This window comes from Vibrio sp. V31_P5A7T61, assembly GCF_009904895.1.
Lineage (GTDB): Bacteria > Pseudomonadota > Gammaproteobacteria > Enterobacterales > Vibrionaceae > Vibrio > Vibrio metschnikovii.
The window spans coordinates 1-55,402 of the sequence record NZ_WXWI01000056.1 but is presented as its reverse complement, the minus strand read 5'-3'; the positions used below and the strand labels follow the sequence as shown (position 1 = coordinate 55,402).

Below are 55,402 nucleotides of genomic sequence, written 5' to 3'. Positions count from 1 at the left end.
CAATAGGGTATTCGGTGTGACGATTTTTACTGTGCTTTACGTACTGATAATGCTCTGCAAGCGCCTCGGTATCATGGGTTCTAAATTGAGTTCCATCAACTGAAAACAGTCTTAAACCAAACCATTTATCCTCACTATCTTCGGACTGAGTCCAGTGCTGAGCAGTCATAGTAAATAGCGCTTTTAGTGGCTCTGCCGTGAGACGTTTTCTGGCTTGAGGAATGGCACTTGGCGCAATGGATTCACCTAAAGAGCTGGACAGTTTTAAGTCTAACTTGTCCAAAACGTCAGTAATCGGTCTGTCGCGATATAAGCCAATACCCACTAGCAGCCACACGACCAACTCAGCAGGTAGCTTTCGTCTTCTCATGCTGGCTTTATTCGTTTCATCAAGTGCTTGATTTATCCATTCCAATGGAAGCTCTTTTTGAAAAAGCGCAAGTGAATCAGGAGAAGCGAAGTCATCAACATCAATAAGCCAGTGAGCCAACATAAAAAATACCCTCAAACATGAAATGCTTGAGGGTATTTTCAACCAACCACAGGATCGTTCAACTGATCATTTGCTTAACTGATCGGTGTTAGGAATTAACAACCGGCTTGCTTGGTAGTGGCTAGCTTAAAATCATAGCGCTTTTGGCCTCAAGCGTGATGAGCATTTCTCCATGTTGATACTCATAATGTTGTGCGCTTAGCGCATTGCTAAACTCCCCACGGGTTAACCCCAATTGCCAGAGGGGCAAACATACGTCACGGGCATGACCAAGATTAATCGCAATCAGAACTCTTTGCTCCGCATAGCAGCGTGCAAAGACAAAACTGCTCTCATCTTGATACAGCAGTTGAAAATCCCCTATCTGCAAAGCGACATATTGTTTTCGTAGCGCAATCAGTTGTTGAAAGAAAGAAAAATAAGGTGATGTTGTCACTTGCTGCCAAGGCATACAACGACGGTTGTCGGGGTCATGACTGCCTCTTAATCCAACCTCCGTCCCATAATAAATACAAGGCGTACCCACATAGGTGAAAAGTAGAGTGCTGGCGATATGAAATAACGGTTGATCGCCATCGATCAGCTCGATAAATCGTGCGGTATCATGGCTATCTAATTGATTGAGCTGGGCTAATTGATTCGCCCACGGGATTTTGGCTCTGGCTTCTGCTAGCCAATCGAGAAACTGCGGTACTCGGATATCGATAGGGTGAAAAGCAATATCTAAATGGGTGAGCAAAGCCCGTAAAGGATGCGCAAAACCATAATAATTCATCGCGCCATCTTCTTGATCGCCTTGCAGCCATTGAGTCGCTTCAAAAAAATGTTCACCCAATACATAGCAATCAGGGTTGATCTGTTTTGCCGCATCACGAAAGGCTTGCACGTAATGAGCGTTATTTTTGGCACCTTCACCTTCACCGAGCATATGGATAACATCAAAGCGCCAGCCATCAATTTGATACGGGGGCTTAAGCCAATGTTTAATTACCGCTTGATCAGATTGATAAATAGCCGCTCTGACTTCAGGATGCTGAAAGTTTAACACCGGTAAGCTAGCAACACCTTTCCAGCCGATATATTCTTGAGTGTCGCCTTGGAAAAAATAGTAATCGCGATAAGCGGATTGGACCGATTGATAAGCACCTACTTCTTGATGCCAACCCTGTAAATTAAACCACGGATGCTCGGTAGAAGTATGGTTAAAAACCGCGTCGAGCACAATTTTCATCCCTCGCTGATGAAGATTATCGCACAGCTGCGCAAAGTGGTGATTAGTGCCTAAATGTGGGTCGACATGGTAGTAATCCATGCAATCGTATTTATGATTACTAGGGGCATGAAAGATCGGGTTTAGGTACAGCGCAGTAACGCCAAGATCTTGTAAGTAATCAAGCTTTTCTTCTACCCCATATAGGTCACCGCCATAAAATTCACAGCCGCCATTGCCTTGATGATTATCAACGGGCTCTCCCCATGCTTTGGCAATCACCGGTTTGCTGCCGCCACTGACACTGTATTCTCCGCTTTTCACGCTGATTTCCGGTTTGCCATTAGCAAAGCGATCCGGAAAAATCTGATAAAAAACCTGTCGACTAACCCAAGATGGCGGCTGATGTTGTGCATTGTACTTGAAGTGGTACTCACGGCTTGGGATTCGCGCGGAGACAGATTTCGCATCTAGCCACCACTGACCTTGCTCAGAGAGTAACTTAAAGACATAGTGAGTTACTGCGCGATCTTGATTTAGCGGGATAGTTGCTTGCCAATAAGTGAGCCGTTCATGAGTGGTTATATTGACCATCTCGACTAAATGTTCTTCATTATCGGGTTCATGACGCACGAGAACTTGACGGCATGGGAATGAGCGTTCAATGGCTAAGGTTAAGGTTAATGAATCTTGGTGGCGAGTAACCCATGATTCAGTTTGGCCGTGAAAAAGAAACGGGGCGCGCATATTATACTCCTTCATCATCGTACAATTTCCCTGCTGTTTATCTCAGCAGGGAGAAGATCAGCAACTGGCTTACAAGACTAAGTGTTTAGAACCAATTTCAATAAAATGCGTGGAAAGCGGCTTAAAATTTATCTCGACATAACTACGCTGCTCCGTTACCACCAGAGTGAGTGATTGTTGGTTGAGATGATCGATTAAGGCATATTCTCCCTCGCTCAATTGCCAATGTTTAATCAGATCTTGGGGTAAATGCAGTGGTACGGTTTTACTTTCCGTGGCGCTAAAGTTAGCCGCTATAATTAATTTTTGCTCAGGACAAGAGCGAGTAAAGGCAAACAGCGTATCTTGTTGCTCTGCAAAATGTGGCCAATTCTCGGCGTATAAATCGTGATAATCGCCCATCAGCGCTGGACTGTTTTTAGCTAAGTTGAGTAGCTGGCAGTAAAATTGACGTAGCTGACGCTGCTTATCACTTAACTGCCCACCATCAAATCGACCATGATTAAGCCATTTTTGATGCTCAGGTACGCCAATATAGTCAAAAATAGAGGTGCGTGACGGCTGACCAAATCCAGCCCGTTCCGCCCCTGGCTCTCCCACCTCTTGACCAAAATAAATCAAGGTCGGCGCACTGGATAAACAGGTAGAGATCAGCATCGCTGGTCGCCCTTGTTCAGCATCACCAGCAAAGTCAGCCGAGGCAATGCGTTGTTCATCGTGATTTTCTAAAAAATGCAACATATGATGTTCAATATCACGCATTTGATACTCAATGCTGCCAATGATCGCGGTTGAAGCTTTGCCTTGCATGATGGCTTTTAACCCATCGTACAAATCGACTTTATCGTACAAATAATCCATTTTGCCTAACTGAATATAATCACGGTAAAGGTCGGGCTGATAGACTTCAGCCATTAAAAATGCATTAGGGTTAACGTGCTTGATCGCTGAGTTCATAAAACTCCAAAACTCAATCGGTACCATCTCCGCCATGTCATAACGAAACCCATCCACGCCTTGCTCTAGCCAGTAGAGCGCAATATCACGAAACTTAAGCCACGAGTTTGGCACCGACTGCTGCTGCCAAAAAGTAAAATGCGCTTGATGAGAAAGCCAACGATAAGATTCGGGGAGTTCGGCGAAGTCTTTCTCTCCACTAGGGGTAACGCCGTAATTAATTTTTACCGTTTCATACCAATCGTCCGCATTGGGTTTGGCCTGCCGCGAGCCATTGCCGGTCCATTTGGCTGGAAATTCTTGATAAGGCTCAGCCAGGAGCGGATGATTTTCACCCCCTAATGGCAATAAGTGGTCGGGCAGATCGGGCATTTGAAACGCCTGATTGGGTAGGTAATAAAAATTATTGTCTCTTGCATACTCAAGTTGAGTATTATCACTTTGTCCGAAGTCTTCGACGCCGGGGGGATTGTTTAATCCTTGATAGTGTCGCGCCACATGGTTCGGGACAATATCAATAATAACTTTTAAGCCAGCCTGATGTGAGCGGTTAATTAAAACCAAAAACTCTTGGTTACGTTGCGCAGGGTTATCGGCCAAATCGGGATTAACCGAGTAATAATCTTTCACCGCGTAAGGCGAACCCGCGCGTCCTTTCACTACGCTTGGGTGATCATCACTGATCCCAAACGGGCGGTAGTCGGCCACTAAAGCATGATGATGAACACCCGTATACCAAATATGCGTTGCTCCCAATTGAGCAATTTCTTGCAAGGCTTTAAGCGTAAAATCATTAAACTTACCCACTCCATTTTGCGCTTTTGTGCCCCAGGGGATGTTGGCGGTTTGCGTATTACCAAATAGACGAGTAAAGACTTGATAAACGTTTATTTTTGAAGAGGAATATTCTGGATGCATCGTCTAAAACCTAACTGCTATCAATAAGAAACCGTTTAAGGGTAGACAATGGTTAGATAATGCAACTCATCCCTTACTCAGCAATTTAGGGCGTAGATCGAAGGGAGAGTGGAAAAGTGTGAGCGAGGTTAAGCTATACGAATGAACGGAATGGTTGTTGCTATGGCCTGCTGGTGATTATAGCAAGCCACAGAAATCGAGAATTAAACCCCAGCGCGTTTCAGTAGCCCGGCCATCAGTGGCGAGCTGGATTTCACTTGTTTAGATTTGTTTTGTAAGCTTTTCACTAGCTGCGGCTGATTAATGCTTTTGGCAATATAAGCCATGGCCTGATAAAAACCGGCAGCAGAGTTGATTTTGGCTTTATCATTGAGGGGTGCCAGCAGCTGAACCATCGCCGTACCACTCATGCCATTATCGATAGCGTGTTGCTGAACGGCATCCAACAAATGATCCAAATCGGCTAACGCTTCGGTGCTTTCTATCCCTTGTTTTTGCATTTCTTTGCGGTTGCGCTTGCGAATTTGTTTGATCACAAAGGCAGGTTGGTTAATCTTTTTAAAACCAAAATAACCAGCGGCCACGACAAGAACTAGCCCACCGACCACATAACCCCAGATAGAGCCAGAAGAAGATTCAACCATAGGTTGAATGGCATCAATACTGGTTGCGATATCAGACATACATATTCCTTACTATAGAGAAAACTTAACCACTATACCCTTCCTACTTGAAGCTGCAGGGGTGTTGGCTACGTTCGTTCACCCCAATCACATAGTCTGTCTATGCTCATGGGGATGAACTCACTTGCCGCCTACCTGCAACTCCAAGTTGTTTGGGTAGAGGAGGGTAGTTAAGTGTGAAAAGACCATCATTGACTGACCTGCAAGGTGTTGCTTTGCGTTTTATCAACAATAGTGCAAAAGGCAGTCTTGGTTATATCATTTAATCGGCGCAATGTGATCGTTTCACGCTGAAAATTAAGCGGACAGTGACGACTCACGCACGATCAACTGGCCAAGATAGGTATGATGCAATGAGGTCACTGGCTGTTTATTAGCAAGCATCACCGCGCATTGTGTCGCAGCCTGAGTTAACTCGACGATCGGCAGTGCCACGGTTGATAAACTTGGAATGGCATACGCGGCAGCGGGTTCGTTATCAATACCAATCACGGCAATATCTTGTGGTACGCGCTGGCCGTGCTCATGTAAAGCGCGAATGGCGCCAATCGCCATATCATCATTACAGGCAAAAATCGCACTAAAGTTTACGCCACGAGTGAGTAGCTGCTGGGTAGCATGGTAGCCAGAGTTAAGGCTATTATCGCCTGCGACGATTAAATCAGGCTTGGGGTCAATATCAGATTGCGCGAGTTGCTGCTGATAAGCGGCTAAGCGGAGCTGCCCAGTTTCACTGTTGAGCGGTGAAGTAAGACAAGCAATCGCTCGATGGCCAAGGGTTAATAAGTGCTGCATAGCAAGGGTAGCTAATTGAGTTTGATCTAAGCCAAAGCTTGCTAATGTTGAAGTGGAAAAGCGTCGATTCAACACGACCAATGGAATGGCGTGTTCGTGTTGCCACTGGCTCAGCTCGGTTTCGCTTAAATGACGGCTATAGATCATAATCGTGTCACAGCGTTGATTCGCCAATATTTGCAGCGCTTCTCGCTCACCTTGGACGCTATTTTTACCATTGACCACCAGCAATTTTTTGCCCGCTTGCTGAGCCCCTTGTTCGGCATGATGCAGCACACTACCAAAATAGCTGCTTTGAAAATGCGGCAAACTTAAACCAATCGCATGAGAGGTATTGGTGGCCAGCGCTTGCGCTAAGGTATTGGGTTGATAACCGAGTTGCTGCATGGTAGCAAGAACCGCTTGGCGGGTAGACTCTTTAACTTGGCCATTGCCGTTCAGCACTCGTGACACCGTCGCTTTAGACACTCCGGCGGCTTTACATACATCATTAATGGTGGCCATGACGGCAATTACTCCTAACTGATCCAGCCCTTTGTCACTTGAGCGTGCAAAGGGCAGGTGAGTGTAGCGCGTTATTCATCTCAGCTCTATACCCTTCCTACTTGCCGCCTAGCGGCAACGGCAAGTGGTTTAGGTATCGATGGAATTAAATAATTTGTCCGTTACTGGCAATCACTTGCTGGTACCAGTAAAAGCTTTTCTTCTTCGAGCGCGCCATGGTTCCAGTGCCATCATCGTGCTTATCGACATAGATGAAACCATAACGTTTTTTGTATTCACCGGTGGTAAAAGACACGCAATCAATACAGCCCCAAGGGGTGTAACCCATCACCTCAACACCATCGTAGTTAATGGCGGTCTCCACCGCTTTGATGTGCTCGCTGAGATAGTTAATTCGATAATCATCATTAATTGAACCATCCGCTTGCACTTCATCAAGCGCGCCAAGACCATTTTCGACAATAAAAATTGGCTTTTGGTAACGCTCATACAGTTCAGATAAGGCAACACGTAAACCGTCGGGATCGATTTGCCAGCCCCAATCCGACGCGGGTAGATATGGATTGAGACGGCTATTTTCAAACAAGGACGTGGTTTGTCCTTCCTCTTTCTGGGTTGAGACAATATTGGTCATGTAGTAGCTGATCGCGAGGTAATCAGCGCAGCCTTCACGTAAAATTTGCTCATCCCCAGCGGCCATTTCGATTTGGATATTTTTACGTTGCCATTCTTTAATCAAATAACTTGGGTAGTAGCCACGGACTTGAACGTCACTAAATAGATACTTTTCGCGCATCAGCTCTTGTGCGAGTAATACGTCTTCTGGACGACAAGTAGCTGGGTAGAGCGGCATGATGTGGATCATGCTACCGATTTTAAAATCAGGGTTTATCTGATGGCCTAATTTGACCACTTGCGCACTGGCAACAAATTGATGGTGCAGCACTTGGTACATCATCTGTTCAGGATTTGGGTAATCGGTGTAGATCATCCCTGAGTTACAATATCCCCAAATCGGCAGTTTCCAGTTACGCTGATTGTTAATTTCATTAAAAGTGATCCAGTATTTGACTTTGTGCTGATAGCGCTCCATCACGGTCTGGCTAAATTTCACAAAAAAGTCGATCACTTGGCGATTGGCCCAACTGCCATAGTGTTTCACTAAGTGATTCGGCATTTCGAAATGCGAAAGGGTGATGACCGGTTCAATGCCGTATTTCAATAGCTCATCAAACAGATCATCATAAAATTGCAGCCCAGCTTCGTTAGGTGTGGCTTCATCGCCGTTCGGAAAAATCCGCGTCCAAGCAATCGATGTGCGAAAGCATTTAAAGCCCATCTCAGCAAATAACGCGATATCCTCTTTATAACGTCCATAAAAATCAATCGCTTCATGGTTAGGATAAAACTGATCGGATTCTACGCTATCGGTGATTACTCGCGGTACTTCATGCGCCCCTTTAGTCAGCACATCAACCACACTCACGCCTTTACTGTCTTTGTTCCAGCCACCTTCTACTTGGTGAGCCGCCACTGCGCCGCCCCAGAGAAAATCTTTCGGAAAACTGTACTGTGTCATAGGTTACCCCTTAATCATCTTATTAGAAACATGCTTAACCTGTGGCTAGTCTAGATCGTTTTTTACTCAATTGGAACCGGTTTCTGTAACCGGTTCCAATTTTTTCTGTTCGGTGTGAACTTTGCCGTGAAGCGCATAGAAATGATGCACAGGCCCATGGCCTTTACCTACCTGTAACTGGTCAGCATATAAGATGGCTTGCGAGATATAATGCTTTGCTCGCGTTACGGCTTGCTCAAGGCTTAAGCCTTGCGCAAGGTAAGAAGCGAGCGCTGCAGAAAGGGTACAACCTGTACCATGAGTATTGCTGGTGTGGATTCTTCGCCCTGAAAAACACCTTACCCGCGATCCGCAGATCAGCCAATCGTGACTATTTACTGATGCAGTAAAATGGCCACCTTTAAGCAGCACCGCTTGGCTTGGCAAAGCTTGTAATGCGGTGATGATCTCATCAAGTTGCTGGTCGTGTTTTGGCATCGGACAGCCAGTTAATACCGCAGCTTCAGGTAAGTTGGGGGTAATAACCGTGGCTAGTGGTAATAACTGCTGTTTTAAGTCATTGACGGCTTGTTCGGCAAGTAACGCATCACCGCTGGTGGCGACCATTACCGGATCTAACACGATAATCTTTGGTTGATAGTGACGGAGTTTTTCACCCACGATATGGATAATCTGGCTATCAGCCAGCATACCAATTTTTACCGCGGCCACGGTAAAGTCACTAAAAATCGCATCCAGTTGACTGGCAATGTGTTCAATGGCAATCGGCAAAATTGCCGTTACTCCAAGGGTATTTTGTGAGGTGATGACGGTAATGGCGCTACAAGCATAGCTACCAGTGGCGGAAATGGCCTTGATATCGGCTTGGATCCCGGCGCCGCCGCCGCTATCTGAGCCAGCAATGGTTAATACGATTGGGATGGGTGAAATAGCAGACAAGCGGTTGGTCATGACAGGCTCCTATAGATGACGTATAGGAACTGGCCAATGACGACCAATATGGTCGAAGCTAAATCATCGTATACACATTGATGCTAGTGGTATGCGAAAGCTGTGTCATTGGTTGCCATAGTTCCCTACGTCAGTGCTAACTGAATCAGGTTCAACGGGTCTCGCAATGCGATCTCAGCCTTAAGGCTCCCCGACTATAGTGGTGCATATCCTGCCGACTTAACGCGACAGGGTTATTGGATTGGTCCCCTTTTAGCGACAATTTTAAGCCACTTGGATAGACTGATTGATTTTATAACAATCATTAAGATAACAATCAATCCAATCAGTCCCTGTGGGATAAATAAAAATGCCCACTCAAAGAGTGGGCAAAGCGTAAGATTAACGGTTGATGGTTTGTCGCGTAATCGATGTTCAAAGCGACTTAATAATTTTTGCCGTTAAGGGGGATACCTTACGCGTTAGCACGAGCACCTAGTTTAGCTTTTTCACGCATACCGAGCAACAAGGTGAGGGCAAATGATGCGACGAACGCGATAACCATGCCGACCACATAGTAGCCAATTTTATCAGGACTGATGGAGATAATACCCGGTAAACCTGCTGCACCTAAAGCGTGTGCTTTTACGGTAAATAAAGTAATGAATGCACTGGCGATGGCGGCTCCGCAGATTGCTGCGATAAACGGATAACGCAGTTTTAAGTTAACCCCAAACATTGCAGGTTCAGTAATGCCCAGTAACGCGGTTACACCAGAAGGCACAGCAATCCCTTTCATTTTGGTTTCTTTGCTGGTTAGTCCCACGGCTAAAGCAGCAGCGCCTTGCGCCACATTGGACATGGCAGCAATAGGGAAGATAAACGTACCGCCAGTGATAGCGATATCAGCAAGAAGCTGAGTTTCAATCGCAATAAAGCTATGGTGCATGCCTGTTATTACAAATGGTGCATAGACGAAGCCAAATAGTGCGCCACCGATAAAGCCCGCTGATTCATACAGCCAGTTTAAGCCATCGCCTAATAGGAAGCCGACATCACGAGTTAAAGGCCCAACCACCGTAAAGGTCAGAAAACCCGTGATAAAAATGGCTAGCATTGGCGTTAATAGGTTATCAAGCACCGAGGGGATAATTTTTCTTAACCCATTTTCGACTTTAGCCAGAATAAAGGTCGCGACTAAGACGGGTAACACCGAGCCTTGATAGCCGACTTTCTGGATCTCTAAGCCTAAAATATTCCAAGTAGGAATGTCGCCGGTTAATGAAGCGCTACCAAATCCCCAGCCATTGAGAAGATCAGGATGGACCATGAGCATGCCCAAAGCTGCGCCAAGGAAGGGATTACCACCAAATTTACGAGAGGCAGAAAAAGCCAGTAAAACCGGTAAATAAACAAAAGGGGCATTAGCGAAGGTATTGATCATACTCGCTAAATCAGCAAGACCCGGATTGGCGTCAATCAGTGATTGCCCTTCGATAAATAATCCTTGTGCCGTTAATAGGTTATAAAGACCCATTAATAAACCGCCCGCGACAATGGCTGGAATGATCGGCACGAAAATGTCCGATAAGCCTTTCACCGCACGCTGGACAATATTTTGCTTCTGCGCACCCGCAGAGGCGACATCATTGGTGGACATCTCTGCGAGGCCAGTCAATTTCGCCATTTCAGCGTAAACTTGGTTAACAATCCCAGAGCCAAAAATGATTTGGTACTGGCCTGCGACTTTAAATTGACCTTTAACACCATCGAGATCTTCAATGGCTTTTTCATCAATCAGCGATTCATCACTGATCGCCAAACGAAGTCGAGTGGCACAGTGTGCGAGTGCTTGAATGTTGGCTTTGCCACCCAACAGCTCAATAAGTTGTTTTGCTATGACTGGATAGTTCATAACTCACCCCGGTTGTTGTGAATGATTTATAGGATAGTTTTAATGATTACAGTTGTTTTTTTGGGAACGTTTGCAGATTTAATAATCATCAACAAATCGCTACAGGTCAAAAGGAAATCAGTAAATATGTGAATAGGATCGCCAAAACCCGCAGTGATAATTAACAAAACAAGGGTAGAATCACGCAATAAGAACGATAATATGGTAGTGATTTTGCAATCAATCCCAATGTGATGATGGAATGAGAAAATAATGGCAAGTTTGCATGATGTAGCGCGTTTAGCTGGTGTATCAAAATCGACCGTATCACGAGTGATGAATGACGAGTATGGTGTTAAAGAATCGACCAAAATCAAGGTGTTAAAAGCGGTTGCTGATTGTGGTTATATGGTCAATCAGGTTGCAAAAGATCTCAAATCACAAAAGACCAATTTGATTGGCGTGATTGTGCCTCGGGTCTCTTCCCATGCCACCGCGCAAGGGGTTGATGGTTTAACGGCTATTTTTGAACAAGCAGGAAAGCATGTATTGCTCGCCAATACTCATCAAATTCATGCTAAGGAATTAGAATACATTCAAATCTTTAATCAAAAGCGAGTTGAGGGAATCATCTTCTATGCGACTCACCTTGATGAGCCTTTGATTAAAGCGATTCAACAATCTCATGTTCCCGTTGTATTAATTGGTCAGGATGGCTCGTTATACAATATCCCTAGCGTGGTGCATGATGATTTACGAGTCGGGTTTGAAGCAGGTAATCGCTTAGTCGCGGCCGGGTGCGAGCAGATCGGTTTTATCGGTGTGCAAAGTGATGATTTGGCGGTGGATGCCCTGCGTTCGCAAGGGCTAGCTCAGTCACTAGCGCTTCATCAGCGAGAGTTATTGTTTCATGCACGTGGTGATTTTTCGATTGAATCAGGCTATCGGTTAGCTAAGCAGCAACTGCAAGTTTTCCCTCAACTCGATGGACTATTTTGTGCGACTGATCGATTAGCGGTCGGGGCAATTAAAGCCCTGCATGAGAGCGGTAGAATTGCGGGTCAGCAGGTGAAAATACTCGGGGTCGGTAATGACGAGTTGGCTTATGTCAGTACTCCAAGCTTATCTACTTTCAATTATGCTTTTGATAAAGCAGGAGAAAATGCCGCAAAAATGTTGCTTGATCGTATTGCTGGGCAAGGTTTAGAGATGAGTAAAGTCGTGTTGACCTTTCAAAATATTGATCGTGAGACTTGCTCACCATTGGGCTCGTAGAGACTCGTCGACAATTTTGTGTTCTTTCTCACATTGCTCTCGTCGAGTTACTCATGAAAATCAGAAATACTTGCCTATCGGCGTAATGTCTTATACTTTTTGAGAACGTTCCCGATTTAATGGTAATTCTATGTCTCTTAATTTGTTGATTGAACTCGCTGGTGGGATAACCAATATTCTGCGTATTTTAGCACCAGAAGGGCGGGTAACCGTTGCGGTACGTGATTTACAGCAGGTTAAACCGCTGCCAACATCGATAGTCTCAGAGTCGGTATTAGGGGAGTGGCAGCTTTCTATGCCGATCAGTGATGAAATTTCTGAACACGATTTGGCAGAGGTTGGCATTCACATTGCCAAGCAGCAACGTCAACAAGCTAAAGCTTATTTACCGCCGACCGAAAGTGTATATCGTCCGCAATGGCATATTTCGCCGCCACAAGGTTTACTTAATGATCCTAATGGCTTTGTTTATCATCAAGGTGAATATTATCTGTTTTATCAGTGGCACCCGTTTGCTTGCCAGCATAAAGACAAATATTGGGTGTTACTCAAGAGCCAAGATCTCATCAACTGGCGTTGGCATTCGATTGCACTGACGCCTTCAGATTGGTTTGACAGTCACGGTGTATTTTCAGGTCATGCGGTTAGTGATGGTGACGATCTGTGGCTGTTTTATACCGGAAATACTCGATTAGGACAGGATCGTCAGCGGCAGACCATGCAGTGTATTGCCAAAGCTAACTCCGAAGGTGGTTTCACTAAGCTAGGCCCGGTTATTCGCACTTTACCAGATGGTGTTACTGAGCATATTCGCGACCCTAAAGTAGTCTATAAACAAGGCCGCTGGCAGATGCTGCTCGGCGCGCAAACTCAGCAATTAGCGGGTTGTTTAGCCGTTTATCATTCGGATAACTTACATGATTGGCAATTTGATGGATTGTATGGTCAAGAATTAGCACCTTATGGTTATATGTGGGAATGCCCAGATAGATTTGAACTGGATGGCCAAACCTTGGTTGTTTTTGGTCCACAAGGTATTCGCTCATCTAATCCTCATCACACCATTGAACACCACAATCGAATTTTTACCGTCGCCGACAATCAGCAAGGACAGCTACAATTCTTACAAGGTTGGGAGCTTGATAGTGGTTTTGATTTTTATGCGCCGCAAACGGCATTAACGCCAGATGGACGACGTATTCTCTGTGGTTGGATGGGGCTACCGGATGAGGTCGATCACCCTAGTTGCGCTGATGGTTGGATCCATCAATTAACCGCGTTACGTGAGTTACGGTGGGTAAATGGTCGCGTGATACAGAGCCCGATTCGTGAACTGACTCAGTTGCGTGGCGAAAAACGCTCACTACATTTGACCGAGCAGGGTATCGACATTGGCGGTAAAAGTTATGAATTACAGGTCACTTTACCTTGGGGGAGTGAGCTGCATTTGATGAAAAATCGTCACCAGCAAGTTGTGTTATCCCTTGATGAGCAGAGCCACACTTTACGCTTAGATCGCAGTCAAACTGAGATCCGTCAAGGGGATACAATACGAGAGCTAAACCTCACGACAGAACAAGTTAAGCTACAAATTCTGGTTGATCATTCGTCGATTGAAATTTTTATCAATCAAGGAGAGCAAGTGATGAGTAGCCGCGTGTTTACCGCGCCGGATGCTACGCAAATCGCTTTGTTCGGCGCTGAGCTTGAAGCGGATTACTTCCCTCTTCAGGCAACATTAAAGCCGTTTGCTGCTTAAGGTTATCCTCCTCCTATTTGTAACTGTAGCGATGTTGGCTACGTTCGTTCATCCCAATCAAATAGCTTGTCTATGCTTATTGGGATGAATTCATTTGCCGCATACCTGTGACTCTAAATCGTTTGGCTATAGTGGCTGTTGGTTCAACAAGACCAACAGCCATTCAATTAAGATTCGATAAATTCGAGTAATGCTTGTTGGTTAGGCAGAGCCGTCATGGCTCCTTTTTGGGTGGTGGCTAATGCACCGCAGCCATGTGCCCATTGGATGGCTTGGGCAATATTCTCTTGCCAGTTATGGCTTGTCGCCAATTGGTACAACAAACCACCGACAAATGCATCACCTGCGCCAGTGGTATCAATAGGTTTGACCACTTTACCTGTAACTAACTGCTGTTGTTTGCCTGTTACTACTAAAGCACCTTTTGCCCCTTGAGTGACCACCACTAAGGGTAAGGCGAGGGGAGCTAATGCGGTTAACCCTTGCTCAATAGTTTGTGTTTGAGTTAAAAAAGTCAGCTCTTCTTCAGAAAATTTTACCACGTCAGCCTGACTGACTGCCTGCATCACGATCTCGATAATCTGCTCCGGGTTTTGCCAGACTTCTTCGCGTAAATTAGGATCAAAACTGACATAACCGCCGGCTTGTTTGATTCGTTCTATGGCTGCAAAAGTGCTGCTGCGACTTGGCTGGTTAGCAAGCGCGATGGAGCAAACATGCAACCATTCCCCTTGTTTAAAGGCTGGAATATCGGTTGGCTGTAGGAACTGATCAGCACTGGGTTTGACCATAAAAGTGAAGCTACGCTCACCAGAGCTATCGAGATCAACCACTACGGTTGAGGTGCGTTGCTGCTCATCGAGAATAAGATGTTGGCAATCGACTTGTTCCGTGGTTAAGACTTGTTGGATAAATCGACCAAAGGGATCGTTCCCGACTCGACCAAAAAAAGCGCTTTGCCCACCTAATCTTGCAATAGCAACGGCAACATTGGCAGGAGCCCCTCCGGGACATTTTAAGTAATGCTTGTCTCCTTCGGGAATTAAATCGACGACGGCATCGCCCGTTACCCAAATTTTGTTCATTGTCATTTCTCCAGATAATGGTTTGTTCCAGTTTAGCTGACGGGCTAGGGAGTAAAAAGCGCCAAGTGATGAGTAGAATATTTTGCTTCTCAAAATGTGACCGTTTATCAATAAACGAGGTAAATTTAAGATTTTTAGTTTAATTTCCGGTATCGTTCCCAGTTTGATTTAAATTACGCTTGGACAGATTGACGAAAATAAAATCTCAGCGCAAACTGCGCTGGTTTTTCTACTTGTTGCGGAGCGTTTAGCATGTTTTCCTTACCGCCAATGTTGGTCACTATTGGTCTGTTATTGATCAGTAATGTTTTCATGACCTTCGCTTGGTATGCCCACCTAAAAGATTTAGCCCATAAACCTTGGATCATTGCTGCATTGATCAGTTGGGGAATTGCCCTATTTGAATATATGTTTCAAGTACCCGCCAATCGTATTGGTTATACGGTAATGAACTTAGGCCAACTGAAAATATTGCAAGAAGTTATTACGTTAACTGTGTTTGTACCTTTTGCGCTGATTTATATGAAAGAACCTTTTCGACTTGATTTTATCTGGGCCGGACTGTGTTTACTTGGCGCGGTGTTTTTTATTTTCCGTCCACAAATACTTGAAATTTTGACGCGTTCTCTTGGATAGCTGATTTTTAGGCGAATATCGGACGAAGAGTCATTAAAACTAATCGGTTAGGCGTGTAGTTATTCTTTTTGTGAATGCGACATGTTGGAGCAATATGATCAGCTTAGTGCAAGGTAGTGACCCTCTTCACAGAACGCAGGGCTTTAACAGGGGATTATTACAATAAGTTAGACGTTCTACTGTTTAAATGTTAATTTTTTGCTAAATTGACGGCGAAAGATACTGCTAATCGGGTTGCAAGCAGTGCTTATGCCCGACTTATCTAAAGATTGTTTCCCTTGTCGATTAAAAAGGCTACTGGCTAAGTAAGTGGTGGTTTATTAGTCACTAGGGCATAGCCGCAAACGCGCAGCGGTACAGCGTTATAGTGGAGTAATTGCCTAATAATTGATGTGGGTTAAGGATATCATTGGTTAGCTTTACATTTTATTGGCAAATTACTTCGATGATTGCTAATGTGCGAAATTCTTTATTAGGTCTAGGTTATATTGCTTGGTTTTTGCGCTAAGCCACCTGATTCAGGCCGTTCTGAAGGCTTAATAAAGAGTCATGGATGCAAAATAAAAACTTGGAGTTTATGCATGTACAAAAATAAAATCACACAAGCCTTGTTACTTAGCGCAGGTTTAACTGTCGCTACGGCCTCCTTCTCTGCGCTCGCTGCTGATGTTCCAGCAGGAACTAAACTTGCTCCTGTTCAAGAGCTTATCCGTGGTAATGGTACTGAAGTTGCTTCTCTCGATCCGCACAAAACAGAAGGTGTACCAGAATCGCACGTAATTCGCGATTTGCTCGAAGGTTTAGTTAACCAAGATGCTGATGGTAATACCATTCCTGGTGTTGCCGAGCGTTGGGAAACCTCAGATAACCAAACTTATACCTTCTATTTACGTAAAGATGCAAAATGGTCTAATGGCGATCCAGTGACTGCGCAAGATTTCGTTTACAGCTGGCAGCGTGCGGTCGACCCTGCTACAGCGTCACCTTATTCTTGGTATATGGAATACACCAAGATGAAAAATGCGAAAGAGATCATTGCCGGAGAAAAAGCGAGCACGACATTAGGTGTTAAAGCATTAGACGATCATACTTTGGTGGTTGAATTGGATACGCCACTGCCGTATTTCGTGATGATGACTGGTCATACTACAATGAAGCCTGTCCATAAAGGGACGATAGAGAAACATGGTGATGAGTGGACTCGCGCGGGTAATTATGTCAGCAATGGCGCTTATATGTTGGACCGTTGGGTAGTTAATGAGCGTTTAGAGCTGAAACGTAATCCAAATTACTGGGATGATTCAAAAACAGTGATTAATAAAGTCACGTTTTTACCGATTGAAAACCAAGTCGCAGAGATGAACCGCTTCTTATCTGGTGAGATTCACATTACCAACGAAGTGCCGATTGAGCATTTCCACCGTTTACAACGAGACCATGCTGACTCGGTTTCGGTAGTAGGAAGTTTATGTACTTACTACTATGGTTTTAATAACCAAAAATCGCCTTTGGATGATGTGCGAGTTCGAAAAGCGCTCTCTTTCGCGATTGACCGTGATGTCATCGCCAATGCGATTATGGGACAAGGTGAAAAACCAGCTTATTTCTTAACCCCAGAAATTACCGCTGGTTTCCAACCAGAAATGCCTGCTTATGGCAAAATGACTCAACAGCAACGTTTGGCCGAAGCGAAAAAGTTACTAGAAGAAGCGGGTTATAATCGCAGTAATCCACTGCGCTTTAATTTGCTATACAACACCTCAGAAAACCACCGTAAAGTCGCGACCGCGATTCAATCGATGTGGCGCTCAGGCCTTGGAGTGAACGTTACGCTAGAGAACCAAGAGTGGAAAACCTATCTTGATTCACGCCGTGAAGGTAACTTTGACGTGACGCGTGCTGGCTGGTGTGGTGACTACAACGAAGCTTCATCATTCCTTACCTTGATGAAGTCAAGCAACAGCTCGAATGATCCAAGATATCATAACGAAGAGTATGATGCGCTGATGGCCAAAGCCATGGCAACTACCTCAGAAAAAGAGCGTCAGGCGATTTACGCTCAGGCAGAAAAACTGCTTGCACGTGACATGCCGATTGCCCCTATCTATCAATATGTTAAATCTCGTTTGTTATCACCACAGGTCGGTGGTTTCCCGAGCAATAACGCTGAAGAAAAAATCTACACTAAAGATCTTTATCTCATAGCAAAATAATAATTGAGTGGTTAAACCACCTGTTGTTCGACTCTGCATGTACGTAACGGTGCATGCAGTGTCGTTTGTATTTTTTATTATCACAGATTGGAAAGAGTGAGTTTATGTTTAAATTCATCGTAAAAAGGATATTTGAGGCAATACCAACCATGTTGGTATTGATCACCCTGTCTTTCTTTCTCATGCGCTTTGCACCGGGAAATCCGTTTTCTAGTGAGCGTCCATTACCACCGGAAGTCATGGCCAATATCAATGCCAAATATGGCCTTGATAAGCCCGTTTCGGTGCAGTACATCACTTATCTCGGTAATATTTTGCGTGGTGATTTAGGTCCCTCGTTTAAATATAAAGATTATACCGTGAATGAGTTAGTTGCGAGTTCACTGCCCGTGTCGGCAAAAATTGGTGCCGCGGCGTTTATCTTTACGATTATTATCGGTGTCTCGATTGGTACGATTGCGGCGTTAAAGCACAATACTTGGATAGACTATACGATTATGTCGACCGCGATGCTCGGGGTCGTCATGCCTTCCTTTGTATTAGCGCCGGTATTAATTTATGTCTTTTCCATCAAATTAGGTTGGTTTCCGGCCGGTGGCTGGCTCGATGGATCCTTTAAATATATGGCGTTGCCAGTGATTGGTATGTCGTTGCTGTATGTTGCAACTTTTGCCCGTATTACCCGTGGTTCGATGATTGAGACCTTAAACAGTAATTTTATCCGTACCGCTCGTGCCAAAGGATTAAGCTATCGCTATATCGTGTTTAAGCACGCGTTAAAACCCGCTTTACTGCCGGTTGTCTCTTATATGGGACCGGCTTTCGTTGGCATTATCACTGGTTCGGTGGTCATTGAAACCATTTTTGGTTTACCCGGAATTGGTCGTTTGTTTGTTAACGCGGCATTTAACCGAGATTACTCCTTAGTGATGGGAATCACCATTTTGATTGGTTTCTTATTTATCTTATTTAACGCGATTGTCGATATTCTTCTGGCTTATATCGACCCGAAAATTCGCTACTAGTTTGAGGGCGAAAGCATGTTAAAGAAACAAGAACACTTACAAGCCATAGAGAAATTTACCGAAAACCTTGAGATTGAAGGTCGTAGTTTATGGCAAGACGCTCGTGTACGTTTTATGCGCAACAAAGCGGCAATGGCGAGCTTATGTATTTTATGCTTCATCACTTTACTGGTGGTGTTTGGGCCGATGCTGGCTAATTTTAGTTACGATGAAACCGATTGGTATGCGATGCACGCGGCCCCTTCGGCAACCCATTGGTTTGGTACTGATGCCTTAGGGCGAGATTTATTTGTCCGGACCTTAATTGGTGGCCGAATCTCTTTGATGGTCGGGATCATGGGTGCGTTTGTTGCCGTACTGATTGGGACTTTATACGGCGCGGCTTCTGGTTTTATTGGTGGTCGTACCGACCGTGTGATGATGCGTGTTTTGGAAATTTTATACGCGATTCCTTTTATGTTTCTGGTTATCGTATTGGTGACGTTTTTCGGTCGTAATATTGTGCTGATTTTTGTTGCTATCGGAGCGATAGCTTGGCTGGATATGGCGCGAATTGTACGTGGGCAAACCTTAAGCCTACGCAGCAAAGAGTTTATTGAAGCTGCGCATGTCTGTGGTGTCAGTCAATGGCGAATTATCACTCGTCATATTGTGCCGAACGTACTGGGCATTGTTGCGGTCTACTCAACGCTACTGATCCCGAGTATGATTTTAACCGAGTCATTTCTTTCTTTCCTTGGTTTAGGGGTTCAAGAGCCGATGACCAGTTGGGGGGCGTTGCTACAGGAAGGCGCTAACACAATGGAAGTCGCTATTTGGCAACTTATCTTCCCGGCTACTTTTATGATCGTCACTCTATTTTGTTTTAACTACGTCGGTGATGGGCTGCGTGACGCGCTCGATCCTAAAGACCGATAACCCAACTTAGCTAAGGAATAGATAATGAACTTATTAGATGTTCAAGACCTGCGAGTTGAGTTCTCGACTCGGGATGGCATGGTCACTGCGGTCAATGATTTAACCTTCTCTTTGCAACAAGGTGAGACCTTGGGCATTGTCGGTGAGTCTGGTTCGGGCAAGTCACAAACCGTGTTTGCTTTAATGGGCTTGCTGGCCAAAAACGGAAAGATCAGTGGCAGTGCTAAATTTGAAGGGCGAGAAATTTTAAACTTGCCTGAGCGTGAATTGAACAAAGTTCGCGCAGAACAAATTGCGATGATTTTCCAAGATCCAATGACCTCGCTTAACCCTTATATGAAAGTCAGCGATCAGCTGATGGAAGTATTAATGCTGCATAAAGGCATGAGTAAGGCGCAAGCTTTCGAAGAGTCAGTGCGTATGCTCGATGCGGTGAAAATCCCCGAGGCACGTAATCGGATCACCATGTATCCTCATGAGTTTTCTGGTGGTATGCGTCAGCGGGTGATGATTGCGATGGCACTGTTGTGTCGTCCAAAACTGCTGATTGCCGATGAGCCGACGACCGCACTGGATGTGACGGTACAAGCGCAAATCATGGATTTGCTCAATGAGCTGAAAAAAGAGTTTAATACCGCGATCATTATGATCACCCATGACTTGGGCGTTGTCGCTGGCTCATGTGACAAAGTGCTGGTCATGTACGCCGGACGGACCATGGAATACGCTGACGTGGATGATATTTTCTATAATCCAAGTCATCCGTATTCAGAAGGGTTATTAAAAGCCATTCCTCGTTTGGATACGGAAGGAGAAATTTTACCGACCATTCCGGGTAATCCACCGAATTTATTACGTCTACCACCGGGGTGTCCGTATCAAGAACGCTGTCATCGGGTCACCGATCGCTGTAAACGTGAGGCACCATCGCTACTGACTTTTGCCGATAATCGTCAGCGTGCTTGTTTTTCGGATTGGGAGGGATGGAATAAATGAAAGTAGCAAACAACCTGTTGTTGGATGTGCAAGATCTGAAAGTACATTTTAGCATTCCAGCAAAATCACCATGGCCATGGGCCAAACCATCGACGCTTAAAGCGGTCGATGGCGTGAATGTGCGCTTGTACGAAGGGGAAACCTTAGGTGTGGTGGGTGAGTCCGGATGCGGTAAATCGACCTTTGCGCGGGCAATCATTGGTCTAGTCGAAGCGACTGAAGGGCAAGTGGTTTGGTTAGGGCAAGACTTAACCCGTCTGAATGCCGTTAAGCGACGCAATACTCGTAAAGATATTCAGATGATTTTCCAAGATCCATTAGCATCACTCAACCCACGGATGACGGTAGGGGATATTATCGCTGAGCCACTACAAACCTTTTACCCTGAGCTATCTAAGCAAGAAGTGAAAGATCGCGTTAAAGAGATGATGGCTAAAGTCGGTTTGCTGCCGAACGTGATTAACCGTTATCCTCATGAATTTTCAGGTGGTCAATGTCAGCGTATTGGCATTGCCCGTGCGTTGATCTTAAATCCGAAAATGATCATCTGCGATGAACCAGTCTCAGCACTCGATGTGTCGATTCAGGCTCAGGTGGTTAACTTATTGCAGCAGTTGCAAAAAGAATTGGGCTTGTCTTTGGTGTTTATTGCTCATGATTTGTCGGTAGTAAAGCACATTTCCGATCGGGTATTGGTGATGTATTTAGGTAACGCGGTGGAGTTGGGCACATCTGAAGCTCTATTTTCCAATCCTCTGCATCCTTATACCAAAGCCTTGATGTCGGCAGTGCCTATCCCTGATCCTAAAAAAGAGCGCAGTAAAACCATTCAGATGTTAGAAGGGGATTTACCGTCACCGATCAGTCCTCCATCCGGTTGTGTATTCCGCACTCGTTGCCCACAAGCCACGGCAGAATGTGCGCAAACCAAACCGCAAATCAAAGGTAATGATACTCACGCTGTGTCGTGTCTACACGTCGAAATATAGCCTCAATATCTACCTCTACCACATCGCCCCGAAAGATTGATTGTCTTTCGGGGTGATGTGTTTTCGCGTAAATAGATTTATTTCCGTAGCTCATAATAAAGTTTTGTCAAAATTTTTAAGTGAAAATCGGATTAATATTGAATATTAAAATACAAGTTTATGTGATTTAAGTATTATTTTAGTGGCTAATTAATATTGATAAAGTCATTAAGTTTTAGAGTTAACACTCGGGTTTGTCGCATAGTTGAGAATGACGTTGATTATGAGGATTCCATTGTATAACTGGGATAGACATTGATAAAAAGAATGTCAATAATAGTTTCATTAGAGTCTGATTTAGTGATTCTAGTCCAAGAAATCATTGGTTTTTATAAAAAAGGAAAATACCATGTTGACAAAATTATATGTAAACACTCGTCTATTGTTAGAATCATTTGCTAAAGATCAGCGCGGCGTGACCGCAATTGAATACGCGATTATTGGTGTTGCAGTTTCTGCGATTGTTTTTGCTGTTTTTAGTGGTGGGGAAGATGGCTCAGGTGGTCTCCAAGGTGCACTATCAGGTGCTATGGACAAAATCACCGATAATATTAATAAAGTTGATATTCAAGGCGAATAAAGTTTATGTTGCCACTGGCCACTCTGATTATCTTAAGTTTAATTATGATTGGAGACTTGCGTCAGCGGGTAATTGATCATCATTACCTGTTGACGTTAAGCGTGGTAATGCTATTAGGCTGGTTTATCCAGCCTAACTGGTTTGTACTACCTTATACCTTGGCCATTATCGCCGCAGGTTTAGTGCTGTTTTATTTTCGTATTCTCGCCGCTGGGGATAGCAAACTATTGGCGATTCTCAGTTTAGGCATTAGCCCTGAGTATATTCCCTTAACGTTAGTGGCTATTAGTGTTGCTGGTGGCTTAATGGCTAGCGTCTATTTGTTGTATGGGTTATGCACAGATTTAACCGCCGTGCGGCAACGAGGGATCCCTTACGGGGTACCAATATGCTTAGTGGGTGGGTTAGCCGTGTACATCTCTACTCTATAATTTTCTCTTCACTTGGGACGGTGATATGAATTCCAAGCTTTTAATTGGGTTGGCGCTATTGGCAATTTTAGCGGGTGGTTATGGATTGTTTGCCTCATCGCCAGCACCTGCTCCTGTTGTAGTCCAAGCGCCGCCCGCCGAGGTGAAAACCGTGGTCGCGCGACCGGTAAAAACCACTCAAATTTGGCTTGCTCGCTCAGCCTTGCAGCCAGGACAAATCGTTACTCGCGCTGATCTTGAATTACGGCGTATCCCAGAGCCTGAAGCGCTAGCCTTAGGAGTGGATGCGGACATTAAGCTCGAATTTGTGACTAATCTGCGCGCCGCCCATACTATCCAAGCGGGTGACGTGGTGTGGCCAGAATCGTTACTGGCCCCTAACCATGCTGGTTACATGGACCTGATCTTAACCCCAAATTATGTTCCTTTCTCGATTCAAGTGTCAGAGCAGTCGATTATTGGCGGAGTGATTCGCCCCGGTTCTTTAGTGGATATTTTGGCACTTTCTTCACTCAAACAGAACCTAGCCAATGACGCCACCGTGCGCAGTTTTGAAACCGTTTCTTTAACCCCGATTTTAATGGGGGTGAAAGTGTTGCAAGTGGATACGCCAAACCAGACCAATAGCAGCCGCGGAGAGGTTATCGGACCAGCACAAGCCAATGTGATTGTTGAATTAACGCGCAAACAAGTGGCGACCTTAACCATTGCCCGCCATATTGCCCAATTAGAAATCCATCTCTCCACGGGTAACAGCTCCGCTAGCGAACTGTCTGCCAATGCCGGAGATGTATTGACTGATTATAAAGCCATTCAAGAGTTTCGCGCAGGCGCGGCTACCGTTCGTTAAGGAAGCATTATGATCCATCGTTATCTTTGTTTAATTGTAACCCTGCTTGTTGCCACTTTTCATGCTTCTCTCAGTGCGCAGCAAATGCTGAATTTAGCGGAAGGAGATGCGCAAACTGTGCGTGTTGACAGTGAAATTCAATCGGTATTTATTTCTGACCCTAAAGTGGCAGACTATCAAGTCATCGACCGCCGCACCGTGGTGGTGTTTGGTAAGCAGGTCGGCAACGCTAATTTATTGGTTTTTGGTGATGATAGCCAAGTGTTAGTTAACCGCCGTTTAGTGGTTAATAAAAGTATGGTGCATATTCAGCAGCATATTCAGTTGCATTATCCTCACGCTGAAGTGACTGTCTATAACTTAGGCGATCAAGTGGTACTCAGCGGAGTGGTGGCAACAGAGCAAGAGCGAGATCAGATAAACTTATTAGTTGGTGAGCTACTGGGCAAAAGTTCTATTGATACCAATACCACTTGGAACACGGGTGATAACTCTTTCACCATGGATTTTATGCAAAAGCGCCGTTTTCAAGGGGTGGTTAACAATATTGAAGTGGCGACTACCAAGCAGGTCAACGTCAAATTGTCGATTGCCGAAGTATCGCAATCACTGATCGAAAAATTTGGTATCCAGCTCGGTAGTAGTGGTCAAAATAATGGTATTTTTGTGAATCCATTAAGACAGTTTTCTAGTAGCGATATTATGACTTTGATCAGCGCTATTGGTGACGACAATATTGGTCAGATACTCGCAGAGCCTAATTTATCAGTGATTTCTGGCGAAACGGCGAGTTTTTTAGTAGGCGGAGAACTTCCTGTGGTCACCACCATCGATGGTGGCACTAACGTGATGTATAAAGAATTCGGCGTGCGGCTTGAATTAATGGCCAAAGTCATGCGCGATGACAAAATTCGGCTATCTTTGATGCCCGAAGTCAGCTCACTCGATACTCAATATTCTACCGCTAACTTTAATCTACCGGCTTTAAAAACCCGCCGTGCCCGTACCACCGTAGAATTAGGTGATGGACAAAGTTTTGTACTCGGTGGCTTATTGAACAAAGAAGAAAGCGAACTACTAAGAAAAATCCCTTTTATTGGTGATATTCCTATCTTAGGAGCATTATTTCGCCATACTGAAACCTCACGTAATAAAACCGAATTGGTGATTATCGCCACGGTCAACCTAGTACAACCGGTACATCCGGCTACCGTTCAGCTGCCAACGATGCAGCGCACCTCTACCTTAGAGCGCTTTTTTGCTTTAGATCCGGATAAAACCGCCACTGAGCAAAGTGTGACTCAAAAAATTCTCGCTACCGGAGGGTTTAAGCAATGAAAACGTCTTTGATGCTTGGCTTGATTGCCTTGTTAACTCTCGTCGGTTGTAGCAGTGGTCAAGCAGAAAAACCTGGCCCTGCCATTGATGTGTATCCGGTATCAAGTTCATTAGCCTTGTCCACCAAGCCTGAGCAACGAGTGCAGGCGCAACAAGCGTTAGATGAATTTATCCAGCGCCATCAGCAGGTTTTGCTGACTCAGCCGATTGTCTTATTTTCCGGTTCCGAGCGTAGTCAGTCATTCACTGAGCAAGTTGCTATGCAATTGCGCCGTTTAGGGATTGCCAATCATCAGTTATCGGTTATCCACCAGCCTTTTCATCAGGACAACAATATTGACTTCAAAATTGTCGTGATTAATCACCAAGTGGTCGTCCCGCTATGTTCAGCGCCGCAAATCAGTCGTTTCGGTGATGAGGGGCGAGGCTGCTATGCAGAAAGCTTACGTTGGCAGTCGATGGTCAATCCACAAAAAATGTTGTTATCTGGTGATAAAGCCCAACCCCATATCGACGTAAACGGAGAATAATAGCTATTTATGTTTGATTTAGTCGATCTACTGAGTAAAAAGCAACAAGCTGAGGTGATAGAGCAGAAAAAAATCACCTCGGTATTATTTTATCAAACTCAAGAATGCCAAGAGTTAGTGCTGGAAGCTTATCGTTTTGAAGGGATTGCCGCCCCAGCGATAGCAAAAAATACCGATACACAAATTGCCGAGCATGTTCGCGAGTCTGATATTGAAATTGTTATTGTCGAATTAAATAACAGTAAAGATGTTAGCAAAGATGCAGAGCGGATTAGTCATTTATTACCTAATCATGCTTCAGTGATTGTTGTCGGCAGCGAAGACGCCATTTCGACCATACGTAATCTAAAATCAATGGGTTTCTATTACGTTTTTTGGCCAGTGACTAAACAGGAATTTATTGACTTTGTACGGAGCGTTTATGATAACCGCCAGCGTAGCAGCCATCGTGGACCTGGGCAAAAACGTCGTGCTAAGTATGTCAGTATTTTGGGTAGTAAAGGTGGAGTAGGGGCAAGCCTTATCACCGCAGAAGTGGCTTATCAACTGAGCGCTGTACGCAAAACCTCTTGTATGGTGGTTGAACAAAATTTCCATGGTGGCAATTTAGACGTTTTAATGGGCATTCGCAAACTCGAAAAACGACGTATTCAACAAGGCTCATTAGCTTCTTCATTAGATAGTGCTGCTGCGCAAAGCTTGATCTATAAGCATACCAGCATGCTTTCGATGCTTGCCCTTACCTCTGATCAGCTTGATACACCTTCGATGATTGATTATTCCAATGCAGTGACAGATCAGCTATCGGAAGATGTGAACTTTATTATTGAAGATCTTTCTTCTTCAGTGGATTTTTCACTTGAAGCGGATAAGTTTCTAGCACAAGCCGATGTGGTGGTGTTGGTGATGGAGCCTACCGTGTCATCAGTGCGTGAGGCAGCGCGGCTTAAAGAGCGAGTGTTGAAAATCAATACAACGCCAGCTTTGCGTTTAATTACCGTACTCAATCATACCTTGGGTAGTAAACAGCAAACCGCTGGTAAACTAGAAGCAGAAACGATACTTAATCAGCCCATCGATATTGAAATCCCTTATTGTGAAACGATTAACGCCACTATCTTAGAAGATAAGCGAATTGTTACATCCAGTTTGAAAGCTGCTGCACCACTGAAAAGACTGACTTGTTTACTGCTGGGTGAAACCCTTACAGAGCAAAAGCCGAGCCTACTGAGTTTGGCTCAAGCTTGGTTTAAGCAAGCGAAAGGAAGTGACAAATCATGATGGGTGCAAAGGCCATCTATGTTGGTCTGCGAAAACAAATTTTTGATGCCCTAGAGCCAGATGCGATTGCTGATATGTCTAAACAGCAATTAGCCAAACAGCTCGATGGTGCGATTAGCTTGCTGATTGAACGTGAGCGTTTGACTGTGCCTAAAGTCATCCGTGAAGAATACGTCAAAAATTTAGTCGATGAATTGGTTGGTTTAGGGCCATTACAAACCCTAATGGACGATGATTCAATCAGCGATATTATGATCAATGGCCATGAAAATGTGTTTATTGAGCGTGGTGGTTTGGTTGAAAAAGCGCATGTGGATTTTATCGATGAGCGGCAATTATTAGATATTGCTAAACGTATTGCTTCGCGAGTGGGACGACGAGTGGATGAGTCATCGCCGACCTGTGACGCGCGTTTACAAGACGGTAGCCGGGTGAATATTGTTATTCCGCCCATCGCCATTGATGGTACTTCGATTTCGATCCGTAAATTTAAAAAGCAAAGTATTGATTTTAGTAAGCTGTGTGAGTATGGCGCTATGAGCCCAGAAATGGCGCAAGTGCTGATGGTTGCGGCTCGCTGCCGGCTTAATATTTTGATCTCAGGTGGTACAGGTTCAGGTAAAACCACCATGCTTAATGCTTTATCGCAATTTATTTCTGAAAACGAGCGCATCATTACCATTGAAGATGCAGCAGAACTGCGGTTACAACAACCCCATGTGGTGCGTCTAGAAACGCGAACGGCTGGGATTGAAAATACCGGCATAATCAATCAGCGTGATTTGGTGATTAACTCGCTGCGTATGCGTCCCGATCGAATTATTGTCGGTGAGTGTCGTGGTGCGGAAGCGTTTGAAATGCTGCAAGCGATGAATACGGGTCACGACGGTTCAATGTCAACGTTACACGCCAATACCCCTCGTGATGCGTTAGCTCGGGTTGAATCTATGGTGATGATGGCAACCAGTAGTTTACCGTTAGAGGCTATCAGACGCACAATAGTCAGCGCTGTTGATTTAATTGTGCAAATCAGCCGTTTGCATGACGGTAGCCGTAAAGTGATGAGCATTACCGAAGTGATGGGCTTAGAAGGCTCTAGTGTGGTACTTGAAGAGATCTTTCGCTTTCAGCCTAATCTGCGTCAAAGTGAAAGTGGCAAAGTTGCAGGTAGCTTTGTGACATCAGGGTTAATGCAACGCTCGGTTTTATATGAAAAAGCACGCTTTTTCGGTTTAGAAGAAACATTAAATAAAGCGTTTCGTGAGATAGGGGAGCGGCGAGCATGATAGCGATAATGCTGATCGTTATTGGTATTATTTTACTGTTTGTAGCTAAGCATAAGCGTAAGCAAGAGCATTACGATTATTTAGCCCAGTATTCGCGAACGATAAAAGTCGATTCGATGATATCAGAGCAGCAAGCTATCGATATGAAGTCTCTCTCTGAACGCAGTTTACAAGATATATTTTATCAAGGTTGGAAAAACCTGAGTAAGCAACTTGGCAAGCTGGCATTGCTCAAGGTGGGGGTATTTCTCGCAGGATTGATTTTCATTGGTATCGAGTTTAATCAGCGTTTTGTACGTGGCTCAGCGATGATAGTGATTGCCATCACCGTGATTTGTGGACTGTTGTTTGCGTATTTATGGCTTAAAAAACGCGAGCAAACTCAATTTGAAGAGAGCTTTCCGGATGCGTTAAATATGCTCAGTAGCGCAGTATCCTCAGGTGAGAGTATTACTCATGCCATTATGTATGTTGGTAATACTTTAAATAATGAAGTCGGCCGAGAGTTTAAAATTATGGGTAAACGTTTGCAGCTTGGTGAATCACCTGATGAGGTTTTTCGTAAGGCTTGCTTGCGTTTTCCTTATCCTACATTTCATTTTTTTGTGATTACCTTACGTGCCAATATGCAAAGAGGTGGTCAGTTAAAAGAGATCATTCTGCGTCTTAATCGCTTATTATTTAACGCTCGCTCGATTGAAAAGAAAAAGTACGCGCTCACTTCAGAGGCTAGAACCTCGGCTAAAATCGTCGCGGCAATACCAGTGTTCTTTCTGTTTATGTTGCAATATTTAAGCCCTGAGAATTATGAATTTGTGATGTTTGATCCTGCTGGCCGTCCGATCTTGTTGTATGTGTTGATCAGTGAGGCAATAGGAATTGCGATTGTATGGGGGCTAATGAAAAGTGTCCGCTAATCACTCTATTTTTGCGATTCATTCGCTAGCAAGTTTATTGTCAATGGTAGCTATTGGTGTTGGTGCGCTACTACTGATTGTTTCCCTTCGTGCGGAGAAAAAAAAACAGCTGTGGCGCGACTTTCATCAAGATGATCAAGCCTTGAAATCACAGGGAGCCTGGATAGAAAGGCTTTCTCGCTCCCTTAATCAGTTATTTTCTTCTGATAAACAGCAAGTGCAGCAGAAAATTCTCGCGGCTGGCTTTTATCATCCGATGCTGGCGACGTACTTTATGCCGCTAAAATACGCTTTGCTGTGTGTGGGAGCGGCAGCTTGCTACGCACTATCGCTACGTTTTGCTTGGCAATTGAATACCTTATTTATTGTTTTAGCCGGCTGGTTGATTGTCAGTCTTATTTTACCAGACAGTTATTTGGCGATGCGCGCGAGACGATTGAGCAATAAAATATCTAACAAGCTGCCGTATTTGTTGGATTTGATGGCGGTATGTGTGCAGACCGGGATGACAATAGAAGCCTCGATAAGTTATCTAGCCAAAGAGATGAGAGGCTTTGACAAAGATATTAGTTATCTATTAATGAAAACCGATGATAGAGCTCGCATAGTGGGTTTGGAAACCGCCTTGGATGAGTTATATGGCCGTGTGCCATCTAACGAAATGCGCAGTTTTGTGATGACTCTGAAGCAAAGTTTGCAATACGGTAGCTCGGTTTATAGTGTCCTTACCACCTTATCTGCTGATATACGAGAAGTACAAATGCTCCAGATAGAAGAAAAAATTGGTAAATTGGCGGCTAAGATGTCGATTCCACTGATTGTATTTATCATGGTGCCAATTGTAATTTTGATTGCGGCTCCTGGGATTATGAGGATGATGGCCAATGCATAAACGATGGTTAGTATGCTTGACACCATTCGTGCTGACAGCTTGTATGTCGGCTAGTGGTTTATCAACCAGCGGTCAATCAGCGGTTAACGCCAATAATCAATCATTTGATCAAGAGCTAGTGTTACAAAAAACCCAAAACTATTCGGCATTGGTCGAGTTGTACAAGCAGCAATTGCAGCAAAGTGAGCAGCGTACGACGCGTTTAAAACTGGCTCAAGCTTATTTAGATTATCAAGACCCTGAATCGGCCTTATTTACCTTGCAGCCGTTAATTAATCTGGCCTCGAGTCATGATCAAGAGTTTTACTTACACGGCATGGCCTTGTATCGGCTAAATCGGCTTATTGAAGCTCAGCAAGCGTTAAATCTTGCCCATGAGCGTGATTCACGTAATGCGCAAACCATTAATATGCTCGGTATTCTTTATGCTCAATCGTCAGATCTTGAGCAAGCGCGGTTATGGTTTAACCGCGCTCGTGAGCTAATGTACGATGATACGGCAATAAAAAATAATTTAGCGTTAATTGATATGCTGGAAGAAGATTATCAGGCCGCAGCGGATCGGTTGCTGCCCATTTATTTAAATGGCCAAGCAGATGAGAGAGTTATCGCGAATTTAGCGATTATTATGGCTAAACTTGGCCGCGTTGATTATTTACATGCTTTTTACGCCCAAGACTTAAACACTCAACAAATAAACCAGCTTTACAGCAAACTACAACGATTAAATCTACATAATAATCATGCGCTTGAGTTGCCAACCGAGCCAGATCAGCTTGCACCAGCTTTGCTGCTCTCTGAAGCCTTGGTAGAGGAGTAATATCGATGAAGTTAACAGCTTATAAAATGACTACCAAGCGTATTAAAGGCGTTGCCACGATAGAGTTCGTCGGTGGTTTTTTCGCTTTTTGGCTGATGTGTATGGCCTGGGTTGAAATGAGTTTTATGTCTTATGTCTCTAGTTTGGGTGACTTAGCGATAGCCAATGCCGCTCGTGAGGTAAAAAGAAGTGATAGTGACTATGAAAAGCAGTTTGCGGAGATTCTAAACCAAGACAATAGCCTATGGCGGCATTTAATCAATACTGGCAATTTTAAATACTCGGTGCACTTTGTTAAAAATTTAGAAGAATTAACCAGATATGAAGATGAATGTCTGCGGGTTGAAGTGGATGAAGAAACGACACCAGGTAAACTACTATGCGATCAACCAACGAATCATGCGATTGCCGTATATCGTATCACCTATGATTATCAGCCGATGTTTAATTTCTTTCTCAGTAGCGATACCTTATTTTCTCGCGAAGCGATTGTGATTCAGGAGTATCAGCGTGAAAACGTCGCTCTTTAAACAGCAGGGAAACTTCATGGTCGAGTTTGCCATTATTGGGGTATTCTTTGCTTTACTGCTGGTATTTAGTGCTGATCTAGTGGTTAGGCTTGCTTATCAGGGTAAGCTCGATCGTATGTCTTACTCAGCGGCGAATATAATTAAAGAGCGTACTGAACTAGCTGGTGCTGATCAATTTGATTTGCGTCCAGATAAAGAGGGTAACAATGAGCAAGAAGGACTAGGTGAATTCTCACTTTTATATCAAATGGTGACTTCTTCGCTGGCTCGCACCACAACAAATTTTGATGAAAGCAAATTTGGTTTCCATCTACATATTGTTAACAACAATAATAATATTAGTGGTCCTTATCGTCGAGGAGGGATTGATTGTAATCCATCAATGCCAGCTCAAGATCTTACCTTTACCACTACTTTCGGCCGTCCTGCAACCTTATATCAAGTCACCCTTTGCTATGACACACCTAACTGGTACGGCAATCTGATTGGTGAAAATTTTGCCCGTGTTTCCAGCCGTTCTATCGTAATGGGGAGATAACCGATGAGTCGAAAAAGTATGCAACGCCAATCTGGTCATGCTGCGCTCTTATTTGCGTTGATTATTCCGATTTTATTTGGTGTGTTTGCCTTAGGTACCGATGGCGCAAGAGCGGTGCAAGATAAAGCGCGCCTGTTAGAAGCGGTTGAAGTGGCAAGTTTAGCGGTAGCAGGGGAAGGTTCTGATGATACAGTGCTGGCAAAAAGTTATCTGCAGTATTATTTCCCGTTAGCGGAAATTAAAGATCAAGATATATCGATTGAAAAAATAAACTGTGAAGATAATCCAGCATGCCAAGGACAAGGTCAGCGCTTTTTTGAATATCAAGTGAGCGCGCGCATTTCACAGCCCACTTGGTTTCCTGGTAATGATGCTATTATTGGTTTTGGGTCAGACTATAAAGTTTATGATGGCTCGGTAACTCGTAAATATCACTCACAAACAGTGGATGTTGTATTGGTGGCTGATTATTCCGGATCTATGGCTTGGCCTTGGGATGGTGATGGAACAGAAGTATCCGCGAATAACCCTATTCGTTATACTATGATGAATGATATTATGATTCAAGTTGCGGATGAATTAGATAAATTTAATGCGTATGTAGTAGAAGGAAGTAATAAAAACAGGTTGGCAGTTGTAGGATTTGATAATTTTACCCAAAAAAGAAACCCTGGGAACACCCAACAAATGCTTCATTTTGATCATTTGATCTGTGATAACAATAGACGTTGTAATACTAACTGTGAGTATACTCGTGATCGGTATTGGAATGGTTGGCAGTGGAGATGGGGCCCTTATTATTTACAATGTTCTGCTCGTTCAGGCTCTAATACTGGCAACGTAGATGCAGCCGCAACGGTCAATAATATTTTCAATACTAATCATTGGTCACACTCCACTTCTATTTTAACTACTCAACTAAATTCTGGGTATCGATCCTTATCTTATTTTTACGATATCGAATTAACCGATGATTTTGCAGGACTCAAATCTGAAATTAAGAACTTTGTCATTATTGGAAGTGCAATTAGCGGTACCTCTTCTTATGCAGGGATTATACGCGGAGCACAAATGGCTCAAACGGGGACAAACCCAAGGCGTTTGATCATTATCTTGTCCGATGGGGAGGACAATTTTACCAACACTACCAATAAACTTATTAGTGCAGGTTTATGTAGTACCATTTTAAATACACTCAATAGTCCAAATAACGTCCAGGCACGCATGGTTGCGGTCGGTTTTGCTTATGATATTAATGCCTATCCACAAATGAAAAACTGTGTTGGTGAAGACAATGTGTTCTCGGCAAGAAATCCGGACGACATCAAAAACAAAATCCTTGAATTAATCACCGAAGAAATCGGACATTTAGCGCCTCAGCGCTGATTAGGTAAGTTTATATATTATATAGGACAAAAACATGCACAATAATATAACCGCGATTTGCTTAATAAGCGCCGCACTAGTGCTAACCAGCTTGCCGCTCAGCGCAGCCCAGAATAACCAAACCGCGTTACAGCAATACTGTAATAGCCCTGAGTTAGCTTATGAATATAAGGTTGAAGTTGCTCCTGCTTATCGTGTTCAGACCAATCACGGAGCTTTTATGCAGCTAGAGCAAGGGACACGCTATCCTGCGAGCGTCGAGTTTTTGCAGCAAGCAATGCTGCAAGCGGGTCTCAGTCGAGAATGTACTGAGTATTTATTGACTAAAGCCGATACGACCGATCAAACCTTGGCTCGGGTGTATTTCTCTTTTGACAGCGCTGAACTTACTGATGCGTCGCGCTACGTGCTCGCGCAGCTGATTGGACAATTACAACAACATAGCCATCTGAGTGTTGAGGGACATACCGATAATATTGGTAGTGATGATTATAACTTTACATTGGGCTTGCGCCGCGCAGAGCGTGTTGCTGATTATGTGCAGCAACAAGCGTCAGTCCCTGTGACTACGGAAGTGTTATCTTCAGGGGCGCGCCAGCCTCTTAATGATAACGCAACTGCTCAACAACGGGCACAAAACCGTCGAGTAGAAATTAAATAATAATTAGTTTACGTTTTTCCACTGAATATCGGCTCTCTCTGGTATTCGGTGGTTTTTTTATTTGCTTCCCCATCAAAAATTTTGAACATCTAGGCCAATTCCCTTCGGTTCTCTTCTTACGGCTGCACTTTATACTAGCGTATCAATACTGAGTAGCAAAATACGTAAAGAGAGGTCAAGCATGGGTAGACTAGTGGCAGGCCAATGGCAGGACGTTTGGTACGATACGAAACAGAGCAATGGGCAATTTGTGCGTGAAGACGCTGGTTTTCGCGATTGGATAGAGAACACACCAAATGCTCGATTCACTCCCGATTCAGGTCGTTATCATCTGTATGTTTCTTTAGCCTGTCCATGGGCGCACCGCACGTTGATCTTTCGAGAGTTAAAACAGCTGATGGACCATATTGACGTAACAGTGGTTTGTCCTGATATGCTAAGCCATGGCTGGCAGTTTGGTATCCCCGAGCCTTTATTTGGCCATCGTTTTTTGCATCAACTCTATACTCAAGCCAAAGCGGATTATACCGGACGCGTTACTGTGCCAGTACTATGGGATAAACAAACCCAAACCATCGTCAGTAATGAATCTGCAGATATTATCCGAATGTTTAACTCGGCGTTTAACTCATTAACCGGCAATGATATCGACTATTACCCATTGGCATTACGTGAAGTCATTGATGATTGGAATGCTTTTATTTATCCCAATATTAATAATGGCGTTTATCGCTGTGGTTTTGCTACTACCCAGCAAGCATATGAAGAAGCGTATGAAGCACTCTTTGCGGCTCTAGATAAGGTAGAGCAACATTTGGCAACGCATCGTTATTTGGCTGGAAAAGTGTTAACTGAAGCGGATTGGCGGTTGTTCACGACCTTGATTCGTTTTGATGCGGTGTATGTAGGCCATTTTAAATGCAATAAGCGACGGATTGCTGATTATCCTCATCTTAATGGCTATCTTAAAGAGTTATATCAACATCCGGGAGTGCGTGAAACGACGGATTTTTATCATATCAAGCGGCACTATTATTTTAGTCATAGCATGATTAATCCAACGCAAGTGGTGCCAAGAGGTCCAGAACTTGATCTTGATAGTGCTCATGGTCGTGAACAGTTAAGTTAATCGACATTTGGTCGTCATGATTAAAAAAGCCCTCGAATTACATCGAGGGCTTTTTGTCTGCCATTAACCGTGAGCAATCATTATCTCAATTATTTTTGCTCTTGGTCTGCTTGAATCGCAGTTAAGGCGATGGTGTAGACGATATCGTCAACCAAAGCACCACGTGATAAGTCGTTCACCGGCTTACGCATGCCTTGCAGCATTGGACCGATAGAAACCAGATCCGCTGAACGCTGTACGGCTTTATAAGTGGTGTTACCTGTATTCAGATCAGGGAAGATAAACACGGTTGCTTTACCTGCAACTGGAGAATTCGGTGCTTTAGAAGCTGCGACATTTTCCATGATGGCAGCGTCGTATTGCAGAGGCCCGTCAATGATTAAATCAGGACGTTTCTCTTGAGCAAGACGAGTGGCTTCGCGCACTTTATCCACATCCGCGCCTTTACCTGAGGTGCCGGTTGAGTAAGAGATCATCGCGACGCGAGGCTCAATACCGAATGCAGCCGCAGAGTCTGCCGATTGAATCGCGATCTCCGCCAGTTGTTCAGCAGTTGGATCTGGGTTAATCGCACAGTCACCGTAAACCAAAACTTGGTCAGGCAGCAGCATGAAAAATACGGAAGAGACGATCGAAGCGTTCGGTGCTGTTTTGATGATCTGGAATGGTGGAACAATGGTATTGGCTGTGGTGTGAACCGCACCAGAAACAAGACCATCGACTTCATTCGCTTCAAGCATCATGGTGCCGAGGAATACCGAATCTTCCAGTTTTTCACGAGCGACGACTTCTGTCATGCCTTTCGCGCCGCGCAGCTCAACCAAACGAGCAACGTAATTCTCACGAACGGCTGCAGCGTCAATAATTTCAACACCTGCACCAAGCTCAACGCCTTGCAATGCAGCAACGCGTTTGATCTCTTCTGGGTTACCAAGCAGTACGCATTTTGCAATACCACGCTCTGCACAGATCGCAGCGGCTTTAACGGTACGTGGCTCATCACCCTCTGGTAGCACGATACGTTTGTTAGCACGACGAGCAAATTCAGTCAGTTGATAACGGAACGCTGGTGGGCTTAAACGACGCGTTGCTTGAGTGCCTTCGGTCAGCGAATCAATCCATGGGCCATCAATGTGGCTAGCAACATGTTCACTGACAAACTCAACGCGCTCTTTATCATCCGCTGGAACTTCAAGGCTAAAGCTTTGTAGGTTCAATGAGGTTTGCCAAGTATTGCCTTGCGCTTTGAAAATCGGTAGGCCAGTGTCAAAAGCAGGCTTACATAGGTTAGCGATCTCTTTAGGAATATCGTAACCACCGGTCAGCAATACGGCACCAATTTCTACGCCATTCATCGCCGCTAAAGCAGCAGCAACAATAACGTCAGGACGGTCTGCGGAAGTCACTAATAATGAGCCAGGTTTAAAGTGCTCAATCATATGCGGGATAGAGCGTGCACAGAAAGTGATGCTCTTAATGCGTCGACTGTTGATATCACCTTCATTAACGATTTCGGCTTTGAGATGTTTCGCCATATCAATCGCACGAGTCGCGATAAGGTCAATGCTCCATGGCACGCAACCAAGTACGCGAATTGGGCTACTGTTGAAGATTTGCATTACTTCAAGGTTGGCCTGTTTTGCACCATCGGCATCGTCAAAAATCTCTGACAAATCTGGACGAGTACGACCCGCATCATCGACTGGCGCATTGAGTTTGTTAATAACCACACCAGAGATGTTTTTATTCTTAGTGCCGCCAAAGTTAGAGCAAGCGACTTCAATACGCTCTTTGAGCTGAGTTGGATTATCAGTACCAGGCGTGGCAACGAAGACAATTTCAGCGCCTAACGTTTTAGCAATCTCTGCGTTAACTTGGTTCGCAAAAGGATGCTTACGCGTTGGGACTAAACCTTCGATTAACGTGACTTCGGCATCAACAATAATTTGGTTATAGCGTTCAACAACCGTTTCCAGTAGTACATCCATTTTTTCGCCGCCAATCAGCGCTTCGGCGGCTGACATAGCCATTGGTTCAGCAATTTTGATATCGCTACTATGACGAATAATGGTTGATGTTAAATCTGGCTGATCGCCACCGCTACGTGGCTGTGAAATTGGTTTGTAAAAAGAAACGCTTACACCTTTACGCTCCATGGCGCGCAAAAGACCCATGCTCACACTGGTTAAACCAACACCGGCACTGATTGGGACAAGCATAATAGTACGGGACATACGTTAAGTACCTCAACACTATCGATACAATCTAAACGAGTTAGATTGAAAGGAACAAAGCCCAACGCCGTATTCCGTAAGAATAGGTCTTGAGCCCCTAAAAAAATAGGCTACATCTTGAGACGCTAGATAAACCTTGCCGATAAGTAACACTATCGGCAAGGAAGGAAGAGTCGCCTACATGGACAATTAGATGCCTGCTAAGCGCGCAGTATCTTCAGCAATCACCAGCTCTTCGTTGGTTGAGATAACCATTGCAGGGATGCGGCTGTTTGCTGTGGTGATCACACCTTCACCGCCAAAACGAGCTTTGAGGTTAGCGGCGCTATCGACTTCAATACCAAAAATTGCTAAACGATTTAGAACCATTTCGCGAATTGGACCCGAGTTTTCACCGATACCACCAGTAAAGACGATAGCGTCTAAACGGCCATCCAGGCTTGCAGTGTAACCAGCAACGTATTTCGCTAGGCGATGGCAGAATACGTCCATTGCGCGAGTGGCTTCTTCTTTTTCACCGTAGTTATCTTCAACGAAACGGCAGTCTGAAGTCACTTGAGTTAAGCCTTGTAGGCCAGACTCTTTGGTTAGCATCGTGTTGATTTGCTCAACCGAGTAACCTAATGCATCATGTAGGTGGAAAATGATCGCAGGATCGATATCACCACAACGAGTACCCATTACTAGGCCTTCAAGTGGTGTTAAGCCCATTGACGTATCAACCGATTGACCGTTTTTAATTGCACAAACTGAAGCACCGTTACCTAAATGGCAGTTAATGATGTTCAATTCATTGGCTGGTTTACCTAAACGCTCAGCGGCTTCACGAGCAATAAATAGGTGAGAAGTTCCATGCATACCGTAGCGACGGATACCGTGCTCTTTATAAAGATGGTAAGGTAGTGCGTATAGGTAAGCTTCTTCAGGCATGGTTTGGTGGAATGCGGTGTCAAATACAGCAACATTTTTCAGCGCTGGAAAAGCTTTTTTAGCCGCATTGATACCAATGATGTGCGCAGGGTTATGCAGAGGTGCGAAAGTTGCAGCGTCTTCAATCCCTTTTAGTACAGAATCATCGATTAGCGCTGATTGAGTGAATTGCTCACCACCGTGTACCACTCGGTGACCAATAGCTGCAAGGTTTTCAGCTAGTTCAGGTTTTGAAGCAAGAATGGTATCAACCATAAATGCGAGCGCTTCTTCGTGAGCTGCGCCATGACCTAATTGGGCTTCATGTTTACCATCAAGTTTCCACTTGATACGCGCTTCAGGAAGGTGCAGACATTCTGCAAGACCGGAGAGATGCTCATTGCCGTTTTCTGCATCAACAACCGCAAACTTGAGCGAAGAACTACCGCAGTTTAAAACTAAAACTAGCTTGGACATGTATAACTACCTGTATAATCAGTTAGGATAAAATTTAACCACAAGAATAGCTGAACCCGTAAAAAGTGAGAACTAATCTTGATCAATAACACGGTGAATATCCGTATAATAGGGACGTGACTGAATCAGTATAATCGTCGACGCATTCCATGCTGATTTCGTCTTACGGTTGCCTAAATTGTAAATAACAGCAACAATAAGATTGAGAGTCCGCAGAGGATAGCGATAATGGCTCAGTATAACAAAAAAAATTTGAAACAATATTAGCTTTCGTCAAATTTTTACGCCATTTGTTGAATCATTAAACTATTTTTTAGTCTTAAGGTTCATCAACAGTGAAGGAGAGAGGGTATGGCCAACAGAGCAGGAATCATCCATAGTTTAAGAGATGGCCAAAAGTACATGGATACCTGGCCAATGCGTAAAGAGCTCAACTTACTGTTTCCGGAAGCACGTATCATAAAAGCGACCCGTTTTGGCATTAAAGTCATGCCAGCCATTGCGGCGATTAGCGTACTGACTCAAATGAGCTTTCATAATTTACAAGCCATGCCACAAACCATTGTGGTGGCTCTGTTTGCGATCAGTTTGCCATTACAAGGCATTTGGTGGTTGGGCAGCCGTGCGAATACTCAATTGCCTCCTTCATTGGCAGGCTGGTATCGTGAATTGCACCAAAAAATCATTGAGACGGGTTTTGCGCTTGAGCCACTCAAAGCGAAACCCCGTTATAAAGAACTGGCTTTAGTGCTTAACCGCGCTTTTCGTCAGTTAGATAAAGGGGCGTTAGAGCGCTGGTTTTAAATAAGATATCGATGGTCATATGACCATATAAACGAATAACACCGCGCCGCTGATTGAGCCGCGCGGTGTTTTGTTTTGGGAGCCGATTAGCGCAGTTGATCGCGATAGCGTTGAAAGTGGCTCACGATGGCGTTGACGTCAGTCAGCGTGCGTATCTCTCTAAATAGCTCTGCCGCTTCTGGATACGCTTGACGTAAATACGAAAACCACTGCTTAACGCGGTTAGGATAGTAGCGACCTTTATCTCCGCGCACTTCATAGGCAGAGTACTCGAGTAATAATTCGACAACTTGATTCCAAGGCATTGGCGCATGGTTGTATTTGACTATATTGCCTAAGTTAGGAATATTCAGCGCGCCGCGGCAAACCATTAAAGAATCAACACCAGTTGTACTAATACAAGCTTGAGCATCGGCATAATTCCAAATTTCACCGTTGGCTATCAAAGGGATGGTGCTTTTTTGGCGGATCTGATCAATATAGTCCCACTGAATTTCACTGGCTTTGTAGCCACCCGCTTTGGTTCGCGCATGCACGGTCAGCTCATCGGCCCCTGCCTGAGTCACCGCATCGACAATGTCAAAACAGTCATTAGGATCTTCCCAGCCTAAGCGAATTTTAGCGCTGACAGGGATATGTTTCGGTACCGCGTCACGGCAGGCTTTAACCACCTGATAAATCAATTCAGGGTGTTGCAGCAGTGCCGCGCCGCCTTTGCTTTTATTGACCATTTTCGCGGGACAACCAAAATTGAGATCAACGCCATAGGCGCCCAATTCTGCGGCGCGCACGGCGTTTTCTGCCATCCATTGTGGCTCTTGGCCTAAAAGCTGGACTTTGATTGGGGTACCGGATTGAGTGCGTGAAGCGTGTTTAAGCTCGGGACAAAGACGATAGAAAATATGATCCGGTAGGAGCAAATTGACCACGCGAACAAATTCGGTGACGCAAAAATCGTAATCATTGATTTCGGTGAGCATTTGACGCATCAAGTGGTCAAGAACGCCCTCCATTGGGCCTAAAATAACGCGCATAATAAAGAGTGGTACCGCCAATAACAAAGACGCGAGATTGTAGTGGCAGATGAACGATGAGTCATCCTCTTTTGTCGTCTTACGGATCGATTGTGGCAAGTGATACTCGGATCATGGCTGCAACTGACAACGGTTTACGTTTATACTGTGTCAATCTTAATTGACCGATACCGATAATTTATGAACTACCCATTGATAATGCTCCCTAAGCACTTCTGCTCTGTATCCCCCTTGTTTATCGAAGGCAGTATATTAGCGGCGAATTTTGCTACTCAGCCACTGGATCCTAAGCAGTGGTTAAGTGAGTTGTTTCCAGACAATGTCGATGAACTGGAACCTTTGGTTACCGCCCAGATCAATGCACAGTATCAGCAGCTTAAAGCCAATCAATTTGCGTTGTTAAGTCTTTTATCGCAACACGCAGAATCACGTGAAAAGGGGTTAACGGAGTTTGCTCAGGGGTTTATGAGTCTATGGCCGATGATCGAACCGCAATGGCAGACGAGCAGTCATTCCGATGGTTCATTACGCATGCTACAAGCGTTATTAACCACCTTAATGTTGGCGATTGATGAAGCGGGGACTCATCAGCAGATGCAAGCCGCGGGTTATCAATCATTACCCACGTTAGCGTATATGATTGAACAACTGGATTTAATGGTTCATGAGGTGGCGCTGGCCGCCGATGAAGCGATGCTTGGTGTTAAAGCACAAACCATTAATCCTTATAAACAAGTTGGGCGTAACGACGCTTGTCCATGTTCGAGTGGTAAAAAATTCAAGTGTTGCTGTGGCCAATAACCACACTTAGACGGCGTCATGTCAACCTTGTTTTCGACATGACGCGGTTTAACCACGAACTTTTTCTACCGAATGTTGACATATAAAACAAGGAAAGCCGTTATACCTTACCATTGAAGATATTGATGCGGTTAATCATCACGGATTTATCCTTAAGTCAGGTTGTCAGGAGTAAAAATAAAATGAAAAAATGGATAGTGCTGCTGTTTTGTAGCTTTTCGGTATTGGCGAGTCCTAAAGAGACGCTGAGTCAGCGTTTAGCATTAACCGAAGGTTTTAGTGCCCAGTTTGATCAGCAAGTGCTGAGTCCAGAAGGGGAAACAGTTATGGAAGGTAAGGGCACCGTTGAAGTGGCTCGTCCGGGATTGTTTCGCTGGGAAACCTTTGAACCGGATGAAAATATCTTGGTCTCCGATGGACAAACACTGTGGTATTACAGCCCATTTATCGAACAAGTCTCAATTTATAATCAGCAACAAGCCACCGAGCAGACACCTTTTATATTACTGACTCGTAATCAAGCCAGTGATTGGAATGCGTACCAAGTCGAAGCTGAAGGCGATGTGTTTACCTTAACACCGATTACCTTTGAATCGAACCAAGGACGTTTTCAGATCGTGATTGATGCACAAGGTAAAGTGACCGGATTTACCGTCATCGAGCAAGATGGTCAGCAAAGTCGTTTTACGTTCCATAATATCACTTTGCAAAAGCCGCCTATCAGCCGTTTTCAATTTGTCATCCCCGATGGGGTTGATGTTGATGATCAACGCTAATAACAAAATCAATGAGCGATCGTGAGTAATTACCGTTTAGATTTTTCAGGGGATGAAGATTTTCGTCCCCTTGCGGCACGTATGAGGCCACAAACCATTGAGCAATATATTGGCCAGCAGCACATTCTTGGCCAAGATAAACCACTGCGTCGTGCGTTACAGGCGGGGCATCTTCACTCAATGATTCTTTGGGGCCCGCCGGGAACTGGAAAAACGACGCTAGCTGAAGTCGCTGCCAATTACGCGAATGCTGAAGTAGAGCGTGTCTCAGCCGTCACGTCCGGCGTTAAAGAGATTCGTGCGGCTATCGATAGAGCGAGAGAAAATCAGCGCGTCGGGCGGAGGACGATTCTTTTTGTCGACGAGGTTCATCGCTTTAATAAATCACAGCAAGATGCTTTTTTACCGCATATTGAAGATGGAACGGTGACCTTTATAGGCGCGACAACGGAGAACCCGTCATTTGAATTAAACAATGCGTTGTTATCTCGCGCACGGGTGTACAAACTCACCTCATTGAGTGTCGATGAAATTTTACAAACGCTGCAACAAGCGATTGACGACAAGCAAAAAGGGCTTGGCCAACATCCAGCTGATTTTCATGATAACGTTTTGCAGCGGCTCGCCGAGCTGGTTAATGGCGATGCACGAATGTCGCTCAATTATTTAGAACTGTTGTATGACATGGCAAGTCAAGATGCGCAAGGTCGTAAACAGATCACGCTCAGTTTATTGGCTGAAGTGGCGGGAGAAAAAGTCGCTCGTTTTGATAATAAAGGCGATATTTGGTACGACTTAATCTCGGCATTACACAAGTCGATTCGTGGTTCCAATGCCGATGCCGCCTTGTATTGGATGGCGAGAATGATCAGCGCAGGGTGCGACCCATTATATATTGCGCGTCGTTTACTCGCGATTGCTTCTGAAGATGTGGGTAATGCAGACCCAAGAGCAATGCAAGTCGCTCTCTCTGCTTGGGACTGTTTTACCCGTGTCGGTCCAGCTGAAGGTGAGCGCGCGATTGCTCAAGCGGTGGTTTATTTGGCCTGTGCTCCGAAAAGTAATGCAGTTTATACCGCTTGGAAACAGGCCCTGAATGATGCTCGTAACTTGCCAGAGTATGAGGTGCCAGCACATTTGCGTAATGCACCGACTCATTTAATGAAAGATCTCGGGTATGGTGCGGAATACCGTTATGCCCATGATGAGCCTGGGGCTTTTGCCGCTGGTGAGCGTTACTTGCCTCCAGAAATGGTTGGAAAACGCTACTACTTTCCAACCAATCGAGGATTAGAAACTAAGATTGCGGAAAAACTCCAGTATCTAGCCGATTTAGACGCAAAAAGCCCACAAAAGCGCTATGAAAAGTAGTGGCTTTTGGTTATCTTTGGCTGAGTAAATTCAATACGTGTGATGTTGTTCAAAAAAACAACGTCCATGTTTCTTCACAACATTAAAGCATAGGATTAGCAATGCTGGATTCTAAATTACTTCGCACAGAGCTGGATGAAACAGCTGCAAAATTAGCACGTCGTGGCTTTACGCTCGACGTCGACACTATTCGCACCCTTGAAGAGCAACGTAAGTCGATTCAAGTCGAAGTTGAAAATTTACAATCCACGCGTAACTCCATCTCCAAGCAAATTGGCCAACTGATGTCGCAAGGCGATAAAGCGGGCGCGGAAGCGATTAAGCAGCAAATTGGTACTCTCGGTGAGGATCTCGACAGCAAGAAAGTTGAGTTAGACAAAATCCAAGCGGAACTAGAAGCGATCACGCAAACCGTGCCTAATATTCCTGATAGTTCAGTACCCGATGGTAAAGATGAAGACGACAACGTGGAAGTGTCACGCTGGGGTACACCGAAAGAGTATGATTTTGAAGTGAAAGATCATGTCGACTTAGGTGAAATGAGCGGCGGTTTAGACTTTGCGAGTGCAACCAAAATTACTGGCGCTCGTTTTGTGATCATGAAAGGTCAGTTTGCTCGTTTGCATCGTGCCATTGCCCAATTTATGCTTGATTTGCACACCGAACAACATGGTTATACTGAGCTATACGTTCCTTACTTAGTCAACCAAGAGACGTTGTTTGGTACTGGTCAGCTACCTAAATTCGGTAAAGATCTGTTCCACACCGAGCCATTGACGGAAAAAGCCAGCGATGAAGATCCACGTCGTTTTTCTTTGATCCCAACGGCCGAAGTTCCAGTGACCAACTTGGTACGTGATGTGATTTTGGATGAGGCAGATCTGCCACTGAAAATGACCGCTCACACACCGTGTTTCCGCTCTGAAGCCGGATCTTATGGACGCGATACGCGTGGTTTGATCCGCATGCACCAATTTGACAAAGTTGAGCTGGTGCAGATCACTAAGCCAGAAGATTCGATGGCGGCGTTAGAAGAGTTGACCGCTCATGCAGAAAAAGTGCTGCAACTGTTAAATCTTCCTTACCGTAAAGTGGTGCTATGCACCGGTGATATGGGCTTCGGTGCTTGTAAAACTTACGACTTAGAAGTGTGGGTACCCGCGCAAAAAACCTATCGTGAGATTTCATCATGCTCAAACATGTGGGATTTCCAAGCTCGCCGTATGCAAGCTCGCTTCCGTCGCAAGGCAGAAAAGCGCCCTGAACTCGTACACACGCTGAATGGTTCTGGTCTAGCGGTTGGCCGTACCATGGTAGCGATTTTGGAAAACTACCAGCAAGCGGATGGCCGCATTGAAATCCCAGCGGTATTACAAAAATACATGGGTGGTTTAACCCACATCGGTTAATTTCTGCCTTATTGTTACCGAAAACCGACGCTCAGTGCGTCGGTTTTTTATTACCTCATTTTTATGATCACTAATCTAGAGTTTTAATCACGGCAAAGAAAATGCAAATGATAATTGATCTTATTTATATTTGCGTGCAGAATAGGCGAGTTTTTATAACGTATTGTCCTATTTGAAATTTATGAAATACATTTTCGCAATTTGTAGTCTGTTTATCCTATTGAGTAATACAGTGCTTGCTCAAGATCCACAAGCTTGGCTACGTGACTCAACTCGACAATCTTCAGCGGTATTAGAGTATTTACAAGCCAATAATCTTGCTAGCGATGACTACTTTCGTAATTTGGAGTCAGTCACTACCCACTTAATTGACCAATGGCGCCTTATGGTGGGCGAGTCAACAGATTCACCTTGGTTGATCCACGGTGACTTTGAATGGCGTTTATCTCAACATCAGCAGCAATTAGTATTACAGCGTCGTTCACGTGATGGTGGAGAGAGTAAGATCATTTATGATTTCACACCACGGCAACAAGTATCGGCTTATTATGATATTGGTAGTTGGGTGATTCAGCCTGCTAGCAATCATTTATTTTTTACTGAAGATATTCAAGGTAATGAATCGTATCGAGCGGTAAAAATAAACTTATCTGATAAAAGCGAGCAAATACTTGCGACCCATTTATCTGCTCAATTAACCATCCCTGAGCAAGGTAATACCTTATATGTGATTGGGAAAAATCATGAGACTCAACGAGCAGATAGGCTGATGGCAGTATCATCATTAGCCAGTTTTGATCCGGTTATCTTATGGCATGAAGAAAGAGCAGATTGGATGCTATCTTTCTATCGAGCTAGTGATAGTAATTACTTGATTTTACAAAGTAATAATGAACAAGTAACTGAACAGAGGATATTGAATTTCTCAACCGGAAAGCTATCGTCACCACTTAAAGAGTCGAAGGATTCGCTGGAATATTATGCCGATATCAGGCGCAATAAATTGTATATCAATAGTAATTTAGACGGTGAATTTACTCTATACCAAGCGGATATCGATAGTTTTCATGAATGGAAGCGTTTTTCTCAACAGATTAATGGTATCCAGCAGTTTTACTTATTTTCAGCTGGTATCGCAATAACTGAACAGCAGGGCGAGGACTTGATACTTTCGGCGTTTGATTATGATAGCAATTTACGCAAACGTATCAAGATTAATCAGCCTGGTGAAGTGGCATGGATTAGTCACAATGGTGATTTTGCTAGTAATGAGATCCGTATTCGGAGTATGTCGTTGATATCACCCCCTCAATGGCAAAAGTTTGCAATGGATAGCTTGGTTCTTTCGACTATTTCTCAAGATCATTATCCTAATTATCGGCAGCAAGATTACCATACGCAACAGATTAGCGCGTCTTATTCTGGGGTGGATGTGCCGATTACATTAGCTTATCGCAAGGATAAGCTGACCGAGACTTCCCCAGTGATCCTCTATGGTTACGGTGCCTATGGCTACACGATGAAACCATATTTTATGCCGCAAATCATTAGTCTATTAGATCAGGGGTTTATCTATGCGATCGCTCATGTTCGTGGCGGTGGTTATTTTAATAACGCATGGCATGATGCTGGCAGAGGGATGTTAAAACCCAATTCGATTAATGACTTTATTTCAGCCGCTCAGACATTACGACGTTATGCTCCAGCAGATAATCAACATCCGACGATTCATCGCCAAATTTTTGCTTTGGGTTCCAGTGCAGGAGGAACGTTAGTTGCTGGTGCACTGAATCAAGCACCAGAACTATTTTCTGCTGCTGTGCTCAAGGTCCCTTTTGTTGATGTCATCAATAGTATGTCAGATCCAACACTACCTTTGTCAGAGCAACAATACCGAGAGTGGGGGAATCCAAATCATGCATCAGAGCTAGCTATAATGCGAACTTATGATCCATACCACAATATTAAAGCACTCTCTTATCCGCCATTATTGGTCCAGATCGGCTTACATGATCAACGGGTCCCTTTTTGGGAAGGGGCGAAGTATTTAACGCAGATTCGAGCGTTAACCAGTGGTAAAGGGCCTTATTTATTACAAACTGATTTTGAATCTGGTCACGTAATGGACAGAAGAAAATCATTGCAACAACAAGCCAAAGAGTATGCCTTTTTCATTTCTTTAGCCAATTTGTCCAATAAGACGGAGTAAACATGAAACCTAATCTTGTTGCTGTCGCAGTGCTTTCAGTGCTGGCGAGCGAGATTGTCTACGCTGAACAAAGCGATCCAGTTCAGGCTACAGAAAAAATAATAGTCACAGCCAATAAAATTGAACAATCTTTGTCTGAAGTGGCTGGTTCGATTGCCGTGATCACCGGTGAAGAATTAGAGCGACGTGGTCATACGGAATTGTATGATGCCATAAGACACGAACCTGGCGTCTCCGTTACTGGTGGTGCTGGTCGTCCACAAAATATTACTATCCGTGGAATGACCGGTAATCGCATTGCTATTGTACGCGATGGCATTATCAGTGCTGATGGTTATGGTGCCAGTGACCTTAATGACAAAGTTGGTCGTAACTCTTTCGACCTCTCGAATGTTAAGCGAATTGAAATTGTTAAGGGAGCAAGTTCTACCTTACATGGTTCAGGTGCAATTGGTGGTTCTGTCTTGGTTGAATCAATGCAAGCGGATGATTATTTACTGGGTAAAGATTTTTATGCTGATGGGGCAGTCACTTACACCGGAATTAGCGATAAATACAAACTTAACAGTAATTTGGCTTTTCGTTATAACAATATCAATTCTTTGCTCTCTTTGGCCTATTGGGAAGGGAAACATACTCGTAATTATCAGCAAGACTTATATCAACGTGAATTAGAAGGCCATAGTGTATCTTATCAATTGAGCCATTTCTTAAACGATGAATGGCGATTAAATTGGTCAACTGAATGGTATCGCGAGCAGCAGTATCGTCATGAAGGCAGTGGTGGTATTCAGCCAGATGGCCGATGGAACTTAGCTCGTTATTATGAAGACTCATACACAGATGAGTGGAATATTTCGCTTGGGGTTGAATATCAACCTTATGATCATCAATGGCTAGATGAAATGACAGCCAAGTTATATTGGCGTGATACGCAAGATTCTCAGATGATCGATCGTCTTTATCAAAGACCTAATCAAAATAATCTGCTTATTCATCGACGAACGAGTGAAGATAAGACGTTTTCCGATCAACAACTCGGTATCAAGTTTGATATTAGTAAACAATTTCATACAGCGAATGTACAACATACATTCGTGTATGGTGCTGGTTTAGCTAGTAATTATTATGAGCGCACCACTCAGACTCATCGTGCTCAATCTGAGCAGCAAGAAATGACTACTCATCAGCCTTTTACTCCAGCACGAGCCTACAATTTAGGTTTGTATGCTAGAGATAATATTGAATTAAGGGATTGGGATATTGCGTTCGGTTTGCGGTTTGATACACATAGATTAAAGCCTGATGGTAATGCGATACAGAACCTTATTCCTGAGCAATCTATTAACAGCCATCAATGGTCACCAAGTTTTTCATTAGCCAAAAAACTGACACCACATCATCAAGCTTATTTTTCTTATAGTCACGGATATCGGGCACCAAGTTACGATAAAGCTTATGGTTTTGTTTCGCACGAGCATATCCCGTTAACGCCATTCATCATTATTCCTAATATGGATCTGAAAGCAGAGACCAGCGACTCGTTTGAAATTGGTCATAAGTTTGATTCAGGACAATCTCAAGCCTATTTCGCTATTTTTTATCAAAAATTTAAAAACTTTATTGATATTAAAGAGATCGGCATGGATGGCCCTAATACTCTAAAGCAATACCAAAATATTAGCGGTGTTGAAACTTATGGCGCGGAGCTATCACTTTCAAAGGCATTAACAGACGTTTGGCAGATTGCGGCTAAAGCCGGTTATGTGGATGGCAAAGATGACAATGGTGAACATATTCGCTCTTTGACACCATGGGAAGGCAATGTAGAAGTTAGTTATGATTCACAAGGGCTTACTAGTGCATTTGCTTGGAATTGGGCATCGTCGATGAATCGAACCCCAACCTGTATTAATGAATTCAATCAAGCAGTCTCTTGTGCTAGCACTGAGTCATGGCACAGTTTTGATTGGTATATCACTTATCAATGGACTCCAGCTTTTACCCTCAGTGGCTCAGTGATTAATATTTTTGATAATGAATATATCCGTTATCAAGATGTCGCTGGTATAGCGCAAGAAAATACGCGTTATTCGACTAAACCTGGTCGCTATTTCACTATTAATGCTAAGTATCAATTTTAAATATTGGAATTCATGTTTATGAAATTAAGATTAGGTTTATTGACGATTTGTTATAGTGTTTCCTGTTTGGTTTCTGCCGGTGAATGGGATTATTTTGATACTAATATAACGATTAATTCGGTGGGCGATATTCAAGATTTTATTGCACAACATTACCCTATTGAAAAAAGCAAATTAAGATACCAAACAAAGTCATTAATTGAACAGCATTATAACTTTGATATCTGGCAAAATGGAGAATATCAACATCAAAAGACGATCGTTGTTTCAATTGATAATCAACACCGGATCCGTCGTATATTCCATAGTTTAGACAATAGTGTATTAATTAATGGCATACCAACAACGGCTTTGGAATTAGAATATCCACGCCAGCTCGAAGCTGATTATCCACCAGAATTGTCACAAGGTAAGTTAGTAACGGCATCGACTCAGTTATTTGATCCCGATTTACGTACGGCACAGCAGCTCCCCGCTCCTGCAAATGGATGGCGTCAACAGGACGATTATCCGTTACCTATTGTTTATCAAACTAAAGATATTGAATTACTTCAGGTTGGGGAGGAGTATTTTTTACGGAATCATCATCTAGTTGAAGTGAATGTTAAGGCTTTATTGGGTAAGCAAACTCCTGATGGCCCAGTTGTTCGCGAGCAAGGTAACTTTTTGCCCAATAAGATGATTAGTCGATTCTCTGATCTTGCTGACTTGGCAAAAATTGAACTTAATGATGAGCGCTTTGCTCCTCTCATGGCTTTTTATCATCTCAACCATTCGATCGAATACAGTAAGTCGTTAGGCTATCCGTTATTTAATCAGCCAGTTAAGTTCGATGCGCGAGGTCTTGCAACTAATAATTCAACCTATTACAAAGGCCCAAATACGATTGTGTTTGGGATTGGCGGTCCATCGCCCGATGCTATTGATGCAGATGTAATCTTACATGAATTAGCTCATGGTATTCACTATCAAATTGTTCCCGATTGGGGGTATGGGCACTCGGGAGCGATTGGTGAAGGTTTCGCTGATTATTGGGCGGGCAGTTATAGTTATCGTGTTCAATATCTTGATCCGGCAAGGCGTGGCCAAGAATTTGAAATTGATACCGTGTTTAATTGGGATGGTGTTTTCGGTCCCCGCCGTACAACGCGGAGTCTGTGGAATCAACGTGCACGTTATTTTGAGCATGGACATTATCGTGCACATGAAAGTGTCGGTGGTGAACTGGGTGATGAGCTCTGGTCGAGTGCACTATTTCAAGCTCTAAAAGCAGCGGTTCAGCAGTATGGAGATGGAACAGACAAGGTTTTTCGTGAGTTTGATACGATTGTTTTACAGTCTATGTATGGTCTTGGTCGAGGTTTAAAAATGCATAATCTTGCCGAAAGCACCCTGTATGCGGCTACTCGGTTGTATCCAGAGAAAGATTATGCACAAATTCTACGTCGTCAGTTTAGTCATTACGATTTATTGAAATCGCCCTTTGTCGTTCGTCTTGATCAACGCTATATCGATTCACAAACTCCTTTAACGATAGCATTAGAGACAACAGGTCGCCCTACGTTAGTCAGTGGTGATTGGTTATTGGATACTAATCTTGTGCTGACGATGAATCAACAGCTTGAGCATAGATTAGAAATAAGCAGTCCATTGCCTTCGAATTTAGTCTGCGGACAAGCATTCTCATCTCAACTTGATGTGAGATACCGATTCCAGTCATGGTTGAGTGAGCAGAGATGGCAAGACGAGAAAAAGATCATCGTTGGCGTACCCAAATTAACGACACCACTGGTCAGCCCGAATTATCAGTTACCGGATGCCAGTAGCGATGCCCAAGGACGATTTACTCCGGGTCGTATGATTTTTTCCCATACCTTGACCGATCGTGATCTTATTATTGATAAGCGTTTTACGGTTTATCTCGATATTGAACATCCTTCAATGTCTGATTTATCGATCACACTCACCTCTCCGCAGGGCACTAAAGTGACGCTTTGGGATCATCAATCATCACTGCAAAGTGGTTTCAACGGTTACTTTACTGTGGAGCATGATCAACCATTAGCGAGCCTCGAGCAGCAAATGGGATGGGGACGGTGGCGTCTAGAAATTATCGACCAGCATGAAGGCCATCAAGGTACTTTGCGAGCTTGGGGAGTAGGGCCTTTTAGTGATTATCAATGCAGTCACAATGAACAGCCAAGCTTAACGTCACCAAGTTCTGGGGGCAGTAGCAATGGTCTGTCGTTGCTGATCCTACTATCGATTTTTATGGCGCGAATCATTAGTTCGCGCAGCACTTATCTTGAACCAACGAAAAGAAGAGAAAAATGAAATATCAATATTCGTTTATTGCTGCTGCCTTGCTGTTAGCTGGCTGCGGAGGATCCGATAGTCCTGAATCGCCAGTAGAGCTACCTCAGTATCAGCTCTCAGGAAAGTTGGATATCAACACACAGACTTTGCTTAATGCAAAAGTGTGTACTGACTTGAACCACAATTTACGTTGTGATGCTACTGAACCTAGCATTGAAATTCAATCCGACAAGCCATTTAGCTTACAAGCAACGACAGAAAAGCTTTATAGTAGCCCGTTAGTTGCTGAAATCTCGCTAAACAAAGTAGAGTATCGCTTATTTACCGTCGGGCACAATGCTGCTCAACCATTAGTGATTAATGAGCTGACCACGCTACTTAGCGCTATGGTTTTAAATGGTCAGTCTTTACATGAAGCCGAGCAACTTTTAGTTAATCAATTACCAAATTATCGTAATGACACTGAGATTATTCACTCAATTAATACCAATGCATTAGCTCCGCGATTGGATAATTTGAGTCTGAATATGCAGAAACTCATTCCACTTTTAACCGATGAGAATATGGTTATCGTGCTCGCTACATTAGGTAATGACTTAAAAGTGAAAGATAAGCATTTTGCGTATGATTTATTTTCAGAACAAGATTTAAATAATTTCATTGAGGAAATAGCTAACCAACAACAGCAACGTATGGTGCTTAATGATACTGGAGTGAAATTATTTTATTCCGGTAATCAACAGCAGTTGATTGAGCAATCTTCAATACATTACCCAGGCCAAGACGCAGATTTTGGCTTTGATGCAACCGATCGACAATTAATCAATGGTAATGGCTTTAAATTTATCAAGTTAGATCAACAAGGCGGTCAATTAGACAATGGTGCATCAGAGTGGTCATGCGTACAAGATGTGCGAACGGGTCAGATTTGGGAACATAAAAATGATCAGCCAGACTCGGTTCATTTTTATAACCGAACGTTTGCCTTAAAATTACCAAACTTTGAACCAGCAATAGCGGATATTTCGGCGGCAGATTGTCAGCAGCATTCGGATAAGCTTTGTTCGACTCAAGATTATGCCGATTATTTAAACGAAAAGGCTTTTTGCGGTCAAACCAATTGGCGTTTACCGACGCTGATTGAGTTGTATAACTTGGTCGATTTTGGTGAAACAAAAAAGACTGAGGATGGCCAACTCTATGCATTTACACATCCTTTCTTTTTACATCAATCGCAAGGTAGCCCTTATACGTTGGGTGGTGAAGTATGGCATTCCAGCATTAAATTTTCTCTATACAGTAGTTTGAATGATAAAGGGGTGTTTTCTTACCCAGCCATTCAAGGGGTTGGCGAAGATCGTGGTCAGATTGGTTTTTATGATATTTACTCAGCCAGTGCAGATGCCGAGTTAGGGGATTCTTATCAATTACCCGTTCGCATGGTGTCATTAAAGGATAATTAAAATGAAAAAGATGTTTATTGCTGTCTCGTTGTTATTGATTAGCTTAAAGGCATTAGCCCAGCAACAATGTTTGCATTCTATGGCGCTATCGGCGCCCAATACACGTTTTGACTATTCGAATCAAGGAGTCGTTAAAGATAAATTAACCGGATTAACTTGGATGCGCTGTGCGGTGGGACAACACTGGGATGCTAATTTAGACCGTTGTCTTGGAGAAGCGACATTGGAGAATTGGCAAAGTGCTTTACAAACGGCTCAAGCCGTTGATGACGCGAATGCAAACCATCCCTTATATCAATTTGCTGGAAAGCAAGGATGGAGGATGCCGAATATTAAAGAGTTAGTATCGTTAACCGAGATGGCCTGTTATTCGCCCTCTATGAATGATCGGGTTTGGGGCTCAGCATATGATGTAGAGCCAGGTGATTTAGCGGGTTACATTTGGAGTAATACACCGTCTACTCAAGAAGCCAGTGCTTTAAGTTTTGATTCAGTCAATGGAGAAGTCATTCACCATTCTCACAATTTTGCTTTCAGTATCTTAATGGTGACCGATCAGTAATCAGTCTTGGTTGATTTAAGTACCAATTAATCTAAACCGATGCTTAAAGCGTCGGTTTTTTCCACTTTAATTTTCAATGACTGCGCTGTTATAACATCCAAAATTAACCTAACTGGAAACAAGCGTCTTTATTTAAGGCCATCTCGATAGCATCTAAAAGCGCATCAATGTGTTTATGGTCACTGATATAAGGTGGCATTAAATAGATTAAGCGGCCAAAAGGCCGGATCCATACGCCAAGCTCGACAAACAACGCTTGAATCACGCTCATATTGACTGGATGGTGGGTTTCTATGACGCCAATGGCGCCAAGCCAGCGCACGTCTTTTACGTGTCGGTAGGCGGTAAAATTGGGTAAACGTTTGGCAAATTGGCTTTCAATATTAGCCACTTGCGTTTGCCAATCTCCTTTGGCAATCAGTGCGAGACTGGCGGAAGCGACGGCACAAGCTAAAGGGTTACCCATAAACGTTGGCCCATGCATAAAACAACCGGCCTCACCACTACAAACGGTATCGGCGACAGTTTTACTGGTTAATGTCGCCGCAAGCGTCATATAACCGCCGGTTAAGGCTTTACCAAGGCACAGAATATCCGGCTGTATATTCGCATGCTGACAAGCAAACAATTTTCCCGTTCGACCAAAACCGGTAGCAATTTCATCAACAATTAACAGCACGTTATAGTGATCACAAAGTCGGCGTACTTCACGCAGAAATTGCGGATGATAGATACGCATTCCTCCTGCACCTTGGACTATCGGCTCCAGGATCACCGCGGCAATCTGTTGATGATGGAGCGCAATCTTGCTGCGAAAATCGTCGATATCAGACTCTTGCCAACGATCATAAAAACCAGTTTTTGGTGAATCAGCGAAAATGTGCTCAGGTAAAAAGCCTTTATATAGGTTATGCATTGAGTTATCAGGATCAGTCACTGACATCGCAGCGAAGGTATCACCATGATAACCATGACGTAAGGTAAGAAACTTCGAGCGTCGTTCACCTTTGGCGTGCCAGTACTGTAGCGCCATTTTTAAACTGACCTCTACCGCTACCGATCCGGAATCAGCGAGAAAGACGTGCTGTAAATTATTAGGTACCAATACCAGCAGCTGTTGACACAGGTCAATTGCTGGCTGATGCGTGAGGCCGCCAAACATGACATGGGACATTTTATCCACTTGCTGATGCACCGCTTGATTTAGCGCCGGATGATTATAACCATGAATGGCCGCCCACCAAGACGACATGCCATCAACCAATGTTTTGCCATCTTCTAAGTAGAGAGTGACGCCTTGTGCATGAGTGACGGGATAACAAGTTAACGGGTTAATGGTTGACGTATAAGGGTGCCAGATATGTTGGCGATCAAAAGCTAAATCCATGAAAAGTCCATACTCAAGTGAGAGCCTAAAGTAACCTTTTGTAAACTCAATGGGTTTTTAAATGTTGACAGTCTAGCTTGGAGGGGCGATAGATCCAAGTGCAAACGTTGTCGAATAGGTAAGTAAAAAGTCTAGGTATCTAGATAAGGGAGGGGGCTGCTATGTTGCTTATTGATTTTTTCGCGGTGATATAGCCCTGTTAGTTAAAATTTGCTCCCTTTCAGTATCTCGGTAATGATACATATCAATGCAGTTATTATTTAAAGAAGCAGCGGTGATGGTTATCTTCCTTCGAACGCTGCTGACGTAAAAGTTAACTAGTTTTGTATATATTCCAGTATATCCTTCCTACTTGAATCTGCAGCAGTGTTGGCTACGTTCTGAGGGATCCCCTCATAATTTCCCCAAAGCGCAACCGTACCTGAATAGATTTTGAGCAAGTATGGTTGCAGCTACGAGCAAGTCTTTCCTCGTTATTGCGTAGCCAGAATGCCGCAGAACTTCCATACCTAAGCGCACTGTTGAGAGTACATTTCGATTACTGACAGTGTTCGCTTGAAAGTGTTTATCCCAACCTTGTTTCTGTGCATGTACGCCAACAAGCCAAAATGTCAGTTGAAGCATTAGGGCGATTAGTAGCATGATATCAAAGCGCTCTGGGTTGCTAGTTCGGCTATGGCGGAGTCCTAGAC

Annotated in this window: 46 protein-coding genes, 1 pseudogene and 1 riboswitch; of the genes and pseudogenes, 33 read left to right on the top strand and 14 right to left on the bottom strand. The window is 44.0% G+C overall.

The window, feature by feature from the left end; all coding sequences use genetic code 11:
• The 8 genes from CAG58_RS12235 to CAG58_RS12200 all read right to left on the bottom strand — a co-directional run.
• The coding region (locus tag CAG58_RS12235; protein WP_202598291.1) for a transposase domain-containing protein at positions 1-493 on the bottom strand (493 nt) is incomplete at its 3' end.
• Between the two features lie 121 nt (positions 494-614).
• Positions 615-2,450 carry a maltodextrin glucosidase gene (gene malZ, locus CAG58_RS12230; RefSeq protein WP_161425755.1) on the bottom strand — a complete coding sequence of 612 codons (1,836 nt, stop codon included), beginning with the start codon at positions 2,448-2,450 and terminating at the stop codon, positions 615-617.
• Between the two features lie 69 nt (positions 2,451-2,519).
• Positions 2,520-4,325 carry an alpha-amylase family protein gene (locus CAG58_RS12225; protein ID WP_161425754.1) on the bottom strand — a complete coding sequence of 602 codons (1,806 nt, stop codon included), beginning with the start codon at positions 4,323-4,325 and terminating at the stop codon, positions 2,520-2,522.
• Between the two features lie 203 nt (positions 4,326-4,528).
• Positions 4,529-5,008: a hypothetical protein gene (locus CAG58_RS12220; protein ID WP_004395503.1), complete on the bottom strand. Its 480-nt coding sequence runs from the start codon at positions 5,006-5,008 to the stop codon at positions 4,529-4,531.
• A 297-nt stretch (positions 5,009-5,305) separates the two neighbouring features.
• A complete protein-coding gene (locus CAG58_RS12215) occupies positions 5,306-6,307 on the bottom strand; it encodes a LacI family DNA-binding transcriptional regulator (RefSeq protein ID WP_161425753.1) in 1,002 nt (333 codons plus the stop codon).
• A 145-nt stretch (positions 6,308-6,452) separates the two neighbouring features.
• Positions 6,453-7,886 carry a 6-phospho-beta-glucosidase gene (locus CAG58_RS12210; protein ID WP_161425752.1) on the bottom strand — a complete coding sequence of 478 codons (1,434 nt, stop codon included), beginning with the start codon at positions 7,884-7,886 and terminating at the stop codon, positions 6,453-6,455.
• 66 nt (positions 7,887-7,952) lie between these two features.
• Complete coding sequence (gene thiD / locus CAG58_RS12205) at positions 7,953-8,837, bottom strand: bifunctional hydroxymethylpyrimidine kinase/phosphomethylpyrimidine kinase (RefSeq protein WP_161425751.1); 885 nt, start codon at positions 8,835-8,837, stop codon at positions 7,953-7,955.
• Between the two features lie 105 nt (positions 8,838-8,942).
• Positions 8,943-9,040: riboswitch (TPP riboswitch) on the bottom strand.
• A 251-nt stretch (positions 9,041-9,291) separates the two neighbouring features.
• Positions 9,292-10,731 (bottom strand): sucrose-specific PTS transporter subunit IIBC, encoded by a 1,440-nt coding sequence (locus tag CAG58_RS12200; protein WP_161425750.1) that lies wholly within the window; start codon positions 10,729-10,731, stop codon positions 9,292-9,294.
• Between the two features lie 252 nt (positions 10,732-10,983).
• Here CAG58_RS12200 and CAG58_RS12195 point away from each other — a divergent pair, with 252 nt between their 5' ends.
• Together CAG58_RS12195 and CAG58_RS12190 are read left to right on the top strand one after the other, a co-directional pair.
• Positions 10,984-11,985: a LacI family DNA-binding transcriptional regulator gene (locus tag CAG58_RS12195; RefSeq protein ID WP_161425749.1), complete on the top strand. Its 1,002-nt coding sequence runs from the start codon at positions 10,984-10,986 to the stop codon at positions 11,983-11,985.
• Between the two features lie 130 nt (positions 11,986-12,115).
• Complete coding sequence (locus CAG58_RS12190; protein WP_161425748.1) at positions 12,116-13,744, top strand: glycoside hydrolase family 32 protein; 1,629 nt, start codon at positions 12,116-12,118, stop codon at positions 13,742-13,744.
• Positions 13,745-13,911: 167 nt separating this feature from the next.
• Here the strand turns inward: CAG58_RS12190 and CAG58_RS12185 are convergent, their stop codons facing one another.
• Positions 13,912-14,829 (bottom strand): aminoimidazole riboside kinase, encoded by a 918-nt coding sequence (locus tag CAG58_RS12185; RefSeq protein WP_161425747.1) that lies wholly within the window; start codon positions 14,827-14,829, stop codon positions 13,912-13,914.
• Positions 14,830-15,081: 252 nt separating this feature from the next.
• Between CAG58_RS12185 and CAG58_RS12180 the strand changes: the two genes are divergently transcribed.
• From CAG58_RS12180 to CAG58_RS12080, 21 genes are all read left to right on the top strand, one after another.
• Positions 15,082-15,465 (top strand): DMT family protein, encoded by a 384-nt coding sequence (locus CAG58_RS12180; RefSeq protein WP_154168463.1) that lies wholly within the window; start codon positions 15,082-15,084, stop codon positions 15,463-15,465.
• A gap of 581 nt (positions 15,466-16,046) precedes the next feature.
• On the top strand, positions 16,047-17,678 hold the full coding sequence (locus CAG58_RS12175) for an ABC transporter substrate-binding protein (protein ID WP_161425746.1): 1,632 nt from the start codon (positions 16,047-16,049) through the stop codon (positions 17,676-17,678).
• Between the two features lie 104 nt (positions 17,679-17,782).
• Positions 17,783-18,703, top strand: coding sequence for an oligopeptide ABC transporter permease OppB (oppB, locus tag CAG58_RS12170; RefSeq protein WP_072669302.1), 921 nt, complete (start codon positions 17,783-17,785; stop codon positions 18,701-18,703).
• Between the two features lie 15 nt (positions 18,704-18,718).
• Entirely contained in the window at positions 18,719-19,621 is a 903-nt protein-coding gene (gene oppC / locus CAG58_RS12165; protein ID WP_004395493.1) for an oligopeptide ABC transporter permease OppC, read from the top strand.
• A gap of 24 nt (positions 19,622-19,645) precedes the next feature.
• Positions 19,646-20,617 (top strand): ABC transporter ATP-binding protein, encoded by a 972-nt coding sequence (locus CAG58_RS12160; protein ID WP_004395492.1) that lies wholly within the window; start codon positions 19,646-19,648, stop codon positions 20,615-20,617.
• Positions 20,614-21,606, top strand: a complete 993-nt coding sequence (gene oppF / locus CAG58_RS12155) for a murein tripeptide/oligopeptide ABC transporter ATP binding protein OppF (RefSeq protein ID WP_161425672.1) — start codon at positions 20,614-20,616, stop codon at positions 21,604-21,606. Before CAG58_RS12160 ends, oppF begins: the two co-directional genes overlap by 4 nt.
• Positions 21,607-21,994: 388 nt before the next feature.
• Positions 21,995-22,225: a Flp family type IVb pilin gene (locus CAG58_RS12150; protein WP_158138272.1), complete on the top strand. Its 231-nt coding sequence runs from the start codon at positions 21,995-21,997 to the stop codon at positions 22,223-22,225.
• Between the two features lie 5 nt (positions 22,226-22,230).
• A complete protein-coding gene (locus CAG58_RS12145) occupies positions 22,231-22,656 on the top strand; it encodes a prepilin peptidase (RefSeq protein WP_158138273.1) in 426 nt (141 codons plus the stop codon).
• A 25-nt stretch (positions 22,657-22,681) separates the two neighbouring features.
• The gene (cpaB, locus tag CAG58_RS12140; RefSeq protein ID WP_161425614.1) at positions 22,682-23,506 is read left to right on the top strand and encodes a Flp pilus assembly protein CpaB; all 825 of its coding nucleotides are present in this window, start codon (positions 22,682-22,684) and stop codon (positions 23,504-23,506) included.
• Positions 23,507-23,515: 9 nt separating this feature from the next.
• A complete protein-coding gene (locus CAG58_RS12135; protein WP_161425615.1) occupies positions 23,516-24,844 on the top strand; it encodes a type II and III secretion system protein family protein in 1,329 nt (442 codons plus the stop codon).
• Complete coding sequence (locus CAG58_RS12130; RefSeq protein ID WP_158138277.1) at positions 24,841-25,374, top strand: hypothetical protein; 534 nt, start codon at positions 24,841-24,843, stop codon at positions 25,372-25,374. Before CAG58_RS12135 ends, CAG58_RS12130 begins: the two co-directional genes overlap by 4 nt.
• Positions 25,375-25,383: 9 nt before the next feature.
• Complete coding sequence (locus CAG58_RS12125) at positions 25,384-26,655, top strand: AAA family ATPase (protein WP_161425616.1); 1,272 nt, start codon at positions 25,384-25,386, stop codon at positions 26,653-26,655.
• Positions 26,652-27,941, top strand: coding sequence for a CpaF family protein (locus CAG58_RS12120; protein ID WP_158138280.1), 1,290 nt, complete (start codon positions 26,652-26,654; stop codon positions 27,939-27,941). The genes CAG58_RS12125 and CAG58_RS12120 overlap by 4 nt, the downstream gene beginning before the upstream one ends.
• Positions 27,938-28,858 (top strand): type II secretion system F family protein, encoded by a 921-nt coding sequence (locus CAG58_RS12115; protein WP_161425617.1) that lies wholly within the window; start codon positions 27,938-27,940, stop codon positions 28,856-28,858. The genes CAG58_RS12120 and CAG58_RS12115 overlap by 4 nt, the downstream gene beginning before the upstream one ends.
• Entirely contained in the window at positions 28,848-29,750 is a 903-nt protein-coding gene (locus CAG58_RS12110) for a type II secretion system F family protein (protein ID WP_337247252.1), read from the top strand. The genes CAG58_RS12115 and CAG58_RS12110 overlap by 11 nt, the downstream gene beginning before the upstream one ends.
• Complete coding sequence (locus tag CAG58_RS12105; protein WP_161429584.1) at positions 29,743-30,570, top strand: hypothetical protein; 828 nt, start codon at positions 29,743-29,745, stop codon at positions 30,568-30,570. Before CAG58_RS12110 ends, CAG58_RS12105 begins: the two co-directional genes overlap by 8 nt.
• Positions 30,571-30,575: 5 nt before the next feature.
• Positions 30,576-31,100 (top strand): TadE family protein, encoded by a 525-nt coding sequence (locus CAG58_RS12100; protein WP_161429583.1) that lies wholly within the window; start codon positions 30,576-30,578, stop codon positions 31,098-31,100.
• Positions 31,081-31,638, top strand: coding sequence for a tight adherence pilus pseudopilin TadF (gene tadF / locus CAG58_RS12095; RefSeq protein ID WP_161429582.1), 558 nt, complete (start codon positions 31,081-31,083; stop codon positions 31,636-31,638). The genes CAG58_RS12100 and tadF overlap by 20 nt, the downstream gene beginning before the upstream one ends.
• Before the next feature lie 3 nt (positions 31,639-31,641).
• Complete coding sequence (locus CAG58_RS12090) at positions 31,642-33,024, top strand: TadE/TadG family type IV pilus assembly protein (protein WP_161429581.1); 1,383 nt, start codon at positions 31,642-31,644, stop codon at positions 33,022-33,024.
• A gap of 34 nt (positions 33,025-33,058) precedes the next feature.
• Positions 33,059-33,685 carry an OmpA family protein gene (locus CAG58_RS12085; protein WP_161426375.1) on the top strand — a complete coding sequence of 209 codons (627 nt, stop codon included), beginning with the start codon at positions 33,059-33,061 and terminating at the stop codon, positions 33,683-33,685.
• Between the two features lie 181 nt (positions 33,686-33,866).
• Positions 33,867-34,814, top strand: a complete 948-nt coding sequence (locus CAG58_RS12080; protein ID WP_161426374.1) for a glutathione S-transferase family protein — start codon at positions 33,867-33,869, stop codon at positions 34,812-34,814.
• An 89-nt stretch (positions 34,815-34,903) separates the two neighbouring features.
• On the opposite strand, the gene pta is transcribed toward CAG58_RS12080, so the two are convergent.
• Together pta and CAG58_RS12070 are read right to left on the bottom strand one after the other, a co-directional pair.
• Positions 34,904-37,048: a phosphate acetyltransferase gene (gene pta, locus CAG58_RS12075; RefSeq protein WP_004395489.1), complete on the bottom strand. Its 2,145-nt coding sequence runs from the start codon at positions 37,046-37,048 to the stop codon at positions 34,904-34,906.
• A gap of 189 nt (positions 37,049-37,237) precedes the next feature.
• Positions 37,238-38,434, bottom strand: coding sequence for an acetate kinase (locus tag CAG58_RS12070; RefSeq protein WP_004395488.1), 1,197 nt, complete (start codon positions 38,432-38,434; stop codon positions 37,238-37,240).
• Positions 38,435-38,785: 351 nt separating this feature from the next.
• Between CAG58_RS12070 and yfbV the strand changes: the two genes are divergently transcribed.
• Complete coding sequence (gene yfbV / locus CAG58_RS12065; protein ID WP_040904387.1) at positions 38,786-39,238, top strand: terminus macrodomain insulation protein YfbV; 453 nt, start codon at positions 38,786-38,788, stop codon at positions 39,236-39,238.
• Between the two features lie 86 nt (positions 39,239-39,324).
• Here yfbV and dusC read toward each other — a convergent pair whose 3' ends face one another.
• Entirely contained in the window at positions 39,325-40,272 is a 948-nt protein-coding gene (gene dusC, locus CAG58_RS12060; RefSeq protein ID WP_161426376.1) for a tRNA dihydrouridine(16) synthase DusC, read from the bottom strand.
• 180 nt (positions 40,273-40,452) lie between these two features.
• Here dusC and CAG58_RS12055 point away from each other — a divergent pair, with 180 nt between their 5' ends.
• From CAG58_RS12055 to CAG58_RS12015, 9 genes are all read left to right on the top strand, one after another.
• Positions 40,453-41,073 (top strand): UPF0149 family protein, encoded by a 621-nt coding sequence (locus tag CAG58_RS12055; protein WP_161426373.1) that lies wholly within the window; start codon positions 40,453-40,455, stop codon positions 41,071-41,073.
• 182 nt (positions 41,074-41,255) lie between these two features.
• On the top strand, positions 41,256-41,849 hold the full coding sequence (lolA, locus tag CAG58_RS12050; protein ID WP_158138296.1) for an outer membrane lipoprotein chaperone LolA: 594 nt from the start codon (positions 41,256-41,258) through the stop codon (positions 41,847-41,849).
• A gap of 21 nt (positions 41,850-41,870) precedes the next feature.
• Entirely contained in the window at positions 41,871-43,220 is a 1,350-nt protein-coding gene (locus CAG58_RS12045; protein WP_158144003.1) for a replication-associated recombination protein A, read from the top strand.
• Positions 43,221-43,321: 101 nt separating this feature from the next.
• Entirely contained in the window at positions 43,322-44,629 is a 1,308-nt protein-coding gene (gene serS / locus CAG58_RS12040; RefSeq protein ID WP_161426372.1) for a serine--tRNA ligase, read from the top strand.
• Between the two features lie 181 nt (positions 44,630-44,810).
• Positions 44,811-46,838, top strand: coding sequence for a prolyl oligopeptidase family serine peptidase (locus CAG58_RS12035; protein ID WP_161429580.1), 2,028 nt, complete (start codon positions 44,811-44,813; stop codon positions 46,836-46,838).
• Positions 46,839-46,840: 2 nt separating this feature from the next.
• The gene (locus tag CAG58_RS12030; protein WP_161426131.1) at positions 46,841-48,982 is read left to right on the top strand and encodes a TonB-dependent hemoglobin/transferrin/lactoferrin family receptor; all 2,142 of its coding nucleotides are present in this window, start codon (positions 46,841-46,843) and stop codon (positions 48,980-48,982) included.
• Positions 48,983-49,000: 18 nt separating this feature from the next.
• A complete protein-coding gene (locus CAG58_RS12025) occupies positions 49,001-51,316 on the top strand; it encodes a proprotein convertase P-domain-containing protein (RefSeq protein WP_161429579.1) in 2,316 nt (771 codons plus the stop codon).
• Positions 51,313-52,761, top strand: a complete 1,449-nt coding sequence (locus tag CAG58_RS12020) for an Lcl domain-containing protein (protein ID WP_161426421.1) — start codon at positions 51,313-51,315, stop codon at positions 52,759-52,761. Before CAG58_RS12025 ends, CAG58_RS12020 begins: the two co-directional genes overlap by 4 nt.
• Position 52,762: 1 nt before the next feature.
• On the top strand, positions 52,763-53,323 hold the full coding sequence (locus CAG58_RS12015) for an Lcl C-terminal domain-containing protein (RefSeq protein ID WP_161426422.1): 561 nt from the start codon (positions 52,763-52,765) through the stop codon (positions 53,321-53,323).
• Positions 53,324-53,426: 103 nt separating this feature from the next.
• Here the strand turns inward: CAG58_RS12015 and bioA are convergent, their stop codons facing one another.
• Positions 53,427-54,710 (bottom strand): adenosylmethionine--8-amino-7-oxononanoate transaminase, encoded by a 1,284-nt coding sequence (gene bioA / locus CAG58_RS12010; RefSeq protein ID WP_161429578.1) that lies wholly within the window; start codon positions 54,708-54,710, stop codon positions 53,427-53,429.
• Between the two features lie 393 nt (positions 54,711-55,103).
• Positions 55,104-55,402: pseudogene (locus tag CAG58_RS12005) on the bottom strand (IS4 family transposase); the annotation flags it as partial.

Excerpts from the sequence above, each read along its gene's own strand:
- CAG58_RS12215 (WP_161425753.1), bottom strand. The coding sequence starts at position 6,307 with ATGGCCACCATTAATGATGTATGTAAAGCCGCCGGAGTGTCTAAAGCG.
- pta (WP_004395489.1), bottom strand. The coding sequence starts at position 37,048 with ATGTCCCGTACTATTATGCTTGTCCCAATCAGTGCCGGTGTTGGTTTA.
- oppF (WP_161425672.1), top strand. The coding sequence starts at position 20,614 with ATGAAAGTAGCAAACAACCTGTTGTTGGATGTGCAAGATCTGAAAGTA.
- CAG58_RS12100 (WP_161429583.1), top strand. The coding sequence starts at position 30,576 with ATGAAGTTAACAGCTTATAAAATGACTACCAAGCGTATTAAAGGCGTT.
- CAG58_RS12030 (WP_161426131.1), top strand. The coding sequence starts at position 46,841 with ATGAAACCTAATCTTGTTGCTGTCGCAGTGCTTTCAGTGCTGGCGAGC.
- CAG58_RS12180 (WP_154168463.1), top strand. The coding sequence starts at position 15,082 with ATGTTTTCCTTACCGCCAATGTTGGTCACTATTGGTCTGTTATTGATC.
- CAG58_RS12055 (WP_161426373.1), top strand. The coding sequence starts at position 40,453 with ATGAACTACCCATTGATAATGCTCCCTAAGCACTTCTGCTCTGTATCC.
- CAG58_RS12090 (WP_161429581.1), top strand. The coding sequence starts at position 31,642 with ATGAGTCGAAAAAGTATGCAACGCCAATCTGGTCATGCTGCGCTCTTA.
- CAG58_RS12150 (WP_158138272.1), top strand. The coding sequence starts at position 21,995 with ATGTTGACAAAATTATATGTAAACACTCGTCTATTGTTAGAATCATTT.
- CAG58_RS12145 (WP_158138273.1), top strand. The coding sequence starts at position 22,231 with ATGTTGCCACTGGCCACTCTGATTATCTTAAGTTTAATTATGATTGGA.
- malZ (WP_161425755.1), bottom strand. The coding sequence starts at position 2,450 with ATGCGCGCCCCGTTTCTTTTTCACGGCCAAACTGAATCATGGGTTACT.
- CAG58_RS12020 (WP_161426421.1), top strand. The coding sequence starts at position 51,313 with ATGAAATATCAATATTCGTTTATTGCTGCTGCCTTGCTGTTAGCTGGC.
- yfbV (WP_040904387.1), top strand. The coding sequence starts at position 38,786 with ATGGCCAACAGAGCAGGAATCATCCATAGTTTAAGAGATGGCCAAAAG.
- oppC (WP_004395493.1), top strand. The coding sequence starts at position 18,719 with ATGTTAAAGAAACAAGAACACTTACAAGCCATAGAGAAATTTACCGAA.
- lolA (WP_158138296.1), top strand. The coding sequence starts at position 41,256 with ATGAAAAAATGGATAGTGCTGCTGTTTTGTAGCTTTTCGGTATTGGCG.
- CAG58_RS12025 (WP_161429579.1), top strand. The coding sequence starts at position 49,001 with ATGAAATTAAGATTAGGTTTATTGACGATTTGTTATAGTGTTTCCTGT.
- serS (WP_161426372.1), top strand. The coding sequence starts at position 43,322 with ATGCTGGATTCTAAATTACTTCGCACAGAGCTGGATGAAACAGCTGCA.
- CAG58_RS12225 (WP_161425754.1), bottom strand. The coding sequence starts at position 4,325 with ATGCATCCAGAATATTCCTCTTCAAAAATAAACGTTTATCAAGTCTTT.
- CAG58_RS12080 (WP_161426374.1), top strand. The coding sequence starts at position 33,867 with ATGGGTAGACTAGTGGCAGGCCAATGGCAGGACGTTTGGTACGATACG.
- CAG58_RS12185 (WP_161425747.1), bottom strand. The coding sequence starts at position 14,829 with ATGAACAAAATTTGGGTAACGGGCGATGCCGTCGTCGATTTAATTCCC.
- oppB (WP_072669302.1), top strand. The coding sequence starts at position 17,783 with ATGTTTAAATTCATCGTAAAAAGGATATTTGAGGCAATACCAACCATG.
- CAG58_RS12125 (WP_161425616.1), top strand. The coding sequence starts at position 25,384 with ATGTTTGATTTAGTCGATCTACTGAGTAAAAAGCAACAAGCTGAGGTG.
- CAG58_RS12220 (WP_004395503.1), bottom strand. The coding sequence starts at position 5,008 with ATGTCTGATATCGCAACCAGTATTGATGCCATTCAACCTATGGTTGAA.
- CAG58_RS12190 (WP_161425748.1), top strand. The coding sequence starts at position 12,116 with ATGTCTCTTAATTTGTTGATTGAACTCGCTGGTGGGATAACCAATATT.
- CAG58_RS12210 (WP_161425752.1), bottom strand. The coding sequence starts at position 7,886 with ATGACACAGTACAGTTTTCCGAAAGATTTTCTCTGGGGCGGCGCAGTG.
- CAG58_RS12120 (WP_158138280.1), top strand. The coding sequence starts at position 26,652 with ATGATGGGTGCAAAGGCCATCTATGTTGGTCTGCGAAAACAAATTTTT.
- CAG58_RS12130 (WP_158138277.1), top strand. The coding sequence starts at position 24,841 with ATGAAAACGTCTTTGATGCTTGGCTTGATTGCCTTGTTAACTCTCGTC.
- thiD (WP_161425751.1), bottom strand. The coding sequence starts at position 8,837 with ATGACCAACCGCTTGTCTGCTATTTCACCCATCCCAATCGTATTAACC.
- CAG58_RS12195 (WP_161425749.1), top strand. The coding sequence starts at position 10,984 with ATGGCAAGTTTGCATGATGTAGCGCGTTTAGCTGGTGTATCAAAATCG.
- CAG58_RS12070 (WP_004395488.1), bottom strand. The coding sequence starts at position 38,434 with ATGTCCAAGCTAGTTTTAGTTTTAAACTGCGGTAGTTCTTCGCTCAAG.
- CAG58_RS12085 (WP_161426375.1), top strand. The coding sequence starts at position 33,059 with ATGCACAATAATATAACCGCGATTTGCTTAATAAGCGCCGCACTAGTG.
- CAG58_RS12135 (WP_161425615.1), top strand. The coding sequence starts at position 23,516 with ATGATCCATCGTTATCTTTGTTTAATTGTAACCCTGCTTGTTGCCACT.
- CAG58_RS12035 (WP_161429580.1), top strand. The coding sequence starts at position 44,811 with ATGAAATACATTTTCGCAATTTGTAGTCTGTTTATCCTATTGAGTAAT.
- CAG58_RS12160 (WP_004395492.1), top strand. The coding sequence starts at position 19,646 with ATGAACTTATTAGATGTTCAAGACCTGCGAGTTGAGTTCTCGACTCGG.
- bioA (WP_161429578.1), bottom strand. The coding sequence starts at position 54,710 with ATGGATTTAGCTTTTGATCGCCAACATATCTGGCACCCTTATACGTCA.
- CAG58_RS12200 (WP_161425750.1), bottom strand. The coding sequence starts at position 10,731 with ATGAACTATCCAGTCATAGCAAAACAACTTATTGAGCTGTTGGGTGGC.
- cpaB (WP_161425614.1), top strand. The coding sequence starts at position 22,682 with ATGAATTCCAAGCTTTTAATTGGGTTGGCGCTATTGGCAATTTTAGCG.
- CAG58_RS12115 (WP_161425617.1), top strand. The coding sequence starts at position 27,938 with ATGATAGCGATAATGCTGATCGTTATTGGTATTATTTTACTGTTTGTA.
- dusC (WP_161426376.1), bottom strand. The coding sequence starts at position 40,272 with ATGCGCGTTATTTTAGGCCCAATGGAGGGCGTTCTTGACCACTTGATG.
- CAG58_RS12015 (WP_161426422.1), top strand. The coding sequence starts at position 52,763 with ATGAAAAAGATGTTTATTGCTGTCTCGTTGTTATTGATTAGCTTAAAG.
- CAG58_RS12105 (WP_161429584.1), top strand. The coding sequence starts at position 29,743 with ATGCATAAACGATGGTTAGTATGCTTGACACCATTCGTGCTGACAGCT.
- CAG58_RS12175 (WP_161425746.1), top strand. The coding sequence starts at position 16,047 with ATGTACAAAAATAAAATCACACAAGCCTTGTTACTTAGCGCAGGTTTA.